Origin of the sequence: Streptomyces sp. NPDC048506, from assembly GCF_040651315.1 — a bacterium.
In the GTDB taxonomy this organism is placed as follows: domain Bacteria; phylum Actinomycetota; class Actinomycetes; order Streptomycetales; family Streptomycetaceae; genus Streptomyces.
Genome location: NZ_JBEZIX010000036.1, coordinates 57,672 through 107,292, shown reverse-complemented (window position 1 = coordinate 107,292; position 49,621 = coordinate 57,672). Strand labels below are relative to the sequence as shown.

The window sequence follows — 49,621 nt, the reverse complement described above, 5'->3', positions numbered from 1 at the left end:
GCCTGCCTTGCCGTTGAAGGAGACGAAGGCGTTTTCATACGACCAGCACAGGTCGCCGGGCTTGTTGCCGTCGGCGTGCTTCTCGCCGTCGTCCGTACGGATGACCGACCCGGCCCATCGGCGCGTTCCGCGGTCGCGGCCGGCGGTCTACGACCGACGGTCCGCGGAATCAGTCGCGGGCGACCTCGGCCGGCTCGACCGCGCCGTCGGACGGGGCCTGCGCCACGCCGTCGATCTTGGCCACCAGTCCGGTCACCTGGCGGGCGATGTCCGGCGCGGTGAGCCCGATCTCCGCCATGATCTCCGTGCGGGAGGCGTGGTCGAGGAACCGCTCGGGGATGCCGAAGTCACGCAGCGGCAGGTCCACGCCGGCGTCCCGCAGGGCCTGGGCGATGGCCGAACCGACGCCGCCGGCACGGGAGTTGTCCTCGACGGTGACGACCACACGGTGCTGGGCCGCCAGGCCCGGCAGCGCCTCGTCGACCGGCTTGACCCAGCGCGGGTCCACGACGGTCGTCGAGATGCCCTGCTTGTCGAGGAGGTCGGCGATCTCCAGGCACATCGGGGCGAGCGCACCGACGGAGACCAGCAGCACGTCCGGCCGGGTGACCTCCTCGGCGGGCCGGCGCAGCACGTCCATGCCGCCGACCCGGTCCACCGCCTCGACGGCCGGGCCGACCTTGCCCTTGGAGTAGCGCACCACGGTCGGGGCGTCCTTGACCTCGACGGCCTCGCGCAGCTGGGCGCGCACCTGGTCGGCGTCGCGCGGCGCGGCGATCCGCAGGCCGGGGACGACCTGGAGCAGGGACATGTCCCACATGCCGTTGTGCGAGGCACCGTCGTCACCGGTGACGCCGGCCCGGTCCAGGACGAAGGTGACGCCGCACCGGTGCAGGGCGACGTCCATCAGGACCTGGTCGAAGGCGCGGTTGAGGAAGGTGGCGTAGACCGCGAAGACCGGGTGCAGACCACCGGTGGCCAGGCCCGCCGCCGACACGGCCGCATGCTGCTCGGCGATGCCGACGTCGTAGACCCGGTCCGGGAAGGCCTTGGCGAACTTGCCCAGACCCACCGGTTGCAGCATCGCCGCCGTGATCGCCACGATGTCGTCGCGCTCCTGGCCCAGCTTGACCATCTCGTCGCCGAAGACGGAGGTCCAACTGGCGCCGCCGGAGGCCACCGGCAGCCCGGTGTCCGGGTGGATGACGCCGATGCCGTGGAAGCGGTCCGCCTCGTCCTGCTCGGCCGGCTTGTAGCCGCGGCCCTTCTCGGTGAGGCAGTGCACGATGACCGGGCCGCCGAAGCGCTTGGCGCGCTGCAACGCGGACTCCAGCGCCGCGATGTCGTGGCCGTCGATCGGGCCGACGTACTTCAGGCCCAGGTCCTCGAACATGCCCTGCGGCGCGATGAAGTCCTTCAGGCCCTTCTTGGCGCCGTGCAGCGTCTCGTAGAGCGGCTTGCCGACCACCGGGGTGCGCTCCAGGAGGTCCTTGCCGCGGGCCAGGAAGCGTTCGTAGCCGTCGGTGGTGCGCAGGGTGGCCAGGTGGTCGGCCAGACCGCCGATGGTCGGCGCGTAGGACCGCTCGTTGTCGTTGACGACGATGACCAGCGGACGGTCCTTGGCGACCGCGATGTTGTTGAGCGCCTCCCAGGCCATACCACCGGTCAGCGCACCGTCACCGATGACGGCCACCACATGGTCGTCCTTGCCCCGCACCTGATTGGCCTTCGCCAGACCGTCGGCCCAGCCCAGCACCGTCGAGGCATGACTGTTCTCGATGACGTCATGCGCCGACTCCGCCCGCGAGGGGTACCCCGACAACCCACCCTTGGCCCGCAGCTTCGAGAAGTCCTGCCGGCCGGTGAGCAGCTTGTGCACGTACGACTGGTGACCGGTGTCGAACAGCACCCGGTCCGCAGGCGAGTCGAAGACCCGGTGCAGGGCGATGGTCAGCTCCACCACACCCAGGTTCGGCCCGAGGTGCCCACCGGTCTTGGAGACGGCATCGACAAGGAAGGTACGGATCTCCCCCGCCAGCTGCTCAAGCTGCTCCGGGCCGAGTCGGTCCAGATCGCGCGGTCCCCTGATACGGGAAAGCAACGCCACCCCTGCCTCCTTGCTGCTTTGGTCGAGCTTGCTGCTGTGGTCGAGCTTGCTGCTGTCGATCGAGCTTGCCGATCAGATGAGTCTAATGTTGCGTCCGCTGCGCCGACGCCCGGGCCTCGCGTTGTATGTCACTTGGGTGACAGCGCTCCCGAGTGCCGTGCGCGCCCCTCTGCGCGCACGCGGACCGGCCCCCACCGGATCGTGCCGGTGGGGGCCGGTGCCGTCGGACGACGCCGGGGCGCGGGTCAGGTGCGCCCGGAGCGCCGCCGCGGACGGAGGACGCCCTGCGCCTCAGGTGCGCCAGGAGCGCTGCCGCAGACGGACGACGCCCCGCAGGTCAGGTGCGCCAGGAGCGCTGCCGCAGACGGACGACGCCCTGCACCTCAGGTGCGCCCAGCGGTCTTCTGGGTCCGCCGCGAGACCGAGTCGATCACGACCGCGGCGAGCAGCACCGCGCCGGTGATCATGAACTGGATCTCACTCGCCATGCCCAGCAGGTTCAGGCCCTGCTGGATCGACTGGATGACCAGCATGCCGAGCAGCGCGGACCAGATCTTGCCGCGGCCGCCGAAGAGGCTGGTGCCACCGATGACGGCCGCCGCGATGACGTTCATCAGGGTGTTGCCGGAGCCCAGGTTCTTGGTGGCACCGCCGGAGAGGCTGGCGATGAAGAGTCCGCCGAACGCGGCGAGCATCCCGGAGATCGCGAAGACCGTGATCCGGATCTTGTTCACGTTGATGCCGGCCCGGCGGGCCGCCTCGGCGTTGCCGCCGACCGCGAAGATCTGCCGGCCGTAGGTGGTGCGGCGCACCACGAAGTCGGCGACGACCAGCACGGCGAGGAAGAGGACCAGGGCCAGCGGCAGACCGCGGGCACCGGCCGGCTCGTTCAGGACGTAGGCGACGGCGAAGGCGAGCACCGCGACCACGCCGGAGCGCAGCAGGATCTCGCTGAGCGGCCGGGCCGGCAGGGCGGCAGCCTTGCGGCGCTTGCTGTCCAGCAGCAGCGATCCGGCGTACGCCAGGACCGCGACCAGCGCGAGACCGTAGCCGGCGGCCTTGTCCTCGAAGTAGTAGCCGGTGAGGCTCTCCACCACACTGCCGCTCGGCGTGTTGATGGAGCCCTCGTTGCCCATCATCCAGATCTGTAGACCGCTCCAGCCGAGGAAACCGGCCAGGGTGACGACGAAGGCCGGCACTCCGATCTTGGCGAAAAAGAATCCGTGCAGGGCGCCGATGGCCACACCGGCCAGCACGGCGATCAGCACCGCGAGCCAGTCGTTGACCCCGTGGGTGACGCTGAGCACGGCCCAGACGGCCGCGCCGACACCCGCGACGGAGCCGACCGAGAGGTCGATCTCACCGAGCAGCAGCACGAAGACGATGCCCACGGCCATGATGCCGAGGCCGGAGGTGTAGACACCGATGTTCGCGATGCTGTCCGCGGACAGGAAGCTGCTGTTCTTGATCTGGAAGACGATCGCGATGACGATCAGGCCGATGACGACCGGCAGCGAGCCCAGCTCACCACCGCGCACCCGGCGCTTGAAGTCGTTGAGGTAGCCGGCGAGGCCCTGCTCCCGGACGAGGAGGCGGGGGTCGACGGCGGCCGGCTGGGGAGTGTCGACGGCGGCTTCCGCAGCCTCCGTCGTCTGCGCCGACTCCCCCGTCGGCTCCTTGGTGAGGTCGCTCATGCGCCGGCCTCCTTCTTCACCTGGTGCGTACGCGCCTTGCGGCGGGTGACGGCGTTGTCCGAAGCGCCGGTGATCGCGGCGATGATCTCTTCGTGGGAGGTGCCCTCGACGTCGAAGACACCGTTGTTGCGGCCCAGCCGCAGCACCGCGACCCGGTCCGCGACGGCCTGCACATCGGCCATGTTGTGGCTGATGAGGATGACGCCCAGACCGCGTTCCCGCAGCCGCTCGACGAGGTCGAGGACCTGGGCGGTCTGCTCGACGCCGAGGGCGGCGGTGGGCTCGTCGAGGATGACGATCTTCGGGTCGCCGATCAGTGCGCGGGCGATCGCGACGACCTGCCGCTGACCGCCGGAGAGCGCGGCGACCGGGATGCGGACGCTGGGGATGCGGATGGACAGGGTGTCCAGCAGCTCCTTGGCGCGCTTCTCCATCGCGATCTCGTCGAGGACGCCGGCGGTGCGGGTCTCGTTGCCGAGGAAGAGGTTGGCGACGACGTCGAGGTTGTCGCAGAGCGCGAGGTCCTGGTAGACGGTGGCGACGCCGAGTTCCTGGGCGTCGTGCGGCTTGCTGATGCGTACCGCGTTGCCCTCCCACTCGATGGCGCCGTCGTCGACCGGGTGGACGCCCGAGATGGTCTTGACCAGCGTGGACTTACCGGCACCGTTGTCGCCGACGAGGGCGACCACCTCACCGGGGTGGATCTCCAGGGTGACGTCCGTGAGTGCTTGGACGGCGCCGAACCGCTTGGAGACTCCGCGCAACGCCAGCACAGGCGTAGCGGACACGTGAATCATCTCCTTCGCCGCCGTCACAACGGCGGGGATGGTGGTGCGAAGAGCGGGGGCTCTGCGAGGAAGTGGGGGGCTGTGGCCGGGCGGCCCGCGCCAGGGACAGGGCGGCGCGGGCCGGAAGGGACCGGGGGGCCTACGGCCCGCGACCGGTGGCCGGAGGCCGGGGTCGGCGGGCCGGGGGCCTTACTTGATGCCGGCCGCCTCGCAGGCCTTCTTGACGTCGCCGGTGCAGATCTGGCTCACCTTGTAGACCTTGTCCTTGAGGATCGTGGACACGATGTTGTCCTTGGTCACGACCTGCGCGTCGTAGAGCTTCGCGGGGATGCCCTTGACCTCGCCGCTGAGGCTGTCGACCTTGGTGGACGTCAGGGAGTCGATCTTCTCGCCCTTGAGCAGCTTGACCGCGATCTCGGCGGTGGAGTCGGCCTGCGGCTTGATCTGCTTGTAGATCGTGAAGGCCTGCTCGCCCTTGAGGATCCGCTGGAGGCCCGCCAGCTCGGCGTCCTGGCCGCCGACCGGGACCTTCACACCCTTCTGCTTGAGGGCGGTGATGATGCCGCCGGCCATGCCGTCGTTGCCGGAGTAGACGCCCTGGAAGCCGTCCTTGCCGAGCGAGTCGAGGGCCGCGCCCATCTTCCGGTTGGCCTCGTCCGGCGACCAGTCCGGGATGTCCTGCTCGTACGCGACCTTCTTGACCTGCTTGTCGAGGACGCTGTGGGCGCCCTTCTTGAAGAACGGCATGTTCGGGTCGGTCGGCGAGCCGTTGATCATGACGACATTGCTGTCCTTGGCCTTGTCGCCGAGCGCCTTGACCAGCGCCTCGCCCTGGAGGCGGCCGATCTTCTCGTTGTCGTAGGACACGTAGGCGGAGATGTTGCCCTCGGCCAGCCGGTCGTACGCGATGACCTTGACGCCCTTCTTGGCGGCCTGGTTCACCCACGACTTGGTGGCCTTGTAGTCGACCGCGTCCAGGATGATCACCTTCACGCCCTGGGTGATCAGCGCGTCGAACTGCTTCTTCTGGGTCTCGGTCTCCTGCGCCGCGTTGTTGTACTTCACCGTGCAGTCGCTGCACAGCGCCTTGATCTTCGACTCGATCAGCGGGCGGTCGAAGGTCTCGTAGCGCGTGGTCTTGTTCTCCGGAAGGAGCAGACCGATCGTCTTGGTGTCACCACCGCCGCCCTTGGCTCCGTCACCGGCCTTGCCGCAGGCGGCCACGGAGAGCGCCATCGAAACGGCGGCGGTGCCTATGACGACGCGACGCGTCCAAACGTTCATGGGGTTGCCTCCCTGACGAGGCCGCGTCGTTGCGGCCGAGGTGGCTGGAAGTCAACTCGGCCGGCAGCCGACCGTCAAGAAGTAAATCCTTAACGAGATGGCAACGGTGCCATGCGTTAGCTGTGTGAACTCAGCGCGCTCACGCCAGGGCGGGCGCATCCGCGCCCTGACCGCCGCCGAGAAGGGTCGAATCGCCCATCTCGCTCAGCACCAGCGCCAGCGCACCCAGCACCTCGGCCCGGCCGCCGAGCGTGCCGCCGACGATGCCCAACTGCCGCGCCGCGCTGGGGATCGCATACCGGGAGACCGACTCCCGGATCGGCCCGAGCACCAGCTCACCGGCCTCGGCGAGGTCACCGCCGAGCACCACTCGACTGGGATTGAGCAGATTGCACAGATTCGCCACGCCGCTACCGATATGGCGGCCTACGTCCGCGATCACCCGCCGGCAGCCCGGGTCGCCCTCGCGGGCCAGCTGCACCACCTTCGCCATGGTCAGGTCCTGGCCGTGGCTCGGTTGCAGCAGCGGCAGGACGTAGCGGGCCGCGGTGAAGGTCTCCAGGCAGCCGCGGTTGCCGCAGCGGCACACCGGGCCGGACTCGTCCAGCGTGATGTGCCCGATCTCGCCCGCGGTACCGCCCGGGCCGCGGTAGATCTGCCCGCTGATCACCAGGCCGGCGCCGACACCGCTGGCGACCTTGATGTACGCCAGGTCGGACGCCCCCCGGCCGCCGCCCCAGACCAGCTCGCCCAGGGCTCCGAGGTTGGCGTCGTTGTCGACGTGGACGGGCACGCCGAGCCGCCCGGACAGCTCCTGGCCGGGGTTCGTCCCGGACCAGCCCGGCAGGATCGCGGTCGAGCCCAGCGTCCCGGATTCCACATCGATCGGACCCGGCACGCCCAGGCCGACGCCGATGACCTTGCCCGGCCCGATCCCGGTGGCCTCGATCAGCCGGTTGACCAGCACTTCCGCCCGGTCGAAGCCCTCCGCGGCGGAGGCGTCCACATCGATCGGCTCGACCTCCTCGGCGAGCACCTGGTGGGCGAGGTTGCCGACCGCCACGCGCAGGTGGGAGTGCCCGAAATCGACCCCCACGACGATGCCCGCGTCGCCGGAGAGCGAGACGCTGCGCGCCCGTCGCCCACCCGCCGACGTGGGGGTCACCTCGACGGTCCCGCCGTCCTTCAACTCACGAACGATGTTGGAAACGGTGGCCGCGGACAGCCCCGTGCTCCGGGCGATCTCCGCCTGTGTGAGTGAGCCCGCCATACGCACCGCGCGTACGACCCGCTCCAGATTGGCCCGGTGCAGCGAGGACTGCGACCCCGGAGTCTCCATCGACTCATCCACTCCTGTCTGGGCTGGGGGTGCCTCCTGGGTCCCCCCAGCGTGGACCGGAGGAGGAGCTGAAGGAGGCACGGCGACCGCCCGCCGGCCGCACCCACACCGTCGGGGGGCGGCCCTCGATTCAACATGTGAACTCTAAGCAGAACTCCAGCCGGGAAGTCTCGTCAAGGTGTTGAGCCCGGCATGATCGAGGCCGGCGGGTGCGGAAAGCCGCGCGGGCGGCTCCGCCATGGGGGGAGCCGCCCGGGATGTGGTGCGGATCGCGTCCGACGGTGTGCGCCGAGGTGGCGGAAAACCATCGGTGGAAGATCGTGCCGGGGACGGCCCTACTTGATCGCCCCCGCGGTCAGACCGGCCTGCACCTGTCGCTGGAAGATGAAGTAGACGATCAGCACCGGCAGCATCGCGATCATCATGCCGGCCATCAGCCCGCCCCAGTCCCCCTCATAGCCCTGCTGTAGCGCGATGTTGGCCAGTCCCTGCGTCAACACGTACTTGTCCTCGTCCTGGTTGAGGACCATCGGCAGCAGGTACTGGTTCCACTGCCCCAGGAAGTTGAAGATCCCGATGCTGATCAGTCCCGGCTTGGCCATCGGCAGCATCACCTGGAAGAACGTCCTGGCGTGCGAGGCCCCGTCGATCATCGCCGCCTCCGCCACCGAGGTGGGCAGGGTGCGGAAGAAGGACGTCATGAAGAAGACGGTGAACGGCAGCGAGTAGGCGATGTAGACGGCGATCAGGCCCTGGTACGTCGCCAGCAGCGGGATTCCGGGGAAGTCCCGCATCACGAAGAACAGCGGGATGACCAGCATGAACACCGGGAAGGACATCCCGGCCACGAACAGGTAGTAGATCAGGCGGTTCCCGGGGAACTGGAACCGGGCCAGCACATAGCCCGCCATGGAGCCGAGCACCATCGTCCCGGTGACCGAACCCCCCACCACGATCAGGGTGTTGAGGAACATCTTGCCGATGTTCGCCTTCTCCCAGGCGTTGACCCAGTTCTCGAAGTGCAGCTTGTCGGGCAGCGACCAGGGCGTGGTGAGGATGTCACCGCTGCTCTTGAACGAGCTCCACAGCACCCAGAGCAGGGGCATGCCCACCATCAACGCCCATACGATCAGGATGCCGTGCGAGAACACATTGAGCACGCCGCCCTCGGCGCGCCCGCGCGCGGCCCCGGCTCCCTTCCGTCCGTCGGACCGCCGCCCGGCCGGCGCCGGCAGCTTCTGCACCGCATCGGTTTCCGTCGTCATGCGCCCTGCCCCTAGAACTCGATCCGCTCACGCCGCGCGAAGCGCATCGTGAGGACGGCGAACAACAGCGTGACGACGAGCATGGCGACGCCCATCGCCGCGGCATAGCCGAACTGACTGTCCCGGAAGGCGGTTTGGTACAGCCGGAGCGGTACGACGTCGGTCGCGCCGTCCGGGCCGCCCATGTTGACCGACATGATCTGCACCAGGGCGAACGCGTCCATCGCGATGATGCCCATGTAGACCCAGCCGGTCTGCACGGTGTCCCACAGCAGCGGCAGGGTGATCCGGAAGAAGGTGTGGATGCGGTTGGCCCCGTCCAGCAGGGAGGCCTCGTAGATCTCCCGTGGAATGGAGGCCATGGCGGCGGAGAAGAGCACGACGTAGAAGCCGACGTTCGCCCAGACCATCACCACCATGATGCAGGCGAGCGCGATGCTGCGCTCACCGAGCCAGGAGCTCTGTAGCGAATCCAGACCGACCGCGCCGAGCAGCGAGTTGAGCATGCCGTCGTGCGGATCCGGGTTGTAGATGTTGAACCAGATCACCGAGATGATGGTGATCGAGATGACCTGCGGGAAGAAGTAGACGAATTTGTAGAACGAGGTTCCGCGGACACCGGTGATCACGGCGCCGCGGCGGGCCCGGCCGCCGACGTTGAGCATGAAGGCGAAGAACAGCCCCAGCGTCAGCGTGGCGATCGGGACCAGCACCAGCATGATGACGTTGTGCTTGAGCGCGTTCCAGAATTCGTCGCTGTGCAGCAGCTTGCCGTAGTTGTCGAGACCGATGCTCTTGGCGGTGCCGCGCAGGCCGCTCCATTCCGTGGTCGAGATCTGGAACGCCTGGACGAACGGCGAGATCACGAAGATCGCGTAGATCAGTAGCGGCAGGGCCAGGAACCCCACGATGAATCGGTACTTGCCGTGTTGCATTGCGCTCCCCGGCCCTCCCTCGTCAGCGGTGGTCTCGGTCAGGCCTCGCGGTGGAACTTGGTGACGGAGTCGTCCTTCGCGAATTCGTCCGCGTACTGCTGGGCCTTCTTGATCCACTCTGCGGCCTTCAGATCACCGGTCAGCAGCTGACTGGTGAGCCCGCCCAGCTTCTCGTCCGTCAGCTTCGGGTACCACTCCTGAAGCTGGATCATCAGCAGGTTCTGGCCACCCTCCTTGACGACCTTGGCGGCCGAGGAGAGGCCGGGCGAGAGCTGCATTCCGTCGGTGGCGCCCTGGACCGAGGTGAGCGACTTGACCTTGGTCGCGAAATTCTGTGCGTGCTTCTTCGACAGCAGAATGCGCAGCAGCTCCATTCCGCCGATCGGATTCTTTCCGCCCTTGGCCACGATGAACGGCTCGCTGGGCTCGGCGCGCACGGTCCCGTGCGGCATCTTGTCGTCGCTGCCGCCGTTGAACAGCGGGCCGACGGCCATGCCGAAGTCCTTGGGGGTGGTCGGCGCCGCCTCGTTCTCCACCCAGGAGCCGTTGGGGATGAAGACGGCCTTGCCCCGGGTCCAGGCGGTCTGCGACTGAATGTGCGTCAGTCCCTGGCTGCCCTGGAGGAAGTAGCCCTTGGCGGCGAGCTCCTCGTAGTGCTCCACGACCTGCTTGACCGCGTCGTTCGAGGTCCAGGCCTTGGGCTCCAGGTTGTCGATGGCGATCCACTTGTCCAGCCCGCCGATCTTGGCGATCTGCGCGAACAGATTGAAGTGGACGTAGTACGGATACTTGCCCGGGTAGGTCCAGGGCGCCACGCCCGCCTTCTTGATCTCGCCACAGAGCTTGATCATGTCGTCGAACGAGGTCGGGTACTCCCAGCCCTTGTCCTTCAGCAGCTTGTCGGAGTACCACGAGCCGTAGACCGTGAACGCGTAATAGAGGACGTCGAACGTGTCCTTGTGCTTGCCCTTTTCCAGGGTGCTGGCGTAAAGCGTGTCCCGGACCTTCTTCTTCGGGTCGTCCAGCGACGGCGCATCGAGCAGCGCGGTCAGGTCCTGCAACTGGCCCTGCGCGGACAGCTTGTTCATGTCCAGGTGGTCGGCCCCGGAGTTGTCGATGATGTCCGGGGGATTTCCGCCGGCGAACCGCGGCTGGAGCTTCGGGCCGACCTGCTGGGTTCCGGTGTGCTGGACCGTGACGCCATAGGTCTTGTTGTAGTCCGCCTCGGCGTCCTTGGCGTACTGGTCCCCCAGTCCGCCCTTGAAGATGAACGCCTCCAGCGCCACCCCGTTCTTCACGCCCAGCGGGTTCTTCGCCGAGGTCGCGCCCTTGTTCTTGGTGCCGTTGTCCTCGTTTCCGCCGCCACCTCCGGTGGCACACGCGGAGAGCGTTCCCATCGCCGGTACGGCGATGATGCCCAGGGCTGCGGCCCGCTTGACCAGATCGCGACGGTTGAATTCTGAGGTGGATCCCATGCTCAAGTCCTCGCCTTCTTCAGGACTCAGGCGGTGTACCGGAGCCACCCCGGCACCGCGGGTCAGATGAAGCTGAGTTGTACGGGATGTGCACGGGGCGCGCTGGAGAACCGCGGGGAAATCATCCGTTCCCCGCCCTCTCCACGATTCCCCACGGCCTCGGGCGTACGGCCGGTCGGACGCCGACAGGTATAGTCCACTTCCGGCCGAAGGGGCAAGATCGAATGCAGGGTTCGACGGGGTTCTTTCCCTAGTTGAGACCTCCCCGACATGCGCGCGATCCGCCCGCCGTCACCCCGCCGGATCACCCGGGGACCCGGCCGGCCCATCGAACGCGGCGACACTCTTGACACCAAAGTGCCCACGCACCTTACTTATCTCTGTTTCTCTTCGCGTCATTCAACTGACAACGATGTCAACCTGGTTGAGAGGGACCGCGTGCGGCTCAGACACCTGCACAGTCCACTGCGGGGCACCCCCCGCCCCGGCGCCCTCGTGGTGGCCGCTCTGCTCGTCATCACCGCCCTCGGCCCGGCCGGTACCGCCCTGGCCGCGCCGCCCCAAAAACCCCAGGGGGCACCGGCGTTCCGCTCCTCGTTCGAGCCCGGTGACCCGCAGCCGAACTGGACCGACACCGTCGACACCGAGCCGGACGGCACGCCCCGGGCCTCCGGCGTCACCCCGGAGACCACCCCCGCGGCCCCCGGTATGACCGCCAGGCCCGACACCGGCCCCACCGACTCCCCCACCGCAAAGGCCAACGCCGGCTTCACCGGCCGCCATGCGCTGCGCTACGCCGGCACCCACACCGCCGCCGGGCACGGCTACGCGTACGACAAGGTCTTCGACGTCGACACACCGGTCACCGCGGCGACGTCGCTCTCGTACAAGCTCTTCCCGGAGATGGCCGGAACCGACCTGTCCTACCCCGCGACCCATGTCGCCGTCGACCTGGCCTTCACCGACGGCACCTACCTCAGCGACCTCCCGGCCGTCGACCAGTACGGCGCCCCCCTGACCCCTCAGGGCCAGGCCGCGGCCAAGACGCTCTACGTCAACCAGTGGAACAACCGGCAGTCGCGGATCGGCGCGGTCGCCGCCGGCAGGACCATCGACCGGATCCTGATCGCCTACGACGCCCCCGAGCGCCCGCGCACCGCACCGGCCTTCCGCGGCTGGGTGGACGACATCGCCATCGGCCCCGAGCCTGCGGACAAGCCGCTCGCGCACCTCTCCGACTACGCCGTCACCACCCGCGGCACCCTCTCCAGCGGTGGCTTCTCCCGCGGCAACACCTTCCCCGCCACCGCCGTCCCCAACGGTTTCAACTTCTGGACTCCGGTGACCAACGCGGGCTCCGCGGACTGGCTCTACGAATACGCGCGCAAGAACAACGCCGACAACCTCCCCACCCTCCAGGCCTTCAGCGCCAGCCACGAGCCCAGCCCCTGGATGGGCGACCGGCAGACCTTCCAGGTCATGCCGTCCGTCGCGGCCGGCACCCCGAACGCCTCCCGCACCGCCCGCGCCCTGCCCTTCCACCACTCCCGGGAGATCGCCCGGCCGCACTACTACGGCGTGACCTTCGACAACGGCCTCAAGGCGGAGATCACCCCCGCCGACCACGCCGCGCTGATGCGCTTCACCTTCCCCGACGACCGGGCGAGCCTGATCTTCGACAACGTCAACGACAAGGGCGGCCTCAGCCTGGACACCGACCACGGGATCGTCACCGGCTACTCGGACGTCCGCAGCGGGCTGTCCGTCGGCGCCACCCGGCTCTTCGTCTACGCCGCCTTCGACAAACCGGTCACCGGCGGCGGCAGATTGGCCAACGAGGGGTGCGGCGCCAGCCGCTCCAGTGGAGCCGGTGCTTGCACCGGGGGCAAGGACGTCACCGGCTACCTCCGCTTCCGCCCCGGCGCCGACCGCACCGTGACCATGCGGATCGCCACCTCTCTGATCAGCGTGGACCAGGCGAGGGCCAACCTGGCCCGGGAGGTCCCGGTGTCCGCGACGTTCGCCGGCGTCAAGAACCGGGCCCAGGCGCAGTGGGACGACCTGCTGGGCCGCGTCGAGGTCGAGGGCGCGAGCCGCGACCAGCTCACCACGCTCTACTCCAGCCTCTACCGGCTCTACCTCTACCCCAACTCCGGCTTCGAGAAGGTCGGCCCGCACAGCCGCTACGCCTCCCCCTTCTCGCCGCAGACCGGCCCCGACACCCCGACGCACACCGGCTCGAAGATCGTCGACGGTGAGGTCTACGTCAACAACGGCTTCTGGGACACCTACCGCACCACCTGGCCCGCCTACTCGCTGCTCACCCCGCGCCGGGCCGGCAGGATGGTCGACGGCTTCGTCCAGCAGTACAAGGACGGCGGCTGGATCTCGCGGTGGTCCTCGCCCGGTTACGCGGACCTGATGACCGGGACGAGCTCCGACGTGGCCTTCGCCGACGCCTACGCCAAGGGCGTGCGGTTCGACGCCGAGGCCGCCTACGACGCGGCCGTCAAGAACGCCACGGTCGCCCCGCCGTACCCCGGTGTCGGCCGCAAGGGCATGAACACCGCACCCTTCCTCGGCTACACGAGCACCGACACCCGCGAGGGGATGTCCTGGGCGCTGGAGGGCTACCTCAACGACTTCGGCATCGCCCGCATGGGCCGGGCGCTGTACGAGAAGACCAAGAAGCCCCGGTACAAGGAGGAGTCGACCTACTTCCTGGGTCGCGCCCGCAACTACGTCAAGCTCTTCGACCGCCGGATCGGCTTCTTCCAGGGCAGGGACGGCCGGGGCGACTGGCGCCTGCCCCCCAAGGAGTTCGACCCCCGCGTCTGGGGCAACGACTACACCGAGACCAACGCCTGGACGTTCGCGTTCACCGCACCGCAGGACACCCGCGGCCTGGCCAACCTCTACGGCGGCCGCCCGGCGCTGGCCAAGAAGCTCGACGCCTACTTCGCCACCCCGGAGACCGCGGCCAAGGAGTTCGCCGGCTCCTACGGCCAGGTGATCCACGAGATGACCGAGGCCCGGGACACCCGGATGGGCATGTACGGTCACAGCAACCAGCCCTCGCACCACATCGCCTACACCTACGACGCGGCCGGGCAGCCCTGGAAGGCCCAGGCGAAGGTCCGCGAGGCGCTCTCCCGGCTGTACCTCGGCAGTGAGATCGGCCAGGGGTACCCGGGCGACGAGGACAACGGCGAGATGTCCGCGTGGTACGTCTTCAGTGCGCTGGGCTTCTACCCCCTGGTGATGGGGCAGGGCGAGTACGCGGTGGGCTCACCGCTGTTCACCAAGGCCACCGTCCACCTGGAGAACGGCCACGACCTCACCATCAGCGCCCCGCGCAACAGCGCCCGCAACGTCTACGTGCAGAGCCTCCGGTTCAACGGGAAGCCGTGGAACGCAACCGCGCTGCCGCACCGATTGCTCGCCCGCGGCGGGACCCTGAAGTTCACCATGGGTGCCAGGCCGTCGTCCTGGGGCTCCGGTCCGGACGCCGCCCCGACCTCGATCACCAAGGACGACGAGGTGCCCGACCCGCCGGCCGATGTGACCGCCCCGACCGCCGGGCCCCTCTTCGACGACACCTCCGACACCTCGGCCGCGTTCACCACCGCCACGGCCGACCTGGCCGGCCCCACCCGGGTCGCCTCGTACACCCTGACCTCGGCCGACCGCACCACGGCCCCCACCGCCTGGCGGCTTGAGGGCTCCGCCGACGGCCGGCACTGGCGGAAACTGGACCGCCGCTCCGGCGAGCGCTTCACCTGGGACAGACAGACGAGGGTGTTCGGCATCGCACACCCCGGCCGGTATCAGCACTACCGCGTGGTGAGCGACGGCAGGACGGTCACGCTCGCGGAGATCGAGCTGCTCGGAGCCCGACAAATCGGTTGACTTGTGGGGTTCCTGTGGAACTATTCAGCTGATCACGTGACGCGTCCCCTTTGGGGCGCGTCACGTTCCTTATCTGAATACCGGGAGATATTGGGTGATACTTCCCCTCGGCCGTCGGCACGGACGCGCCCTTGCCCGGCTCGCGGCCGTTGCGCTCGCCACCACCCTGGCGGGCTCGACCGCGGCCACCGCGCTGGCCGACAGCCCCGCACCGTCCGACGCCCCGCGGCTCACGGCGGTGGCGACCCCCGAGCGCGGCGAGGCCGCGTCCGGGACGGTGTACAACACCCCGTTCTTCTTCGTCCTGGACGGCGTGGAGCGGGACGGCAGTCTCTTCATGTACGCGCCGGACCGCACGGGGAACTTCGGCCCCCGCGACAAGATCTTCGACGGCGACGACATCGGGGACTTCAAGCGCCTCAAGGCCGCCGCGCAGGTCGACAACGACAAGGACGGCTACGGCGACGCCACCTACTACTGGATGGACAACGGCGCCCTGTCGTACACCTACACCGCCGCCGACGGTCTGGTGAAGACCCGTGCGATCGGCGGCGGTTGGCAGATCTACTCGAAGGTCCTCTCCCCCGGCACCGTCGGCGGCGCCAAGGAGTCGGACATCCTCGCCGTGGACAAGGCCGGCGTGCTGTGGGTCTACCTGGCCCGCCCCGACGGCACGGTGACCCCGCGGATCCGGGTCGGCGCCGGGTGGGGCGGGTACACCCAGCTCGCCGGGCAGGGCGATCTCACCGGTGACGGCCGTGCCGACCTGGTCGCCCGGGACAAGGCCGGGGTGCTCTGGCTCTACAAGGGCACCGGCGACGCCAAGGCGCCGTTCGCCCCCCGCAAGAAGATCGGCGGCGGCTGGAACGGCTACGACTACCTGCACTCCAGCGGGGACGTGAACCGCGACGGCATCGCCGATCTGCTGGCCCGCGCGGGCAACGGCACCCTGTACATCTACCAGGGCACCGGCAACGAAGCAGCGCCGTACGCCAAGCCCGTCAAGGCGCACGGCTCCTTCGGCAGCTACCGCCTGCTGTTCTGAGACCGGGCCGTCCGGCCACCGGTACGCGGACGGGCCGCACCTCCTCGACCTGAGGGAGTGCGGCCCGTCGTGGCGTTGCGGGGGACTTACTTGCGGATCAGCGAGCGCAGCACGTACTGCATGATGCCGCCGTTGCGGTAGTAGTCCGCCTCACCCGGGGTGTCGATGCGGACGACCGCGTCGAACTCGACGCCGGTGTCGGTGGTGACCTTCACCGTGCGCGGGGTGGTGCCGTCGTTCAGCTCGGTGACGCCGGAGACGGAGAAGGTCTCCTCACCGGTCAGGCCGAGCGCCTCGGCGGACTGGCCCTCCGGGAACTGGAGCGGGAGGACACCCATGCCGATCAGGTTCGAGCGGTGGATGCGCTCGTAGGACTCGGCGACGACGGCCTTGACGCCGAGCAGCGCGGTGCCCTTGGCGGCCCAGTCGCGGGACGAGCCGGAGCCGTACTCCTTGCCGGCCAGGATGACCAGCGGGACGCCGGCCGCCTGGTAGTTCTGCGAGGCGTCGTAGATGAAGCTCACCGGACCGTCGGCCTGGGTGAAGTCGCGGGTGAAGCCGCCCTCGGTGCCCGGCGCGATCTGGTTGCGCAGGCGGATGTTGGCGAACGTGCCGCGGATCATGACCTCGTGGTTACCACGGCGCGAGCCGTAGGAGTTGAAGTCACGACGCTCCACACCGTGCTCGGTCAGGTACTGACCGGCCGGGGTGTCGGCCTTGATCGCACCGGCCGGGGAGATGTGGTCGGTGGTGACCGAGTCGCCGAGCTTGGCGAGGACGCGCGCACCGGCGATGTCCTGGACCGGCGCCGGCTCCATCGCCATGCCCTCGAAGTACGGGGGCTTGCGGACGTAGGTGGACTGCGCGTCCCACTCGAAGGTGTTGCCGGTCGGGACCGGCAGCGCCTGCCACTGGGCGTCGCCCGCGAAGACGTCCTGGTAGGACTTCTCGAACATGTCCTCGCCGATGGCGTTGGCGACGACGTCGTTCACCTCGGCCTCGGACGGCCAGATGTCCTTCAGGTAGACCGGCTTGCCGTCCTGGTCGGTGCCGAGGGCGTCCTTGGTGATGTCCACCTTCATGGAGCCCGCGAGGGCGTACGCGACGACCAGCGGCGGGGAGGCCAGGTAGTTCATCTTGACGTCGGGGTTGATCCGGCCCTCGAAGTTGCGGTTGCCGGAGAGCACCGAGGTCACGGCCAGGTCGTGGTCGTTGACGGCCTTGGAGACCTCCTCCGGCAGCGGGCCGGAGTTGCCGATGCAGGTGGTGCAGCCGTAGCCGACCAGGTTGAAGCCGACCTTGTCGAGGTAGGGGGTCAGGCCCGCCTTGTCGAAGTAGTCGGTGACGACCTTGGAACCCGGGGCGAGGGTGGTCTTGACCCAGGGCTTGCGGGTCAGGCCCTTCTCGACCGCCTTCTTCGCCACGAGGGCGGCGGCGACCATCACGTACGGGTTCGACGTGTTGGTGCAGGAGGTGATGGCGGCGACCGTCACCGCACCGTGGTCGATCTCGTAGGTCGAGCCGTCGGGGGCGGTCACGGTGACCGGGTTCGACGGGACGCCGTTCGCGGTGGCCGGGGCGTCGGAGGCCGGGAAGGACTCCATGCCGGCCTCGTCGGCGGTGTCGACGTAGTTGCGGACGTCGAGCGCGAACTGCTGGGCGGCGTTGGCGAGGACGATGCGGTCCTGCGGGCGCTTCGGGCCGGCGATCGACGGGACGACCGTGGAGAGGTCCAGCTCCAGCTTCTCGGAGAAGTCGGGCTCGGCGGCCGGGTCGAGCCAGAGGCCCTGCTCCTTGGCGTACGCCTCGACGAGGGCGACCTGCTGCTCGCTGCGGCCGGTCAGCTTCAGGTAGTTGAGGGTCTCGCCGTCGATCGGGAAGATCGCGGCGGTGGAGCCGAACTCCGGCGACATGTTGCCGATGGTGGCGCGGTTGGCGAGCGAGGTGGCGGCCACGCCCTCGCCGTAGAACTCGACGAACTTGCCGACGACGCCGTGCTTGCGGAGCATCTCGGTGATGGTGAGGACGAGGTCGGTGGCGGTGGTGCCCGCCTTCAGCTCACCGGTCAGCTTGAAGCCGACGACGCGCGGGATGAGCATGGAGACCGGCTGGCCGAGCATCGCGGCCTCGGCCTCGATGCCGCCGACGCCCCAGCCCAGCACACCCAGGCCGTTGACCATGGTGGTGTGCGAGTCGGTGCCGACCAGGGTGTCGGGGTAGGCCTGCCCGTTGCGCACCATGACGGTCCGCGCGAGGTGCTCGATGTTGACCTGGTGGACGATGCCGGTGCCCGGCGGGACGACCTTGAACTCGTCGAAGGCGGTCTGGCCCCAGCGCAGGAACTGGTAGCGCTCCTTGTTGCGGCCGTACTCCAGCTCGACGTTCTGGCCGAAGGCGTCCTTCGTGCCGAACTTGTCGGCGATGACCGAGTGGTCGATGACCAGCTCGGCCGGGGCCAGCGGGTTGATCTTCGCCGGGTCGCCGCCGAGCTCCTTGACGGCCTCACGCATGGTGGCGAGGTCCACGACACAGGGCACACCGGTGAAGTCCTGCATGATCACGCGGGCCGGCGTGAACTGGATCTCCTGGCTGGGCTGGGCCTGCGAGTCCCAGCTGCCCAGCGCCCGGATGTGGTCGGCGGTGATGTTCGCGCCGTCCTCGGTGCGGAGCAGGTTCTCCAGCAGCACCTTCAGGCTGTAGGGCAGGCGGGCGGAGCCCTCCACCTTGTCCAGCCGGAAGATCTCGTACGACTCGTCGCCCACCTGCAACGTGCTGCGGGCGTCGAAGCTGTTCGCCGACACGACAGTCTCCTTCATGCATGATTTCTCGCGTACCACCGCATCCTGCCGTTGCAGGCTCGGGCCGATCCGATAAGGTGAACCTTAGTTAGGCATGCCTTACTGGCGCGGTAGCGGTACAGCTCTCGGCAGATATCTCGATGTCGAGATAACTCTAGTACATCGTTGCGGCGGGGTCATGTCCTGCCGGGGCCTGTCCTGCGTGCCGCCGCAGGCGGGCGGGGTCGGCGATGACGTCGATGGTCAGGACCTCCAACCGTGCGCGCAGGTCACGACCTGGTCACCCGGTTCGCCCTGGGCCGTGACCCGGCGAAGGCCGACCCGGCCAGGTACTACGCCGGGGACGCGGACGGCTATGTTGACCACCCGGTCAGCGGCTGGGGCGGGTGATCTCACGCAGGGCCGCGTCACATTCGACCGGCCGCGTCCGTCATGACGATGACGGACCTTTACGGGGAGGCACGGGGAAGGCATGGGACCGATGAACGATCATGAGTGGCTCGCGGAGCGGTTCGAGGAGAACCGGGGTCATCTGCGGTCGGTGGCCTACCGCATGCTCGGCTCGCTGACCGAGGCGGACGACGCCGTCCAGGAGGCCTGGCTGCGGCTGAGCCGGTCGGGGGCGGACGGTGTGGAGAACCTGGGTGGCTGGCTGACCACGGTCGTCGGGCGGGTGTGCCTGGACCAGCTGCGGACGCGCAAGGCGCGGCGCGAGGACCTCTTCGACGTACATGTCCCCGAGCCGGTCGTGAGCCGTCTGGACACCGTCGATCCGGAGAACGAGGCGATGCTCGCCGACTCGGTCGGGCTCGCCCTGCTCGTGGTGCTGGAAACCCTCACCCCCGCCGAGCGGCTCGCCTTCGTCCTGCACGACATGTTCGCGATGCCCTTCGACGAGATCGCGCCGCTCGTCGACCGGACGCCGGCCGCCGCACGGCAGCTCGCCAGCCGGGCGCGGCGTCGCGTCCAGGGCACCGCGCCGGCTCCCGACACCGACCTGGTCCGCCAGCGGGAGGTGGTCGAGGCCTTCCTCGCCGCCTCGCGCGCCGGCGACTTCGAGGGGCTGCTCGCGGTGCTCGACCCGGACGTGGTGCTGCGCGCAGACGCCGGCCCGGCGTCCGGCGGCGTGTCGAAGCTGATCCGTGGGGCGCGGGCGGTCGTCGAGCAGGCGCTGATGTTCTCCCGGTTCGCCCCGCTCGCCCGCCCCGCGCTGGTCAACGGCGCTCCGGGGCTGGTCACGGCGCAGGACGGGCAGGCGTTCTCCGTGATGGGGTTCACCATCGCGCACGGGAAGGTCGTCGAGATCAACATCCTGGCCGACCTCGCCCGGCTGCGCCGGCTGGACCTGACGATCCTGGACGACTGAGGGCCACGGCGGGGCGGTCCGGGTCTCCGGCGACCCGGACCGCCCCGCCGCCCGCTCATCTCCCGGCCAGCCCCAGCCGCACCACGCTGACGATCTCCTCGTCGGACAGCCCCAGATGGCGGGCCTCCGCGATCAGGCGCTCCGCGGTTTCGCCGAGGCGGGCCCGGGCCGGGGAGGCCGCGCCGGTGACCACCGCGCCGCGGCCGCGGCGGAGCTCGATCAGGCCCTCCTCCTTGAGGCGCTGATAGCCGCGCAGCACGGTGTGCACGTTCACGCCGAGGGACGCGGCGAGTTCGCGGGCGGCCGGCAGCCGCTCTCCGGTGTGCACCGTGCCGTCGGCGATGGCACCGCGTACCGAGGCGGCGATCTGGTCACCGAGCGGGACGGACGAGCCGGGATCGACGCGGAAGAGCACCTCAGCCTCCTTGCTGCGAACGCGCCCGGTCCGCGTAGGTGTTGAGCAGGGCGGCGGCGGTCGCCGCGTCGTCGACCGTCACCATGAACTCCCGGCCGTTGGTGAGTCGTATCACGATGCCGTCCCCGGAGCGCAGTGCCAGTCCGCTGCGGCCGGGCAGGATCCGGTAGCCCCAGCCGCCGAGGTCGGCCAGGCAGTTGATCGGCCGGCTGGTCGCCTCCACGACCCGTTCGAGGGGGATGCGCCGGAAGCGGATCCGGGAGGCGGGCAGGATCAACAGGGGCGCGAGGGTCAGACCGCGCCGGTCGACGGTCACCCGTACGGAGGTGAGCCCGAGGACCACCGAGGCGCTGGCGAGGAGGAAGGCGCCGGTCAGCGCATCCGCACGCACCACGACGACCACCCCGGCGCAGAGCATCAGGGCGCCCAGCACGTTCAGCGGGCGCGAGCCGATGGTGCGCGACCAGCCGGCCGTCGTACCGGCCGGGAGGTCGAGCCGGGGCGCGTCACCCGCCGCGCGCTGCGGCGAACGAGCGGAACGGCCGGCGAGCAGCCACCCCACCGCGCCGGCGAGGAGCGCCACCGCGAGCGTCACGGCCACCTGCCACAGCGGCAGGCGCACGGTCGCGGCGTCGGTGACGTCGGCGTTGTGGAGCAGGGTGAGGCAGAGGGGGTAACCGATCCCGGCCGCCGTGGCGTAGCCGGTGACGACCAGCCACGGGGCGGCGTCGGCGAACCGCCGCGCCTGGGCAGCCAGGCCGAAGGCGGTGCCGAGGACCAGGAGCACGCCGAGACACCCCGTCAGGAAGCCATGGGTGGAGGAGTAGCCGTCGGCCCGGCCGCTGACACCGAAATGGGTGGCCAGCGGCTCGGGCAACCGGGTGGAGACGGAGACGTAGACGGCGGTGACGGTCACGATCGTGACGACGAAGGGCAGGACGGCAACCAGGGGCCGCGGCACACCCGTTGAGCGAGGGACGGAACGCGGAGCGCTCTTCATGACCTGTATGACCACCTCTCAGTTATTTGCATAGTAGTAGAACAACCAAGACGGCCACAATTGCGTACCCATCTCATATCTGAGATACGGTCGGCGCATGGCAGACGACTACCTCGTACGCATCGGCAGGCTGATCCGTGACGCCCGGCAGCACCGTGGCTGGACACAGGCGCAGCTTGCGGAGGCACTCGGCACCAGTCAGAGCGCGGTCAACCGGATCGAGCGCGGGAATCAGAACATCAGCCTTGAGATGATCGCCCGCATCGGTGAGGCCCTCGACAGCGAAATCGTGTCGCTCGGCTATGCCGGTCCGATGCATCTGCGGGTGGTCGGCGGGCGCCGGTTGTCCGGCAGCATCGACGTGAAGACGAGCAAGAACGCCTGCGTCGCGCTGCTCTGCGCCACGCTGCTGAACGCGGGCCGCACCACGCTGCGCCGGGTGGCCCGCATCGAGGAGGTCTACCGGATCCTCGAAGTCCTGGGCAGCATCGGCGTCCGCACCCGGTGGATCAACGACGGCAACGACCTGGAGATCGTCCCGCCGGCCCAACTCGACCTCGCCTCCATGGACGTGGAGGCGGCCCGCCGCACCCGCAGCGTCATCATGTTCCTCGGCCCGCTGCTGCACCGGATGGACCACTTCAGGCTGCCGTACGCGGGCGGCTGCGACCTCGGCACCCGGACCGTGACCCCGCACATGACCGCGCTGCGGCACTTCGGGCTGGAGATCACCGCGACCGACGGCACCTACCTCTGCGAGGTCGACCGCAGCGTCGCCCCCAAGCGCGCCATCGTCCTGACCGAGCGCGGCGACACCGTCACCGAGAACGCGCTGCTGGCCGCCGCCCGGCACGACGGCGTCACGGTCATCCGCAACGCCTCCTCCAACTACATGGTCCAGGACCTCTGCTTCTTCCTGGAGGAGCTGGGGGTCCGGGTCGACGGCATCGGCACCACCACCCTCACCGTGCACGGCGCCGCACGCATCGAACGGGACGTGGACTTCGCACCGTCCGAGGACCCGGTGGAGGCCATGAGCCTGCTGGCCGCTGCGGTCGTCACGGAGTCGGAGCTGACGATCCGCCGGGTACCGGTGGAGTTCCTGGAGATCGAGCTGGCGGTCCTTGAGGAGATGGGCCTGGACCACGAGCGCAGCACCGAGTACGCCGCCGACAACGGGCGCACCCGGCTGATCGACCTGACCGTCCGCCCCTCCAAGCTCCAGGCCCCGCTGGACAAGATCCACCCGATGCCCTTCCCGGGCCTGAACATCGACAACGTCCCCTTCTTCGCGGCCATCGCGGCCAGCGCCCAGGGCCAGACCCTGATCCACGACTGGGTCTACGACAACCGCGCGATCTACCTGACGGACCTCAACCGACTCGGCGCCCAGGTCAAGTTGCTCGACCCGCACCGCGTCCTGGTCGACGGCCCGACCCGCTGGCGCTCCGCGGAAATGATGTGCCCGCCGGCCCTGCGCCCCGCCGTCGTCGTCCTCCTGGCCATGATGGCCGCCGAGGGCACATCCGTCCTGCGCAACGTCTACGTCATCAACCGGGGCTACGAGGACCTGGCGGAGCGCCTCAACTCGATCGGCGCACAGATCGAGATCTTCCGGGACATTTGATGCGCGAATGCCGCCGCACCCACTCTGACCTGCGGGGAAGCGGGTCAGGAAGGGGTGCGGCGGCATCCGTGGGACTTCTCTGGGACTTTGCGACTGAGCCGGGGCTCCTACGGCCTCATCAGTCCGGACCCGACGCTGTCCGATCCGCGGCTACGCGAAGATCGCGTCGATGGCGGTGCTGCCCCGCGCGCCCGCGCGGGGCAGGAAGTGGGAGTACTTCCGCAGCGTGAACCCGGGGTCGGAGTGGCCCAGCCAGCGTGCCAGGGAGACGACCGATTCGCCGGCCTCCAGCTCTTCGGAGGCGTAGAAGTGGCGCAGGGCGTGGTAGCCGTGCTCCCGGGATGGCTCCCAGATCCGGGCCCCGACCTGGGAGCTCGTCTCCAGCGCGGCGATCACGCCGGCCTGGGCCAGAGCCGGCTTCCAGACGTAGGAGTTGAAGTAGTTCCGGTTGATCGCCTTCCGCTCGCGCCCCGTGACCAGGAGGTTGTACGTCCGCGGGCGACGGTGCTTGGCTTCCACCGGCGTCGCGGGAGGGCGCGGATCATCCCACGGCAGCGTGACGGGCACTGGTGCGAAGAGCTCCATGTGCTGCCGCAGAGCCCTGGCCACGCTTGAGGGCAGGGGAACGTCTCGGACCTTGCGTCCCTTTGGAAGCGCAAAGCACAGCTTTGTCCGCACCATCTTGATCTGGCGCCGGACGTGGACGACTTCCTCTTCGAAGTCGATGTCGTCCAAGCAGAGGCCGAACGCTTCTCCTTGCCGGAGTCCCAGGCCGGCACCGATCTCGACGAGGACCCGGTAGCGATCCGACAGAGCTGCGCGTACGGCCAATACCCGCTCTGGCGGCCAAGCTTCGACCCTGCCCGGTGCGGCGGCTGGGGGGCGGACTGTGCTCGCGCGGCATGGGTTGCGTGCGAGGCGACGGTCCTCGACGGCGGCCTGGAGTACGCCGGAGAGCGTCGCCCAGACGAGACGGATCGACGTGGGCCCGAGGTCCTTCTCCAGCCGCTTCTTCCAGCTTCTCAGGGCTTCCGTACCCACGCTGTTCAGCGGCAGAGCGCCAAGGTGCGGGAGGATGTGCCGACGCACACGCTGCTCGATGCGCTCAAGGGTGGACGGGTCGCCGCTCTGCGTGGGCCACCAGTGGGTCTCGACGTAGTCCTTGAGAGAAACGGCCCCGTCGCGCGGATCGACGAACTCGCCTCGCCGCGCATCGGTCTGAGCCTGGGCGAGCCAGGTCTTGGCGTCCTGGACCGTGTCGAATGAACGGTCCTTGACACCCGGGATGCCCTTGACGCGATAGCGCGTGCACTTGCCGTACATCGCTGTGCGTTCACGCTTACCGGTTTCGGGGCTGGGGCGCTTCTTGAGCCACCGGTCCTCTATGTAGCCAGCCAGAAGGAGCTCCTAGACGAAGGGGATGGAAACCGCGGTCTACGACGCGTGCCGCATCAGGCGCTGGGAGCGTGACCGGACCGAAGCTGGGGAGCCGAGCTCAGGGGGCTCAATGCCGTGTTGGAGCGCGAGTCGGCCTGTTCCTGCTGACAGACCCACGCGTCGAGCGCTTCCACTCGATACATGACGCGGCCACGTGGACCCATGCGGAAGCTCGGCGGTCCCTGCCGCCGATGCCGCCAGACATAGAGCGTGTGCGGTGAGAGGCCGAGGTATTCAGCAGCGTCCTTCACATTCAGGAAGGCCGTGCGTGCAGCGCGAGCGGGGGTGGGCGCGGTGGAAGGGACAAGCAGCGATTGTGCGGGCATGGGAGGTTTCTGTGGAGGCGAAGGGGGCACGGTGGCGAGGGGGTTCCGGGCTCTCACGTTCGCCCGCGGCTCTCGACGAAAATGAGTCCGACGGTTGTTGCAGATCGGGGCAAGGGGTTCCTCGTGAGGGATGAGACGGATTTGGATGGCCAGCACGACGGGGCGCGCTGGGAATCCAATAATGCGGAGAATCCCCGGTTTCGCTAACCGGGGATCGTCGGCTATATTCCGCCCGCGCCGACCGAGCACGGGGGGCCGGGCGGGCTCTCCGAGGGTCTTCGATGTCGCAGCGTCGCCGCCGGCGTTCGATGCGGTAGCCCGTCGCGACGGTCATGGGGCTGCCCAGCTCGGTCACGCGGCGGCCAGCTTTCGTCGGACCATTCCGCGCATGGTGCGGGCGCGCTCGATGGCGCGGGCGGCCTGATCTCCGACCGGCTTACTTCTAGAGGGTTTTGCGGCATGGGATCTGTTGTAGCTCTGGAAGAGCGGTTTCGCTAACCGATGATCCACTGCTGTCTTCCGCCACTTTGTTGTCACATCCCCTACGTCCCCGTCAGAAAAGGGCGGAACATAACACGGGATCCCCAGTTGAACGAAATCACGGTATGTCAGTTCGCCCGTCCCGCAGAACAACCGCCGCACGGCGATTTCGCTAACCGGGGATCCGGGTCTACCGTTTCATTTCCCCGCGCACGACGTGTTCGCCGTGAGCTGTTTGCTTTCCCAGCGGAATGCTGGACTTGTACGGGTGGACGTGACTGTCTTGTCCAGGCGTCGGAAACGCTGTTTCCGGCGCCTGGGGGACTCGGCACGCCACAGCTGTGGCCAAAGAGTCCTCGTACACACCCGCGCGGGCCTCGCCGGGAACTCCACGCCGCGGCCCTCCCCGCCCCCCGAAGCGGATTGTCCGCACCTCCCCACCTGACCTAGGAGCCGCCAACCGATGAGCAAAGACGCCCGCGAGTGGGTCTGGGAGAGCAGCGCCAGCAAGGGCAACGCCCGGCTGGTGATGCTCTCGATCGCCGACCGCGTCGCCGACGAGAAGTGCATTGCCTACGCCACGGTGCCCAGCCTGATGGAACGCACGGGGGCCTCCCGGTCCACCGTCCGTGACGCGCTGGACATGCTGGTGCACAACGGTGAGCTGGAGGAGGCCGACGACCTCCAGGGCCCGTACCGCGCCACCGTGTATTGGCTGCCCCGAGCGGCCCATCTCATCGCGAACGCGTCGCGTCCCGAAGGCACTCCCACCGTCGAGCCCAAGAAGCCCGACCGCAACACGCCCGGCCTGCGACGGTACGGAATCCGTCCCCGAAAGGGGCCGGCATCCAGCCCCTCGAAGGACCAGGATCCGGCCCCTCCGGAAAACGGCATGGACCGGAATCCAACCGCTCCAGGGACCGGAATCCAGCCCGTGGAAGGACCGGAATCCAGCCCCCAGAACCGTAATGAACCGAAGGTGAACCGTAGGTACAGCAGCAGTGCTGCCACCCTCACCTCGGCCACCGACTGGGAGATCGACGACGAGTCCCGCTCCTGGGCCCAGCAGCAGGGGCACCTCGCACGCCTCGGCGAGCACGGCATCCGCGCCGCCGACGCGAAGTGGCGCTCCTACCGGGCGGCCTGGAAGCCCCGCACCACCGCCGCGTGGGCTGCCGACTGGCGCGCCTGGATCGCCCGCGAGCACAGCCCCTCATCGAGCCGCCCGAACCTCTACGCCCTGCCCGGCGGCACCCCCGCCCCGACGGTCGGCATGACCCGGGCCGAGGCACACACCGCCGCCCTGCTCGCCGCCCTCGACGAACCGACCGGAACGGAGTGACCGCACTGGATCGCCGCGAAATTGCCGCCGTCCTCGCCTACATCGGCCGCCTCGACCCCCGCACCATCCGGACGGATGCTGGCGAGGCCCGTGACCAAATCGCCCAATGGCACGAGCTGCTGAGCGACGTGCCCATGGCCACCGGCCACGGCTGGGATGCCCGCGAGGCGATACGGGCCCACGTGCTCGACTCGCCGTATCCGATCCTGCCCGTGGACGTCGCCCGCAAGTGGCGCGCCTACCGTCGCGACCGCCTGGAGAGGCACACCGACCCGACCCCATCTGCCGACCCGGACGACGAGGCCGCCTGGCGAACCGAACTGCTCGCCACCCGGCACGCGGTCGCCGCCGGTGTCTCCGCACCAGCGACGCACCGGCAGCTCACCCACGGCGGCTCGCACCCCGACATCGCAGCCCGCCTCTCTGCCGTCGGATCGTGCGTCCCGCCCGCTGTCCGGGCCGAGCTCGCCCGCTTCCGGCCGATGCGCGCTGCCCGCGAAGCCGCCGTTGCCGCGGGACAGGTCGACGCCCTCGGCGTTGGCTGCGAGTGGTGCCACGCCGCCGAGGGCCAGCCCTGCCGCACCCGCCGTGTGAGCCCCGGTGGCCGTGCCCGGGGCAACGCACCCCGCACCACGCCCCACCCGACCCGTGTGGACCTTGCTGCCGCGGAGCTCGCACGGCGTACGGCTGCCTGATCCGCGTCTCCCTGCCCCCTCCCGTACCCCCGGAGAACTCCCATTGCTCAACACCCCACACCTGCCCACCCACGTGTGCACCAGAGCTGTGCACGTCACCCCGTGGGGGAACCGCTGATGCCCAGGCACGCTCCCGAGAGGTTTGCGCTCATCGTGGCGGGCGTCGTCATCGTCGCCCTCACCGTCGGTGGGTTCTGGCTCTCGTACGCACACCTCGCCGAGGTCGCCGGAACACACGGGCGCGGCGCCTCTCTCGCTCGCCGCTGGGCCTGGCCCGCGACCCTGTACGCATTCATCGTCGCGGGTGAGCTGCTGACGCTCCGGGCGGGCCTGCGCGGGGTCACGGACGGCTGGGCCATCGCACTGACCGCCGCCGGGTCGGTCGGCTCCATCGCGGTCAACGTGGCCGGGGTCGGCAGCGTGGGCCACACCAGCAGCGTGTCCCTGCTCGACTACGTGGTCGGCGCGGTTCCCCCGACCGCCGCACTCCTGGCCTTCGGCGTCCTCGTGCGCCAGATCCACCGGCTCGTCGATCGGGCCGCCGACTGCCCGGAACCCGTCCCGGATCAGCCACCAGAGCCACCGGCCGTCTCTTCCACCTGCCCCGGCGATCTACTGGCCACCACTTCCCGGACACCGCAGGAGTCGGATTCCGGCACCCGTCCGCCTGCTGGCAACCACGCCCATCCGGCACGTGAACGCGAACCGGAAGACGGCCACACCCATAGCGGGGACCCGCACAGCTCTTCCGTGCCTGCGCCAGAACCGCGGGAGGCGTCGGCTCCTCGACGCGCCGAGCAACCTCCCAACGCCTCGATCGACGAACTCCTGGCCATCGCCCGCTCAGTGGTAGCGCGCATAGGCGATGTCGAGGACACCGAGATCGCAAGGGAGATCCGGGAGGTCCACGGCCTGAAGGTCGCTGACGACCAGCTGCAGAACGTCATCGAGCTGGTGGAGGACGAGCAAGACGCGCTGTGGGACGCCGTCGACGAGATCGGCTGAGGCCGGCCGCCGGAGGTACAAAACCACCTCGGCACTTCCGGCGCCCCCACGTCTCCCCTTGATGCGCTCGCAGCTTCCACTGCCACCGAGAAACCCCTGTTCAGACGGGTCACACGACCGTGCACGCCGTACACGCACCCAAGCATTCACGCGCGAGACCCCTCAGTGTCGACGTTCAGCGAGGGCTCGCGTGAACGCCCCTCCGCGAGCGCCTCTCACATCCACACCACATGCCCCACCCCACGTCCCTGGAGAGAACTGGCTTGTCCTCCCCCACCCCGATAGCCCTCGCCGCCGTACGCGGCAGCACCCCGCTCCTGCCGGACTGGGCCACCTCCCCCGCACTGATATGGGTGCTGCTCGCACTGCTCGCGGCTCTCGCCCTGTTCGCCGGCTGGCTGATGCGGCAGCAGCGTCGGCAGCCGTCCGGCGCGAACTGGCGGCGCGGGACCATCGCCGTGCGCGTCGCTGCCATGGCCGCGCTCGGCTGTACCGCCTACAGCGCGGATACCAGTTGGCGGTTCGCCGCCGACTACCTGGACATGGGCAGCACCGTCGAGCGTGCCTTCATGTTCGCCATCGCCGAGCTGGCCCTGTTCGCCACCGCCCTGATGGCACGCCAGAACCTGAACGGGCCCGCACGGGCACCGGGCCTGCCCGGCGTCCTGGTGTGGGTGATCACCGCGGTGCAGATCATCCCCGCCTACGCCGAGTTCGGGCCCGTCGGCGGCACCGTTCGGGCCCTGGTCGGACCGGTCATGGCAGCGATGCTGTGGCACCTGGCCATGGGCATCGAGCTGCGCCACCGCACCCCCGAGGCCGCCTCGCGCAGCCTGGCCGCCGTCCTCGTGACGCAGACACGCGAACGCCTGCTGGCCCGGTTGGGCATCACCGACCAGGACGCGGATGCCGCCCGACTCATCCGCGAGCGTGCTCTGAGCGAAGCCGTCGCCCTGATCCTCCGCGCCGAGAAGATGACCGACCAGCAGCGCGGCAGGCGACGAGGAATACGCCTGGCCGACCGCATGCACCAGGCCCTGGAGCGAGCCGACGTCGACGGCGATCCGCACCAGGACGAACTGCTGCTACGCAAGCTCGCCACCCGCAAGCAGGCGCTCGGCCTCGCCTCCATCACACTGCCGCCGCGCTGGCATGCTCCGAGCTCATACACCGCCGGCACCTCCGAGCACAGCCGCCCGCCCGGCGGCCGGCCGAAGCATGCGGAGCAGACGGGCCGCCCGCACCCCTCGGATACGGGCAGTGAAGACGCTCACCGGGTAGCGCGCTCGCACTCTGCCCGCCCGCAAGCAGCGCAACGGGCAGCGGACGCTGCCCGCCCGCACCCAACGGAGCCAGGCGACGACCAGCCCCCACCGACGGCCCGCCCGCAACCTGTCCGCCCGGCGCTGGAACCGCCTACGCGAGCGGAGCCTGAAGCCCGCCCGCCGGAAGACAGCCCGTCGTCCTCGGGCAGCCCGTCAACGGTGGGCAACGTCTCGGACAAGCGCAGGCAAGCGGCGCGGAAGAAGCAAGAGGAGGGCAGCAAACCGCGTGCCTCCGAAGAGGTCATCCTCTCCTTCACCCGCCGCATGTACGAGGAGACCGGGAGCGTCAGCCGCGACCGGGTGGAGGACGCCGTACGCGCCGCTGGCTACACCGTTGCCAGCGACGACGCCGGAAGAATCGTCCGCCAGTTCAAAAGGCAACTCAAGGCAGCCGCGCCCAGCAAACCCACTCCTTGATCCCCGGAGTCAACGGCTCCCCTATCCACGCCCCAAGACGGAGGCCCCATGCACGATCCGCACCACGAAGAACCCACCACCCACGTAGATTCTCTGAAGACCACCCCTGCCCCAGGCGGAGCAAGTTGTAGGTCCGGACACTCCCCCACAGGGGGAGCGCCCGAACCCGACCCCGCCCCGGGGGTGACGGGGCCTGACCAGCGCCAGGGGGCGCCGGACGGGAGGGCTGCGACCGAGGGCGGATCGCAGCCGAGCAAGGCCAACAGCAAGGGAAGGACCAAGGCCAAGGGGAAGCCCAAAGGGAAGGGGAAGGCACGTCCGCGCGACCAGAAACAGCGCCCTGCCCAGAGCGTGCGTCTCAATGATCAAGAGCACGCCCTCATCCAGGCCGGCGCAGACGCCGTCGAGATGAGCCTGGCCGGCTTCCTCGCCCACTCCGCCCTGGCCGCCGCCCGCAACCAGTCCCGTACAGCAGCGGTCATCGCCAGCGAACGCGACGTGCTCATCGAACTGTTCGCTATGCGCCGCGAGCTTGGCTGGGCGGGCGGCAACCTCAACCAGGCCGCCAAAGCACTCAACTCGGGCGGCGACGTACCGCATCTCGACGAGGTGATCGCCGACATCCAGCGTGCGGCCAACGCCGTGAAGGAAGCCGCCGATCGGGTCGCCAACCCCCAGACAGGCGACGCGGCTTGATCCCCCGTATCCACAGGCAGGGCAGCAAGACCCTCGGTCTGCTCTTCTACCTCTATGGCCCGGGCACTCACGAAGAACACATCGCCCCGCACCTGGTCGCCTCCTTCGACGGCATGGCGCCCGACCCCGGCCGCGACCCGAGGGCCACGGAGGAGGACCTCCAGGAACTTCTCGACCAGCCCCTCCACCTGCTCGACGCCGACCAGCGGCCCAACATGCACGTGTGGCACTGTTCCGTGCGCGCCGCACCCGACGACCCGGTCCTCACCGAAGAGCAGTGGGGCGAGATCGCCCGTCGCATGGTCGCGGCCACCGGCATCGACCCCGGCGACGGCGCGGGCTGCCGCTGGGTAGCCGTCCGCCACGCCGACGACCACATCCACATCATCGCCACCCTGGTACGCGAGGATGGCCGCCGCCCCGACCACCACTTCTCCGGCAAGCGCGCCCAGGCCGAAGCTCGACTCATCGAAGCCGACTACGATCTCCACCGCGTCACCCCAGGAGACGGCACCGCCGCCAAGCGCCCCACCAGCGCCGAACGCCACAAGGCCGAACGCCAGGGCCGGGACCGCGCCGCGCGCGAGGAACTACGTGAGACCGTCCGCCGCGCAGTCGCCGGCGCCTCCTCCACGGACGAGTTCCTCGATCGCCTCAAGAACGCCGGGCTTCTCGTACGCACCAAAGTCCTGCCCTCCGGCGACCTGAAGGGCTACAAAGTCGCCCTGCCCGACGACCGCAACAAGGACAAGGAGCCAATCTTCTACGCCGGATCCACCCTCGCCCCCGACCTGTCCCTGCCCCGCATCCAGGAACGCTTCGCCACCGAACCCACCCCACCCGGTGCCACTGACAGCGAGCAGCCGGAACACCCCGCCGTTCCCTCTGCACCCGTGGCGGCACGACGCACCACATCCCACGCGGCGTGGCAAGCGCTGCTTGTCCTCGACCACAGCGGCGACGACGGCACGGAGGCCGCACAGATCGCCGCCACCGGCGAAGTCCTCGACGCCCTCGCCAAGACATCCGCGCTCCACACCCGCAACGAACTCCGCCAGGCAGCCTGGGCGTTCGAGCGGGCCTCCCGCTCCCACACCCGAGCTGAGTTCCGCCACGCGCAGGACCTGCGACGCGCGGCCCGCGATCTAGTCCGAGGCGGACCCGTGCTCGGCCGGGGCGAGGACGGGGCCGGCACCGCGATGGTCCTGGACATGCTGTTCTTCCTCGTTGTCACCGTCGCGCACTGGCACGCCCAGCGACAGCACGCGCAGCAGGCCGAGGCTGCCCGCCGGGCCGCCGAGCATCTGCGGGCTGCTTACCAGCAGGCAGCTGGCGAGCCCCTCATGGTGCTGCGTGAGCGTGGCCGCCGTATCGCCCCATCTCTACGTCGCCACCACGCCACCACTGTGCGTGCCGCCCTCCCCGAGCTCGCCGAGACCGTCCTGGCCGAGCCCGGCTGGGATGCTCTGGCGGCTACCCTCGCCGACGCCGAACTCGCAGGTCATGATCCCCGCGCCCTGCTCGCTGAGGCCGCCGCCCGCCGGGAGCTGGACACCGCCGAATCCATCAGCGACGTCCTCGTCTGGCGCCTGCGCCGCACGGCAGACCTCCCGGGATACGCACCGGCTCCGGAAGACACTCGAGCCAACCCGGCCAACGATCAGTTGGCTGCCGCTCGGCAGGTGCCGACACCGTCGGCACCACGCGCACCGCGCCGCTGATTGCGGCGACGACACCAACCCGTCTGGGAGGGCCCGGATAGCGGCCGACAAACGACTGACGGGTCCGACCATCTTGGTCAGGCCCGTCAGCTGTCTTCGCCCTACGGCATGCGACGGTGTCGGCCCACGCTCCGGTTCGAGCCCAATTCCGTTGTCAGTGGCTGGTGTCAGACTGAGCATCGCCCGCCCCAGAGCGTCGTCAGGAGGACAGATGAGCGCCGCCGATCTTGGTCCGCTGGTCATCACGCGCCGCAACGGCAGTGAGCCGATACGGGCCAGCGGCGAAACCGTAGGCAGACTCGGCGAGTTCTGGAGCTGGGCATGCTCCGACCTGGCCAACAACACCCTGCGCGGTGTCCTGGCCGAGTACCTCGTGGCCACGGCCCTGGGCGCCACCACCGGTACCCGCACTGAATGGGACAGCGTCGACATCTACACGCCCGAAGAATGGCGCGTCGAGGTGAAGTCAACGGCCTACCTACAGTCGTGGAAACAGTCCGAGCCGTCGAAGATCTCGTTCAACATCGAACCGACCTCCGGCTGGGACCCACGGACCAACACCACCTCGGTCGAGAAACTGCGCCGCTCGGACGTGTACGTCTTCTGTCTCCTGCACCACCAGGACAAACAGACCCTCAACCCCCTGGACCTCGACCAATGGACCTTCTACGTTCTGCCCACCCGCGTTCTGAACGAGCGGTGCCCGAGCCAGAAGAGCATCAGGCCATCCAGCCTCAAGCGTCTCAACCCACTGGAGACCGACTTCACCGGTCTGCGGAAGGCAGTCGCCACCTGCGCCGTAGGCACGCGATAGATCCAGGGGGAGGTGGGCTCAGACCGCGCGGTGAGCCTTGTCGACGGCCTTCGCCACGTAGGCGTCGACAAGGCCGGGGCTACCCAAGACCACGACGACCACAGTCCCGGTGCGCACAGCCGTCTGCTCGACGACGCTGCCCCGTCGGCCAACGGTGAAGGTCAGCAGCTGGCTCCACCGCTCGTCACCCAACCGCGGAGCGGGCGCCATCTGGGTCGTGACCGTGACGGGGGTGCTGCCAACGAGCACCTGGTACATGGGGCAGGAGGTCATCGCCTCGAAGATCCGGCAACCCCGGGCAATTGCATTTGCTGCATGATCTCCGGAGTCGCGACCTGGTGACGTGCAGCGTCGCTCCCTCCAACTTACTTCTATCCAAGAGCTCTTGACCTGTACCGTTGCGCGAAAACTTGCATGTGATGCATGATTCGGGCACTCGATAGTGGGGGTGCGCATGGTGCGGACCGAAATGAGCGATGCTTCGGCTCGGCTGGTTCTGCTTGACGGCATCGCGTTGCTGCACCCCGAAGACGCCGTGTTTGAAGCGATGCTGGAGGGCTGGGGTCGTCAGCAGCGTGGCGGGCGTCGGCTCCAGTCCAGGACGATCTCGGACCGGCAGCGTGTGGTCCGGGCCTTCGGCGCGTTCGCCAATGCCTATCCGTGGTCCTGGTCGGCAGGGGATGTCGATGAGTGGACGACGTACCTGATCGGGGAGTTGAAGCGAGCCGAGTCCACGATCCGCAGCTATCAGACGGCGGTGCGCCTGTTCTGCGACTACGCCACCTCGCCGCACTACCAGTGGCCGCAGGAGTGCGAGGCCCGTTTCGGCACTCATCCAGTGCAGGTCTGCCACGAGTGGAACACGGCCGCGCACCTGGTCGATTACGAGGCCGGCGCGGACCGGCGCCCGATGACGCGTGAGGAGATCCAGCTCCTCCTGGACCACGCCGACGACCAGGTGGAGCGGGCGATCCGGCTGGGCCGCAAGGGAGCCCTGGCGGCGTATCGCGACGCGACGGTGTTCAAGGCGATCTACGGGTGGGGGCTGCGGTGCACGGAGACTTCTCGTCTGGACGTCACCGACTTCTACCGCAGCCCGAAGGCGCCGGAGCTGGGCCGGTTCGGCTCGCTGCAGGTCCGCTACGGCAAACGCACCAAGGGTTCGCCACCGCGTCGACGCATGGTGCTGAGCGTCATGCCCTGGGCTGTCGAGGCGGTCGAGGACTACGTGACCAATGTGCGCCTACGGTATGCGGCAGCCCGGGAGAGTCCGGCGCTGTGGCTGACCGAGCGGGGAGGCCGGCTGCAGGCTCGGGAGATCGAAGAGCGGTTCGCCGACTACCGTGATGCGCTGGGGCTGGATAAGGACCTGGTGCCGCACTGCCTGCGGCACAGTCACGTGACCCATCAGATCGAGGACGGCGCGGACGAGACATTCGTTCAACGCCAGGTAGGCCATCGCCATGCCTCCACGACCGCCATCTATACGGGGGTCAGCGGGGACTTCATGAACACGATGATGCGCACGGTCTTGGACCGGGCCATCGAGGGCGGCCAGTAGGGAGAATGACGTGACGGCGAAGCTGGATTACCGCTGGCATCTGCGGGAGGTGATGGCCACCCGCGGCATGTTCTCCACCACCGATCTGCGCCCCCTGCTGGCCGAGCGGGGCATCGATCTGTCGCCCAGCCAGACCTACCGCCTGGTGGTGGAGCGGCCCGAACGCCTCAGCCTGAAGACCCTGATGGCACTGCTCGACATTCTCGGCTGCGCTATGGACGAGTTGATCGAACCCGTGCCCGTCGCGGGGCGGCGCCGCGAAACGGCGGCTGGCGGCGGCGATGGAACCTCCGGCAATGATCCCGGGGTCGGTGAGTTCCGCCCTCGCCGGGCCCGGATCGTACGCGAGTAGGGAACCGCAGTGGACGGTCGGGAACTTCCGCGGTATGCCACCGAGCCCGAGGTGCTCATCATCGAGACCGTGCGGCAGATCGAGCCCGGACTCGACGCGGGCGAGGTGGAGGCCGCGCTGATGGCGGCGATCGGTAAGCGGCCCCAGCGCCGCGACCTGGCACGGGTACTGCAAGCCGACCCCCAACTGCTGACCTCCGGCCGGCCCGAGGGCCCGCGGACCGTCGAGCGGTTGATCCGCGCCTTGCGCGAACACGGCGCCGAACGAATGGAGTTACCCAGATGCGGGGACTGCCACAAGGACGTCCCTTTGGTCGGCCTGGGTGACGGGCTGCGTATCTGCCAGCGCTGCCAGGGGCGCCGACTCAACCACGCCAACCCTTGTGTCATCTGCGGCATCAAGGACTTCGCCAGCCGAGACCGCGAGGGTCGGCCGCGCTGCCGCGACCACCCGCCCGATGGCGGGCGGGACCCGCTGGAGGCACTCGTCACGCTGATCGAGGCACTGCCCGTCGGGCTCGACCGCACGGTGATCCGTGACGCGGTCCTCTCGGCGGAGCGTCGCCGCAACGGTCAGCGCCGTCTGCTGTGGGCCGTGGAAGACATCTCCGACCTTCTGAGGGGGCAGGGGGCCCTGGGCCCACCCAAGACGACAGCCTTGGCTCAGGCACTCGTCGATCGCGGAGCTGTCGACGTCATCGTTCCCACCTGCCCGATCTGCCACCGAACCGTCCGACTTGAGGTGCCCGGTGACGGGATGCGCTGCTGCATCGAATGCTGGCACAAGTCCCGCCCCCAAACGTGTGCCCGGTGCGGCAAGTCCAGGCCGGTGGGCGGCCGCACCCACGACGGCGCGCCCCTGTGCCGGAGCTGCCGCCACACCGACCCCTTCAATCACAGAGCCTGCTCCCAATGCGGCGCTGTGCGGATCATGGTGGAAACAACAGAGGACGGGGCCCTGTGCGGCAGATGCCGCCAGCTACCACGAGCCACCTGCTCGGTCTGCGGCCGCATGGCACCCTGTCGTTTCGCGACGAGTCCGGCGCCCCTGTGCGAGCCGTGCTGGGAGCAGGCGAAACCGCGCGAGGTATGCGTCGGCTGTGGCGCCGCGCGGCGCGTGAACTCCCGTGCACCGGACGGCCGTCCGCTGTTCGGACACTGCGGGCAGAAGCCGGTGCCGTGCTCAGGCTGCGGCAAGCTCCGCCGCACCGCCGGCCGCAGTCCGGACGGCGAACCCCTGTGCAGCTACTGCTGGAGCAAACACCCCGCGGCCCGTAGGCCCTGCACCGAGTGCGGCACCGTTGACAACCCGTACAGGCACGGCCGTTGTGCCGCCTGCGTGGCCCGCGAGCACCTGCGCGGTGTCCTGACCGGATCCCGCCTCAGCATGCGGCCGGAGATCGAGCCGGTCTTCGCCGCGCTACTGCGAGCCCGGCCCCAAGCCCTGCTGCGGTGGATGCGCCCCGGCTCCGCCCGCCACGCCATCCTCACGGCCTTGGCCGAGGGGAGCGGGCCGATCACCCACGACACCCTGGACGCCCTCCAACCCACCGTGACCGTGCAGCACCTCCGCGCTGCCCTGGTCGCCGGCGCTGCCCTGCCGCCCCGGGACGAACAGCTCGCCCAACTCGAGCAGTGGCTGTCGAGGATCCTCGTCCGCGTGGAGGCCCCCGACGAGCGGAAGATCCTGCGGACGTACGTCGCTTGGGGTCCGTTGCGTCGTCTGCGCCGACGATCTACGAGCAAGCCGGTCACCTACGGCCAGGCGATAGGCGTCCGGCACGAGATCAAGAATGCGGTGCGCTTCGTACAGTGGCTGCACCAGCAAGAGAGCACGCTGGGCGAGTGCACCCAGGACCATCTCGACGCCTGGCTCGCCGAGGGCACTCATAACAGGACGCTCATCCGCAGCTTCCTTCTCTGGACCAGCCGCCGCGGACACACCCACTCGCTGGAAGCACCCGCCTACACCACCGACTTCGGACAGGACGTCATCGCACAGGATCACCGCTGGCACCTGGTTCGTCGCCTCATCCACGACGACACCCTGGACCTCGTCGACCGGGCCGCCGGCCTCCTCCTACTGCTCTTCGCCCAGCCCACCAGCCGCATCACACAGCTCACCACCCACCAGGTCACCGACCGGGACAATAGGGTGACCCTCCTGCTCGGCAGCGATCCGGTCACCCTGCCGCCGCCCCTCGACGACGTGATCCGTCAGCTCGTACGTCGCCGACAGGGCCGCGCGGTCACCGCCCCGCTCGACGAGGCCCCATGGCTCTTTCCCGGCGCCTACCCGGGCCAGCCCCTGACTCCCTACTCCCTGGCCGCACGCCTGCGAGCCCTCGGGATCCGCTGCCGAGTGGCCCGTCGCTCCGCCCTGATCGAGCTCGCGTCGGAACTGCCCGCCTACGTCATCAGCCGCCTGCTCGGCTTCCACCAGACCACCGCGGACCAGTGGCAACGAGACAACCAGGGCTACGGAGCCACCTACGCGGAGGAACTCACCCGCCGCTGACGGGAGTCTGCGATTGTTGGCTGATGCGCGCACACCATATTGACCGCCCGGCAGATCTCGATGTGGTCCGTGACTCCTATGACCAGGTGGCTGACAACTACGCCCACATGGTGGTGACGACGGGCATGGGCGACATCCGCCGCCATCCATGGCTCCAGGCGTCGATCGACGCCTTCGCCGACACCGTGGCCGAGCTCGGGCCCGTCCTCGACGTCGGCTGCGGCCCCGGCACGGTGACTGGCTACCTTGCCGAACATGGACTCGACGTATCCGGGGTGGATCTATCGCCCCGCATGATCGAGAATGCGCGCCGTCTTCATCCGCATTGCCGCTTCAGCGTCGCCTCCGCCACCGAGCTCGACCTCGGTGAAGCGTCGCTCGGCGGCGTGCTCGGGTGGTGGTCCCTGTTCAACCTCCCCCGTGATGTCCTTCCTCAGGTCCTTGCCCACTTCGCGCACGCCCTGAAGCCGGGCGGGCACTTCATCGCCGCCACACACGTCGGCGACGAGGACGCGGTGCGCACCGAAGCCTACGGAGGAGTGCCCGTTCGTTGGACCACGCACAAGTGGCAGCCGGAGCAGCTCGTGGACCTGATCGAGCAGGCCGGACTGCACCCGGTCGCGGAACTCCGGCTCCCCGCGGATGAGCAGACCGGGCCGGGCGTGGTCGTCATGGCCAAGCGCCCCGTCTGAGGACCAGGCGACGGAGGCCCGATCACTGCTGAGGCACTCCGCACATTCCAATAGCCGGACTTACCAATATGCGGCCTGGTTCTCCTGCCCGAACACGGTCCGGGCGCGGCTGCCGTTGCGTCCTCAATCTGCTCGGCTCTGGGACAGACAGAAGCGGACATATGTCGCCGGTGGCACTATTGAGTGCCGCTGAAATTCCGGCAGTGTGTCTGCTCCAGCCGCCTAGTGTCCTGGCCATGGACTCTGAACGGCTCAAGCTCTCTTCGCGCAAATGGATGTTCGCGGCCTTCACCGCGCTCGCCGAAGGCCCGTCGTCTCATGACCTGGCGGTGCACCACGCCGGGATCGCTGCCGAGCACCTCCTCAAATCATACCTGGCCAGCCTCCACCCGGCTCTCGTAGTGGAGGGCAAGGATTTCAACTCCTTGCTGCACGCGACGGGTCACGGGTCACACGCTTCGGTTCCCGCGGAGCAGGTCAAGACCATCGGCTTGGCCGAAGCCCATGCCCGAGCGCAGAAGATCTTGCGGAAGAAGATGCCGGTCGATCAGCGGGCGCTTGGACCGCTAGCCAATGCTCGTAACGGCGTCGCACACAGTGGCATGTACGACCGGTCAGAGGTCAATGCCGTCTTCACCACGTGTCTCCGGCTGATCGACCCCTTGCTGGTCGAGCTCAAGATCAACACTTCCTACTGGGGCGGTTACGAGTCCCTGCACGACAGGCTTCTCGAAGAGAACGTGGAAGCTGTCCGTGTCCGGCTGGAGAGCAAACTCGCTCGGGCCAAAGATGTCTTCGCGGAACGTCACGGCCACTTGGCCCAAAAGGAGCGTGAGCTCGTCCTCGGTGCGATTGCGGCAGTCTCCTCTCCCGGCCTCATCGAACACGACGAGCCCGCCACCTGCCCGGCATGCGACTCGCAGGGCTGGCTTAGTGGTGACACGCACGTGGACGAGGATGAGTGGGCGGTCATGTTCACTCCCTTCGTCTTCGCCTGCCCGGCCTGCGACCTGTTTGTCGAGCACGAGGAACTTGAAGAGTTGGAGGGCCTCGCAGAGGAGGTCAAGCTGGATAAGTTGCCAAACTACGCGGACTGGGAGCCAGATGAAGTCCTCTCCCGGGACCGGTGGTGACCGCCGTGGGTCTCCACGGGATGGAGGACCATTCCGCAACTTCTGATAGCCGGACTTACCAGCACCACGCCGTCGGAGAGCTTCGTCTCGGTGCCGCTGTACAGTTCCTCGGACACCTCGGAGTCGCTGCTGCCCGCATAGAAGAAGGATGCCTTCGCCTTCCGAGGGAATGCGAGGCTGCCGCCGAGTGCGGCGTCACCGCTCAGCTTCTCCAGCGCGGGGCAACCGTTCACGGTCACGTCGTCATGCCGCTTGAGCGGCTCCGGCTTACGGACGTAGCCCTGGCCCAAGTCGCTCTCGTCAAGGAGTCGCTTGCTCAGCGCGGCCGAGGACAGCGGCACGGGATTCCGGACGTTCCTGCCCTCCTGGCGCACGGATGCGGGCCCAGGGGACGTCGGGTTGTCGGCGAAGGTACTGCCGTCGGAGCAGCCCGCCAGGGCCAGGACGGCAAGGGGGCTCAGGCTGCGGATGGCTGCGGATGGCTGCGGTGTGAAGACGCATGTGAAACCCCAAGGTTGGTGCGAAGCAGACGGTCTGACCTGACCGGGCCTCCAGGTGCCGGCGATACGTAGGGGACAGAGAGAGGGGTTTCGTGGGGCTCAGTGGCCGAGGTGGCGCAGGCCGTCCTCAAGGGTGGGGTGGAAGTGGTCGACCGGACCGGAGTTGCGGTTGTACCAGGCTGTGTCCAGCCGCGACTCCTGCGTCTCGTGGCCGTCCGTGCAGCGCAGCCACACCGAGCCGTCGCGCATGTTGAAGACGACCCAGTTCCGGTACGCCCCGCACGCGGGGCACTCGCGGACCTCCCCGTCGATGACGAGCGGCTGGTCCCAGCGCATCATGAACCCGGCCACGTCCTGCCGGGACGGCGCCCTGAAGTCCGGCGGCAGGAACTCGGGCACCACCGCCCCCGGCGCGGCGGCCGTGGCCGGGCCGGAGACCCGGCCAGGAAGGTCAGGCACCGGCAGTTCGGCGTGCATCGCCAGCATCGCCTGACCCGCACGCTGGGCCTCACGGAACTCACGGTCGGCGCGAGCACGTCGTCGGAACATGCAGTCTCCATCTCCTCGTCTGACAAGTACAGGGAACGGGCAACTCAGGGAAATCGGCGTCGAACGGCCCAGGCCGCTCCAGGGACACGGGTCGTCAGCGGCGACGAACAACGCTGAGCCGGTCCTCGGCGCACTTGGGCACGGTACGGCGGGGCACCGGGACCGGTGAGGCGAGCGAGGAGGCGAACGCGGCGACCAAGTCGTGGGGGACGCTGGCGCTGAAGCTGGCACACCACAGATACGGGGCACCGAGAACGGGTTCTGCCCACGCCTGCCAGCCCACCAGGTCAGGGCGCGGGTCGGCGTCCTGGATGAGCGGCGGCAGCAATTCCAGGGAGACGCTGGCGGAGAAGCCGGGATCCATGGCGGTGGTGCGGGGCCGGTCCACGTCGCGGATCCAGCCCTGGGTACTCAGAGCGTTGAGGACCGTCTCCGGCCCGTCGAATCCGGCGTCGGGCGTCTCACGGGCGTCGATCGCCACGAGGAGATCGGCGAGTGCCTCATACGGAACGCCGGCGGTGAAGTATGCGTTCCACTCCGTCATTGCCGAGGTGGCATGCGGGCGGGCGCTGAGCTGCCAGGCAACGGGCAGTCCACCCAGATCGAACGGGTAGCTGGCGAGAATCCACTCGGCACCGCACAGCTCGTCCGGGCTCACGTACAACAGGGTGTGGCGGGCAGTGGGCCACATGCGCCAGCCGAGGCCAGCCAAGGTGTCACCGATCTGCTCAGCGAGAGCGTCGTCGTCACCGGCCAGGTGGCGCGGGGTAACCCAGTACACCGGGTCCTGCGTGTCGGGGCGGAAGGGGTCGCTGGGGTGGTGCGGGTGCAGGGGCGCCTCCGTGGACTCGGGGTAGGTCTTCCGGCAGAGCGTTGTACGTTGACATGCCTTGCCGCAGCGCACCAGTCCTTCCGGGGGCTTTCCTGTCTGCCGCCGGCGAACTGTTGCGGTGGACTCCCTTGTGGGATCTCAAATCCCGTGGCCGAATCTCATGAACCATGGCCACTCGATGGCCAGTTTGGCACGAAACTGAGACGGGCGTTGGCTCCTTTGGAGAGACGGTCTCACCTGCGCAGACCTGCGGATCGGCAGCTCGCAGGTGAACCCTCCGATCGTCCTGAGAATCCGCCCAAGGGCCACCTGCATCGCACGCAATCGACTTGGCAAAGCCCCAGCGCAGCCAGTCCCTACAAAGGAGCTACACCTGTCCCCGAATCCCTCGCACGTCCCATCCCCTCGCCACGTAGGCTCCTGAAAGCCGATCGTGGTAAACGGCCACGTGAGCACGGAAGAACCATGCATCCAGGAGGGGAGCACATGAGTGATTCGGTGACGCAACTGTCCAGCTTGGTCTGGTCAGTGGCAGACTTACTCCGCGGCGATTTCAAGCGGTCCGACTACGGCAAGGTCGTGCTGCCGTTCACCGTGCTTCGGCGCCTCGAAGGTCTCCTTGCCCCCACCCGGCATAAGGTGATCGAAACTGCAGAGAAGTTTGCGCACCACGACGGCGAGGGCTTGGACGCAATGCTCCGGCATGCCTCCGGCCACCCCTTCTACAACACCAGCCCCTTCACTCTGACGGACGTCGCCAGTGACCCGCAGATGACTGAGCGCCTCCTGCTGGACTATGTGCACGGCTTCTCCCGAAACGTCCAGGAAGTCTTCGAGCGCCTCGAGTTCGGCATCACGGTCAAGCGCCTGGCCAATTCCGATCTGCTGTACCACACCGTCGCTCGTTTCCAGCACCTGGATCTGGGGCCGGACCTCTCAGTCCATGAGATGAACCTCATCTTCGAGGAACTGGTACGGCGCTTCGCCGAGCAAGCGAGTGAGACCAGCGGCGAGCACACCACGCCTCGCGACGTCAGCCAGCTCATGGCCGCACTCGTGCTGGAGCCCGATCTGGGACAACTCGCAGCTCCCGGTGCGCTCAGGACGGTCCACGATCCCGTCTGTGGCACCGGCGGCTTGCTCGGTGAGGCGGCCGACCGCATCACCGACGTCAATCCCGACGCCTGGGTCCGCCTGTCCGGCCAGGAACTCAACCCTGAGAGCTGGGCGATCGCCTGCTCCAGCATGCTGCTGAGTGGGCACGACCCGGAGCGGATGGCATTGGGAAACGTTCTGCGCGAGGATGTTTTCGCAACGGAACGATTCGATTACCTGCTGGCCCATCCTCCGTTCGGCGTCGAGTGGAAGAAGACCGAGAAATACGTCCGTACCGAGCATGAGGACCGAGGTCACCAAGGCCGTTTCGGTGCCGGGGTTCCTCGCATCAACGACGCATCCCTGCTGTTCCTCCAGCACATGCTCGCCAAGATGAAGCCCGTGGACGACTCCGGTCGCGGTGGAAGCCGTATCGCGATCGCCTTCAACGGCTCGCCCATGTTCGCCGGTTCTGCTGGTTCAGGCGAGTCCGAAATCCGGCGGTGGATCGTCGAAAACGACTGGCTCGAAGGCATCGTCGCCCTGCCCGACCAGCTCCTCTTCAACACCGGCATCAGCACGTACGTCTGGGTGCTCAGCAACCGCAAGCCCGCCGACCGCCAAGGGCGCGTCATTCTCGTCAAGGCACAGGACCACTGGCAGAAGATGCGCCAGTCAGTCGGCAGCAAGCGGAAGTATCTTGGGCCCGATCAGCTGTCCGAGATCGTCCAGCTCTACAGCTCAGCCACGTCCTCCCCTAACTCCCCGACCCAGTCCCAGAGCGACCACGTGCGCGTCGTGCGGAACCAGGACCTGCTCTATCGCCAGATCGTCATCGAGCGCCCGCTGCGACTGCGCTTCCAGCTCTCTGAGGAGGCCCTCGACCGGCTCGCCGCTCTGCAGCCGGTCCAGCGGACGGACGACCCCGAGGCACTGCTGTCGGCGCTGCGGGGACTCGTCGGTACGACATGGAACACGAGCTCCGACGCACGCACAGCGCTACGCCGTGCCGCAGAGACCGCCGGAGTCGCCTGGCCCGGCGGAACCGCGTTCGACAAGGCCGTCCGCAACGCGATCGGTGTGCGCGATGCCGACGGCGAGCTCCAGCAGCGCCGTGGGGCACCAGAACCCGACGTGGAGCTACGGAACACTGTCTCGCTGCAGTTCCACGAAGAACCGGAGGAATACCTCCGGACCAAGGTCCGGCCCCTCACGCCCGACGCCTGGATCGACCCCGACCGGACACGCCTGGGATGCGAGATTCGATCCACGCTCTTCTACCTGGCGGACTTCGACGGCCCCTTCGAACCACTTCAGAACTTCACCCGGCTGGAGACGGGTCGGGTCAAACTGCACCGCCCGGCGCCAGACGATGCTGCACCGGCCCCGCCCAAGCACCTCACCGCACCTCATCTGCACAGCGTCGACTCAGCCGTGGAACTTCCCGACGCGGAACTCGATGACTCCGAACTGGCTCCGTGCTCGGGCGGCGATCTCGTGGGGCGCTTCGGCAACTGGCGGCTTCTCCCGGCAGGGTTCGGCGAAGCTGTCACCTCGCTGTTCGTACTGCATCCGCTACGGGGCCGCGGCAGAGTGCTGTGCGAGTGGCTCAACTCCCGTAAGAACGACAGCACATTCCCAAGCGTCCGTGACCTGCTCGACACTCCCGTACCTGTGGACCTGGTCACCGATGCAGCGGTCGACGACCTCCTGGAAGAGGTACAGGAGGGGCGCCGCGCGCTACGGGCCACGACCGAGAGCATCCTGCCCAACATCTTCTCCGGCAGCGAGACCCTCAGCGAGGAGATCCGGACCACCATACGGTTCGTCTCTCATGAGGCACGGCTCGCCGGCCAGTTGGTACGCCCCTTCGACGACCCCATCTGGCGTGCGGAATCGAGCTACCCCTTCCACATGGCCGCCCTCGCCCGTCGCTACCGTGTCAGCACCCATCCGGCCGAGCGCAAGGACGGGCTGCTCAAGCTCGGCGAGGGCACCGCACGCACGCTGGGCATTCTCGCTCTCAGTGAACTCATCGCACACCACAATGGCTTCACCCGATCTCTTCGCCAGCAGTTCCGCAATGGGGCGACTTTCGGCACCTGGCTCTGGCTCATCGACCGCTTCCTGGAAGAGGTGGGAACCCCTGTTTTGCCGGAACTGGCGGCAATCCGGGAGCGTGACACGACACGAACGCTCCTGGAGGAGATCAAGGACTTCCGCAACCACTCCCACCACGCCCACGGCGTCCGCATGAGCCACGAGATCGATGAGGATGTCGAGAAACTCGAACCGCGCGTGGTCTCGGCCATCAGCTCGGTCAACTGGCTGTCCGGAATCCAGTGGTACTGGGTGGAGCGCTGCGAGTACCTCGACGAGTCCTCCTACCGCACCGTGGGCCTGCGGCTCCGGGGAAGCCATCCGAGCTGGGAGCCATTCGAGCGGTCGACCACCTACCCTCTGCGCCCGGACCGAATCTACGTCGACAGCGATCCCTCAGGCCGGCCAGTCGATCTCTGGCCGTTGGCCGTGGCCAGTCTCTGCCCGGACTGCCGGACACGGGAGCTATTTCTGATCAACCAGGTACGAGACGGGCAAGTGATCCTCCGCAGCCTGGAGGAGCACTCCTTGGAGATCCCGTACCGCACCTCAGAGGGGACTTGAGCTCCCGCCCCAGCGGACCGATCACGGTTCTGGCTCGCTCTCACTGATCGGCACACTGCGCTTCAGTGCAGGAACCCGCGCTTGTCACGAGGCGTGAGGAGTATTGCCACTACTGCCGGAGCGCTTTGTGGCCCATAGAAAGAAGCCACACCCAACTGAGACAGGTTGGTCAGGACCTCGGGCGCCATCACCCGATGGGGTGACGCGACCACTGTCATGGGGTTCCGGGGCAAAGGCTGGCCACGTTCGGGAGACCGAGCAGCGTGGCCACGGCGTGAGACAGCCCAAGAACCAGCAGGTAACGGGCACGCAGTTGCCCACCGGCGAGGAGACCCTACAGAGGAAGTTAGTCGACGGCACTCCTCTGACCTGCGGCGACTTACTTCGTTGTCAGAGGGGCGGCCGAGAGCGGGGGCCGGATCAAGGCTTGGAAGCACCGCCGCCATGCAGGGTCGGGGCTGCGGCCTCGTGGGCCGCGAGCTCTTCGGGCGTCCCCACGAAAGCTGGGCCACAGCCGGGAGGGAGTCGCTCAACAACCATGGCGACTGCCTCTTCCACCGTAGTCGCCGGGCCAACCGACTCGTGACGGAGGGGGCCAGAGACCCAGTAGCCGCCGCCCCTTGCGGGCCGAATGTAGGGAATGTCCCAGGTCCAGCGGGCTTCGGTGCAACGGCTGAAGTGCAGCTCGCCCATACCGGTCCAGGGGAACAGCTGCCGTAGGCGGGGCTCCTGGTAGGCGGCGTCAAGCAGTTCATCCTCGACTCGTCCGTCCTCCCGAACGGCATGCCAGCCTGCTTCAACGGTGTCTCGGCTCCGCAGTGCATCCATGCCGGCATCATCCCGCAGGTCCTGGCAGCAGGGACCCCGGTCCGCTCGCTCCCAGTCGCTAGCCTGCGTCGACTCGATTCGGTGAGACGGGACGTTCCCCGAGGGAACGCGCCGTCTGTTCCTTGGAGGAACGCCCGCCCTGTTCCCTCAGGGAACAGGTGTGCTTGCACCCTCGGCATGTCCACCCCATACGGCTAGGCTCGCTGCCTACGCCTCGATGGGATGGCGGCAGACACGAACTGATGTGGTGGACCACCATCAGCACCGGGCTACAGCGCCACACCTATGCCCCTCCTAGGTCAAGGTGTCTGTCCTCCCCGAGCAAGCCATGCAGATCATGCGCAGACGTGCGGTAACGCCACGGTACGCACGCGCGTCCGTACCACTAGACCCTTGGACGGCCAGGACCAACCTCTCCAGCTCCAACAATGTCGCGCTGGGCAGGACGAAGACCCCTGAGACGCTCACCCCGGTGTCCACCCGGTTCTTCAAGGTCTGGTGAAGTGCCTTCCACGCACGCTGCACCACGAACTGCTGCTTCGTCCGGTCCGCATCGGGCAGCTCCCGGAGTTCCTGCAACGCGGTGATCAACTCGGCCGCATGCCGATCCAGATCGGTGCGCAGCCGACGTGCCCGCGCCAGCACCCGAACAGAGGCGGCGACACCTGCCAGCCCGAGCGTGATGGTCGCGCCGAACAGAGCCGCCTTGTACTCCTTCTGCCCTCGTGCGTAGGGGAGCAGCCAGAACAATCCGACCAAGGCGCACCACATGGTGAAGACCCGCATCGGGGCCGCCCGGCCCAGGCGCCAGCGGAGATGTTCGTAGGGGAAGCGGGATGGTTCGAGCTGCGTGCCTGTCAACGAGTGAAAGATCCAGGCAGAGAACAAGAGCATGGCCGCGAGGGCGCGGCTTTGCGGGCTGATCAGCATGACGCAGACGGCGAACAGCACGACCATGCCGATGTAGCCCACGATCGGCGCGGCAACGATCCGGCGCTGTTTCTTGCGCGGCAGTTCCTCGAACCAGGGGCGCAGGAGCCAGCCGGCGACGACGGTCGTGGGTCCACACAGCAGCGTCGAGATCATCCCGCCCAGCGGCCACTCGATGGCGATCATCACAAGGATCAGCACCGGCAAGGGAAGGCCGATCAAGACCCCTGCCGCAGCCTGCCAGTGTGATGAGCGTCCCCGTACGCGCTTCTTGAGCGAAGCCACGCGCTTCCCGAGCAGCCCCCACGGCCTCTCAGCTTCCGGCATCCAGCACCCCCTGGCGTGTGTCTCTCACACTCTGACCTGGGGAGCCACCCTACGCAGGGCTGCGCAGCGGCAGCCGGGACAGGGGGAGAGGCCATGGCCGGGGGCTTCGTCGGGGTTGGTGATCAATCCGCCGACGGCCCCTCACGAGAGCGGTGTCTTCCTCTCACGCAACTGCTACCCGCGATCCAGAGTCGCCGCGAAGGCTCCTGCCGCCCGCCATTCGTGATCGAGGATGGAGTAGGTGACCGAGTCCCTCCAAGCTCCCCGCACGAAGACATGCTCGCGAATGCGGCCTTCCTCGGTCATCCCCGCACGCAGGAGCGTCTTGGCAGAGGCGGCATTCAAAGGGGCGCGTGCGGCCCAGATGCGGTGCAGTTCAAGGTGGTTGAAGGCGAGGGCACACATCAAATGGACGGTTTCGGTGCCGAGGCCCGCGCCCCAGGTGTCGGGGCGCAGGGCGAAGCCGATGGTGGCGGCTTTCTGGGCATGCGGATCGAGTGCCAGGCGGGCGAATCCCACCAGGTCACCCTCGTCCGGACGCACCACGGCAAGGGCGTATTCGGTACGCGGTTGTTCGGCGGCCGAGGTGACGGAGCGAGCGACGATCTCCCCGACCTGTTCGCGGGTGCGGGGCTCGAAGCTCAGATGGCATGTGGCATCGGCGTCGCCGTAGATGGCGTGGACGGAGTCCACGTCGTCGCGGGTGAGTTCGCGCAGCTGGAGCCGGGGACCGGCGATGTCGACCGGGTGCATGGCCCGGACCCTACCCGCAGGCGGTGCTACCTGGGCAGGGCGGCGACGGGGGCCGCCGTGAACGCCTCGATCTCCTCGCGGGCCGTGCGGGCTTCGGGTGTGGTGAGCCAGCGGGGATCGCGCAGCGCCGTGTGGACCTGCCGCACCGACGCGACGATGCCGTTGATGCGCTGTTCGGTGGGCAGGTCGAGAACGGGGCGGAGGGCTTCGTCCACGCCGTCAAGGGTTCCGACGTGGACGCGGGCGAGAGCGAGGTCGGTGTGTGCGCCGGCCTGGTCGCCGAACGCCCAGTCCTCGGGGTCTGCTTGACGGTACGCGGCGACGGCTGCTTCGGCCTGCTGCTCGGCCTCTGGCGCGTCGGAGAGCCAGGCGGTGGCATCGGCGGCGTAGTAGAGCTGGCGGGGTACGGGGAAGGTCATGATGCCGCCGAATTCATCGAGGTCATCGGCGGTCGCCGCGTCGCGTGCCCGTTCGGCCTGCGTGAGGGACTCCCGTACGGTCGCCATGTCACCCAATGCGGCGCCGGCGCGGGCGTGCAGGCAGGACAGCCATACGGCGCTGGTGCCGGTGACGCCTTGTGCCTGGGAGGTGCCGAGCGCGGCGTACTTGGACGCTTCCTGGTGCCGGCCGTCCCAGTAGGCGATCAGGGATTGCAGGCCGCGGACCCAGGCTCGCATGGCGTGATGGTCGGCGTTGTCCCCGCATACGTAGGCGGTACGGGCCTGCATCATCGCCGAGCGCGGGTCGCCGAGGTCGTGGCTGGCCTTGGCCAGCATTCCGGAGGTGACGGCGGAGAGCAGGTACAGCTCGCGGGCCTGGGTGGGGCGGACGCGGCCGTGTTCGAGGAGGTGGAAGGAGAGGTCCTGTACCTCGACAAGGTCGCCGAGGAGGGTGGCCAGCGGCAGTCGCGGATAGGCGGCCGAGAGCCGTCGCACCTCCTGCTGGAGCTCATCGAGGGTCTCCGGACCTATGCTGCTGCCTTCTGCCATCGCGCTGAAGCGGAATGCACGACGAGCCGCCATGGCGACCTGCCTCTCTAACGTGTCCCGGCCGGCGCTGTCGCCTGGGCCGAGGCTGCTGGTGAACTCGACGCCGTCGAAGCCTCTCTCCTCGCCGGTGAGTTCCAGCGAGGGCGAAGTCGGCTGCGTCGGCATGACGAGCCGGAGCCGGGGGCTGGCATCGGGGGTCGCGCCACTGTCGTCGGCCGGGCTGAGCAGAACATCGACGGGGTATCGGAACATCGCCTCCAGCACCCGGCACAGGGCCGGGTAGGGGCGGGTCTTCACCTCGCCGCCGTACCACCGCTCGAACTGCCTCTTGGAGACCGTCAAGCCGACCAGTGCCGGATCCCTCTCCTGTTCGGCGAGTTCGTTGGCCGTGCGCTCGAAGTGGAGCTTGAAGGTCTCGAACACCTGCCAGTGGCGGCTGGTCACCAACACCCTCAGCAATGTGGGCCTTTGAGCCATCAATTCCCCCGATGGGTTCCGGTCGGCTCGTCGGTTCGACCGTAGTCCCGCATGGCCGTCATCCGGCGCGAAAGGCGTCCTACGCAAGGAGATGACGGTGGAGACGGCGGCATCGTG

Annotated in this window: 39 protein-coding genes; 18 read left to right on the top strand and 21 right to left on the bottom strand. The window is 68.4% G+C overall.

What is annotated here, in order from left to right; genetic code table 11:
- Positions 1-169: 169 nt before the first annotated feature.
- The 8 genes from dxs to ngcE form a co-directional block, all read right to left on the bottom strand.
- Positions 170-2,107 (bottom strand): 1-deoxy-D-xylulose-5-phosphate synthase, encoded by a 1,938-nt coding sequence (gene dxs / locus AB0C96_RS27445; RefSeq protein ID WP_362920826.1) that lies wholly within the window; start codon positions 2,105-2,107, stop codon positions 170-172.
- Between the two features lie 383 nt (positions 2,108-2,490).
- Positions 2,491-3,801: a sugar ABC transporter permease gene (locus tag AB0C96_RS27440; RefSeq protein ID WP_362920824.1), complete on the bottom strand. Its 1,311-nt coding sequence runs from the start codon at positions 3,799-3,801 to the stop codon at positions 2,491-2,493.
- Entirely contained in the window at positions 3,798-4,598 is an 801-nt protein-coding gene (locus tag AB0C96_RS27435) for an ATP-binding cassette domain-containing protein (protein ID WP_362920822.1), read from the bottom strand. The genes AB0C96_RS27440 and AB0C96_RS27435 overlap by 4 nt, the downstream gene beginning before the upstream one ends.
- A 180-nt stretch (positions 4,599-4,778) precedes the next feature.
- Positions 4,779-5,873 carry a substrate-binding domain-containing protein gene (locus AB0C96_RS27430; RefSeq protein ID WP_362920821.1) on the bottom strand — a complete coding sequence of 365 codons (1,095 nt, stop codon included), beginning with the start codon at positions 5,871-5,873 and terminating at the stop codon, positions 4,779-4,781.
- Between the two features lie 139 nt (positions 5,874-6,012).
- Positions 6,013-7,212, bottom strand: a complete 1,200-nt coding sequence (locus AB0C96_RS27425) for an ROK family transcriptional regulator (RefSeq protein WP_362920819.1) — start codon at positions 7,210-7,212, stop codon at positions 6,013-6,015.
- Between the two features lie 335 nt (positions 7,213-7,547).
- Positions 7,548-8,477 (bottom strand): carbohydrate ABC transporter permease, encoded by a 930-nt coding sequence (locus AB0C96_RS27420; RefSeq protein WP_362920817.1) that lies wholly within the window; start codon positions 8,475-8,477, stop codon positions 7,548-7,550.
- Positions 8,478-8,488: 11 nt separating this feature from the next.
- On the bottom strand, positions 8,489-9,412 hold the full coding sequence (locus AB0C96_RS27415) for a sugar ABC transporter permease (RefSeq protein WP_362920816.1): 924 nt from the start codon (positions 9,410-9,412) through the stop codon (positions 8,489-8,491).
- Between the two features lie 38 nt (positions 9,413-9,450).
- Complete coding sequence (gene ngcE / locus AB0C96_RS27410) at positions 9,451-10,887, bottom strand: N-acetylglucosamine/diacetylchitobiose ABC transporter substrate-binding protein (RefSeq protein WP_362920814.1); 1,437 nt, start codon at positions 10,885-10,887, stop codon at positions 9,451-9,453.
- 438 nt (positions 10,888-11,325) lie between these two features.
- On the opposite strand from ngcE, the gene AB0C96_RS27405 reads away from it, so the two are divergent.
- Both AB0C96_RS27405 and AB0C96_RS27400 read left to right on the top strand, forming a co-directional pair.
- Entirely contained in the window at positions 11,326-14,796 is a 3,471-nt protein-coding gene (locus AB0C96_RS27405; protein WP_362920813.1) for a GH92 family glycosyl hydrolase, read from the top strand.
- Between the two features lie 94 nt (positions 14,797-14,890).
- Positions 14,891-15,841, top strand: a complete 951-nt coding sequence (locus AB0C96_RS27400) for a VCBS repeat-containing protein (protein WP_362920812.1) — start codon at positions 14,891-14,893, stop codon at positions 15,839-15,841.
- 86 nt (positions 15,842-15,927) lie between these two features.
- On the opposite strand, the gene acnA is transcribed toward AB0C96_RS27400, so the two are convergent.
- On the bottom strand, positions 15,928-18,642 hold the full coding sequence (acnA, locus tag AB0C96_RS27395) for an aconitate hydratase AcnA (protein WP_362920834.1): 2,715 nt from the start codon (positions 18,640-18,642) through the stop codon (positions 15,928-15,930).
- A gap of 255 nt (positions 18,643-18,897) precedes the next feature.
- On the opposite strand from acnA, the gene AB0C96_RS27390 reads away from it, so the two are divergent.
- Positions 18,898-19,029 (top strand): hypothetical protein, encoded by a 132-nt coding sequence (locus tag AB0C96_RS27390; RefSeq protein ID WP_362920810.1) that lies wholly within the window; start codon positions 18,898-18,900, stop codon positions 19,027-19,029.
- A gap of 91 nt (positions 19,030-19,120) precedes the next feature.
- On the top strand, positions 19,121-20,005 hold the full coding sequence (sigJ, locus tag AB0C96_RS27385) for an RNA polymerase sigma factor SigJ (protein ID WP_362920809.1): 885 nt from the start codon (positions 19,121-19,123) through the stop codon (positions 20,003-20,005).
- Between the two features lie 55 nt (positions 20,006-20,060).
- On the opposite strand, the gene AB0C96_RS27380 is transcribed toward sigJ, so the two are convergent.
- Positions 20,061-20,420, bottom strand: coding sequence for a GntR family transcriptional regulator (locus AB0C96_RS27380; protein WP_362920808.1), 360 nt, complete (start codon positions 20,418-20,420; stop codon positions 20,061-20,063).
- A 1-nt stretch (position 20,421) separates the two neighbouring features.
- Positions 20,422-21,336, bottom strand: coding sequence for a DUF1648 domain-containing protein (locus AB0C96_RS27375; protein WP_362920807.1), 915 nt, complete (start codon positions 21,334-21,336; stop codon positions 20,422-20,424).
- A gap of 181 nt (positions 21,337-21,517) precedes the next feature.
- On the opposite strand from AB0C96_RS27375, the gene AB0C96_RS27370 reads away from it, so the two are divergent.
- Positions 21,518-23,047: a UDP-N-acetylglucosamine 1-carboxyvinyltransferase gene (locus AB0C96_RS27370; protein ID WP_362920806.1), complete on the top strand. Its 1,530-nt coding sequence runs from the start codon at positions 21,518-21,520 to the stop codon at positions 23,045-23,047.
- A 150-nt stretch (positions 23,048-23,197) separates the two neighbouring features.
- Here the strand turns inward: AB0C96_RS27370 and AB0C96_RS27365 are convergent, their stop codons facing one another.
- On the bottom strand, positions 23,198-24,370 hold the full coding sequence (locus AB0C96_RS27365) for a site-specific integrase (RefSeq protein WP_362920805.1): 1,173 nt from the start codon (positions 24,368-24,370) through the stop codon (positions 23,198-23,200).
- A 128-nt stretch (positions 24,371-24,498) separates the two neighbouring features.
- Positions 24,499-24,810, bottom strand: coding sequence for a helix-turn-helix domain-containing protein (locus tag AB0C96_RS27360; RefSeq protein ID WP_362920803.1), 312 nt, complete (start codon positions 24,808-24,810; stop codon positions 24,499-24,501).
- A 943-nt stretch (positions 24,811-25,753) separates the two neighbouring features.
- Here AB0C96_RS27360 and AB0C96_RS27355 point away from each other — a divergent pair.
- The 7 genes from AB0C96_RS27355 to AB0C96_RS27325 all read left to right on the top strand — a co-directional run bounded on the left by AB0C96_RS27355 (position 25,754) and on the right by AB0C96_RS27325 (position 33,305).
- A complete protein-coding gene (locus tag AB0C96_RS27355) occupies positions 25,754-26,632 on the top strand; it encodes a helix-turn-helix domain-containing protein (protein ID WP_362920801.1) in 879 nt (292 codons plus the stop codon).
- A gap of 5 nt (positions 26,633-26,637) precedes the next feature.
- Positions 26,638-27,327: a hypothetical protein gene (locus AB0C96_RS27350; protein ID WP_362920833.1), complete on the top strand. Its 690-nt coding sequence runs from the start codon at positions 26,638-26,640 to the stop codon at positions 27,325-27,327.
- Positions 27,328-27,444: 117 nt separating this feature from the next.
- Entirely contained in the window at positions 27,445-28,332 is an 888-nt protein-coding gene (locus AB0C96_RS27345; protein WP_362920800.1) for a DUF2637 domain-containing protein, read from the top strand.
- A 401-nt stretch (positions 28,333-28,733) separates the two neighbouring features.
- Positions 28,734-30,074: a hypothetical protein gene (locus AB0C96_RS27340; protein ID WP_362920831.1), complete on the top strand. Its 1,341-nt coding sequence runs from the start codon at positions 28,734-28,736 to the stop codon at positions 30,072-30,074.
- A gap of 183 nt (positions 30,075-30,257) precedes the next feature.
- Entirely contained in the window at positions 30,258-30,770 is a 513-nt protein-coding gene (locus AB0C96_RS27335) for a mobilization protein (protein WP_362920798.1), read from the top strand.
- Positions 30,767-32,491 (top strand): relaxase/mobilization nuclease domain-containing protein, encoded by a 1,725-nt coding sequence (locus tag AB0C96_RS27330; RefSeq protein ID WP_362920797.1) that lies wholly within the window; start codon positions 30,767-30,769, stop codon positions 32,489-32,491. Before AB0C96_RS27335 ends, AB0C96_RS27330 begins: the two co-directional genes overlap by 4 nt.
- 211 nt (positions 32,492-32,702) lie before the next feature.
- The gene (locus AB0C96_RS27325; RefSeq protein ID WP_362920795.1) at positions 32,703-33,305 is read left to right on the top strand and encodes a hypothetical protein; all 603 of its coding nucleotides are present in this window, start codon (positions 32,703-32,705) and stop codon (positions 33,303-33,305) included.
- A gap of 18 nt (positions 33,306-33,323) precedes the next feature.
- On the opposite strand, the gene AB0C96_RS27320 is transcribed toward AB0C96_RS27325, so the two are convergent.
- Positions 33,324-33,578: a hypothetical protein gene (locus AB0C96_RS27320; protein ID WP_362920793.1), complete on the bottom strand. Its 255-nt coding sequence runs from the start codon at positions 33,576-33,578 to the stop codon at positions 33,324-33,326.
- Between the two features lie 181 nt (positions 33,579-33,759).
- Here AB0C96_RS27320 and AB0C96_RS27315 point away from each other — a divergent pair, with 181 nt between their 5' ends.
- From AB0C96_RS27315 to AB0C96_RS27295, 5 genes are all read left to right on the top strand, one after another.
- The gene (locus AB0C96_RS27315) at positions 33,760-34,866 is read left to right on the top strand and encodes a tyrosine-type recombinase/integrase (RefSeq protein WP_362920791.1); all 1,107 of its coding nucleotides are present in this window, start codon (positions 33,760-33,762) and stop codon (positions 34,864-34,866) included.
- A 10-nt stretch (positions 34,867-34,876) separates the two neighbouring features.
- A complete protein-coding gene (locus tag AB0C96_RS27310) occupies positions 34,877-35,218 on the top strand; it encodes a helix-turn-helix transcriptional regulator (RefSeq protein WP_362920789.1) in 342 nt (113 codons plus the stop codon).
- Between the two features lie 9 nt (positions 35,219-35,227).
- Positions 35,228-37,735 (top strand): hypothetical protein, encoded by a 2,508-nt coding sequence (locus AB0C96_RS27305; RefSeq protein ID WP_362920787.1) that lies wholly within the window; start codon positions 35,228-35,230, stop codon positions 37,733-37,735.
- A 23-nt stretch (positions 37,736-37,758) separates the two neighbouring features.
- A complete protein-coding gene (locus tag AB0C96_RS27300) occupies positions 37,759-38,427 on the top strand; it encodes a class I SAM-dependent methyltransferase (RefSeq protein ID WP_362920785.1) in 669 nt (222 codons plus the stop codon).
- Positions 38,428-38,663: 236 nt separating this feature from the next.
- Positions 38,664-39,560 carry a hypothetical protein gene (locus tag AB0C96_RS27295; protein WP_362920783.1) on the top strand — a complete coding sequence of 299 codons (897 nt, stop codon included), beginning with the start codon at positions 38,664-38,666 and terminating at the stop codon, positions 39,558-39,560.
- Here the strand turns inward: AB0C96_RS27295 and AB0C96_RS27290 are convergent.
- From AB0C96_RS27290 to AB0C96_RS27280, 3 genes are all read right to left on the bottom strand, one after another.
- A complete protein-coding gene (locus tag AB0C96_RS27290) occupies positions 39,512-39,934 on the bottom strand; it encodes a hypothetical protein (RefSeq protein ID WP_362920781.1) in 423 nt (140 codons plus the stop codon). The two genes, AB0C96_RS27295 and AB0C96_RS27290, sit on opposite strands and share 49 nt — an antisense overlap.
- 225 nt (positions 39,935-40,159) lie before the next feature.
- Positions 40,160-40,609 carry a hypothetical protein gene (locus tag AB0C96_RS27285; RefSeq protein ID WP_362920779.1) on the bottom strand — a complete coding sequence of 150 codons (450 nt, stop codon included), beginning with the start codon at positions 40,607-40,609 and terminating at the stop codon, positions 40,160-40,162.
- 94 nt (positions 40,610-40,703) lie between these two features.
- The gene (locus tag AB0C96_RS27280) at positions 40,704-41,390 is read right to left on the bottom strand and encodes a DUF317 domain-containing protein (protein ID WP_362920777.1); all 687 of its coding nucleotides are present in this window, start codon (positions 41,388-41,390) and stop codon (positions 40,704-40,706) included.
- Positions 41,391-41,927: 537 nt separating this feature from the next.
- On the opposite strand from AB0C96_RS27280, the gene AB0C96_RS27275 reads away from it, so the two are divergent.
- Positions 41,928-45,200, top strand: a complete 3,273-nt coding sequence (locus AB0C96_RS27275) for a class I SAM-dependent DNA methyltransferase (protein ID WP_362920776.1) — start codon at positions 41,928-41,930, stop codon at positions 45,198-45,200.
- A gap of 420 nt (positions 45,201-45,620) precedes the next feature.
- Here AB0C96_RS27275 and AB0C96_RS27270 read toward each other — a convergent pair whose 3' ends face one another.
- From AB0C96_RS27270 to AB0C96_RS27255, 4 genes are all read right to left on the bottom strand, one after another.
- Positions 45,621-46,028: a DUF6193 family natural product biosynthesis protein gene (locus AB0C96_RS27270; RefSeq protein ID WP_362920775.1), complete on the bottom strand. Its 408-nt coding sequence runs from the start codon at positions 46,026-46,028 to the stop codon at positions 45,621-45,623.
- A 294-nt stretch (positions 46,029-46,322) separates the two neighbouring features.
- A complete protein-coding gene (locus AB0C96_RS27265; RefSeq protein WP_362920773.1) occupies positions 46,323-47,285 on the bottom strand; it encodes a hypothetical protein in 963 nt (320 codons plus the stop codon).
- Positions 47,286-47,459: 174 nt separating this feature from the next.
- On the bottom strand, positions 47,460-48,038 hold the full coding sequence (locus tag AB0C96_RS27260; RefSeq protein ID WP_362920772.1) for a GNAT family protein: 579 nt from the start codon (positions 48,036-48,038) through the stop codon (positions 47,460-47,462).
- Positions 48,039-48,064: 26 nt separating this feature from the next.
- Positions 48,065-49,477, bottom strand: a complete 1,413-nt coding sequence (locus AB0C96_RS27255; RefSeq protein ID WP_362920771.1) for a hypothetical protein — start codon at positions 49,475-49,477, stop codon at positions 48,065-48,067.
- Between the last annotated feature and the right edge of the window lie 144 nt (positions 49,478-49,621).

Coding starts and splice junctions, on each gene's coding strand:
- AB0C96_RS27415 (WP_362920816.1), bottom strand. CDS start 9,412: ATGCAACACGGCAAGTACCGATTCATCGTGGGGTTCCTGGCCCTGCCG.
- AB0C96_RS27270 (WP_362920775.1), bottom strand. CDS start 46,028: ATGGATGCACTGCGGAGCCGAGACACCGTTGAAGCAGGCTGGCATGCC.
- AB0C96_RS27355 (WP_362920801.1), top strand. CDS start 25,754: ATGAGCAAAGACGCCCGCGAGTGGGTCTGGGAGAGCAGCGCCAGCAAG.
- AB0C96_RS27365 (WP_362920805.1), bottom strand. CDS start 24,370: ATGTACGGCAAGTGCACGCGCTATCGCGTCAAGGGCATCCCGGGTGTC.
- AB0C96_RS27360 (WP_362920803.1), bottom strand. CDS start 24,810: ATGCCCGCACAATCGCTGCTTGTCCCTTCCACCGCGCCCACCCCCGCT.
- AB0C96_RS27315 (WP_362920791.1), top strand. CDS start 33,760: ATGGTGCGGACCGAAATGAGCGATGCTTCGGCTCGGCTGGTTCTGCTT.
- AB0C96_RS27295 (WP_362920783.1), top strand. CDS start 38,664: ATGGACTCTGAACGGCTCAAGCTCTCTTCGCGCAAATGGATGTTCGCG.
- AB0C96_RS27300 (WP_362920785.1), top strand. CDS start 37,759: ATGCGCGCACACCATATTGACCGCCCGGCAGATCTCGATGTGGTCCGT.
- AB0C96_RS27425 (WP_362920819.1), bottom strand. CDS start 7,212: ATGGAGACTCCGGGGTCGCAGTCCTCGCTGCACCGGGCCAATCTGGAG.
- AB0C96_RS27285 (WP_362920779.1), bottom strand. CDS start 40,609: ATGTTCCGACGACGTGCTCGCGCCGACCGTGAGTTCCGTGAGGCCCAG.
- AB0C96_RS27420 (WP_362920817.1), bottom strand. CDS start 8,477: ATGACGACGGAAACCGATGCGGTGCAGAAGCTGCCGGCGCCGGCCGGG.
- AB0C96_RS27345 (WP_362920800.1), top strand. CDS start 27,445: ATGCCCAGGCACGCTCCCGAGAGGTTTGCGCTCATCGTGGCGGGCGTC.
- AB0C96_RS27320 (WP_362920793.1), bottom strand. CDS start 33,578: ATGACCTCCTGCCCCATGTACCAGGTGCTCGTTGGCAGCACCCCCGTC.
- AB0C96_RS27325 (WP_362920795.1), top strand. CDS start 32,703: ATGAGCGCCGCCGATCTTGGTCCGCTGGTCATCACGCGCCGCAACGGC.
- AB0C96_RS27275 (WP_362920776.1), top strand. CDS start 41,928: ATGAGTGATTCGGTGACGCAACTGTCCAGCTTGGTCTGGTCAGTGGCA.
- sigJ (WP_362920809.1), top strand. CDS start 19,121: ATGAACGATCATGAGTGGCTCGCGGAGCGGTTCGAGGAGAACCGGGGT.
- AB0C96_RS27260 (WP_362920772.1), bottom strand. CDS start 48,038: ATGCACCCGGTCGACATCGCCGGTCCCCGGCTCCAGCTGCGCGAACTC.
- AB0C96_RS27340 (WP_362920831.1), top strand. CDS start 28,734: ATGCGGCAGCAGCGTCGGCAGCCGTCCGGCGCGAACTGGCGGCGCGGG.
- ngcE (WP_362920814.1), bottom strand. CDS start 10,887: ATGGGATCCACCTCAGAATTCAACCGTCGCGATCTGGTCAAGCGGGCC.
- AB0C96_RS27440 (WP_362920824.1), bottom strand. CDS start 3,801: ATGAGCGACCTCACCAAGGAGCCGACGGGGGAGTCGGCGCAGACGACG.
- AB0C96_RS27370 (WP_362920806.1), top strand. CDS start 21,518: ATGGCAGACGACTACCTCGTACGCATCGGCAGGCTGATCCGTGACGCC.
- AB0C96_RS27265 (WP_362920773.1), bottom strand. CDS start 47,285: ATGCCGGAAGCTGAGAGGCCGTGGGGGCTGCTCGGGAAGCGCGTGGCT.
- AB0C96_RS27435 (WP_362920822.1), bottom strand. CDS start 4,598: ATGATTCACGTGTCCGCTACGCCTGTGCTGGCGTTGCGCGGAGTCTCC.
- AB0C96_RS27430 (WP_362920821.1), bottom strand. CDS start 5,873: ATGAACGTTTGGACGCGTCGCGTCGTCATAGGCACCGCCGCCGTTTCG.